Raw genomic sequence first — 54,852 nt, 5'->3', positions numbered from 1 at the left:
AGATTTCCTTTCTTTTTTCCGTGTTAAGATAATCTTTTTCAGCAGAGGAGATAATTTGTTGGCGAATTTCGTTCATATTGCGTCCAAACAGGCATAAATTCATCAAAACAGGATCGTCTGTGATATTTCCGTTAATAATGACAAAACGGCTGTTGTAAAGCGTATTAAACAGCTTCACTTTTGTTCCTGAATTCTGATAAGAAATCAGAATATTGGCCTGAGCGTTTTCCAGAAGCTGATGAAGATTTTCTGTCGTTTGAATAGGGGTGAGGCTGATATTTTCAACTGCTGAAATTCTCTTTTTAATATCTTCACTGGCACGGTCGGAGGCAACCATTAATTTGTATTGTGGGAGCGTTTTAAACAAATCAATAGACTCTATCAGCGCTCTTTTATTGTCTGCAGTGGTGAGATCTCCATGAAAAAGAAAATATTTCCCTCTTTTATCCAGTTGCTTTACCGATTGATTCCCGTGGAATAGGTGAATCAGCTGAGCATTTTCTGAATATGCTTCTACCTCGTTATATTCCTTTTCTGACAGACAGAATACAGTTTCAAATTTCTTTAAAAGCTTTTTCTGATATCCATTATATTTCAAAGATTCCATGCTGTAAACAATCTTTTTAAAGATGTTTTTTTCAGAGAGAGAAAGGCCTTTGTAATATTCTGTTTCGTTATTGTGATAACGGAGGTAGAGTTTGTGGTCATTATCTCTCAGAAACCGTATAATATGGGCTGTCTGCATGCCTTCGAACAAGATGGGCGCTTTGTCCTTTTCCAGATTTTTAAGTAATACTTCAGAATCTCTAATAGTTGCTGCGAAAGGTGTTCCTGAAAAATAGAGAAGTGGGTTCTTTTTCTTTTGATAAAAAAACACATTTTCCGTGATCTCTTTGACTTCCGGATCAACCTTAAGTGGAATCTGGTCTACAAAGCAGTGAAGGTGAATTTTTATTCCCAAATCAGATAAAGCTCTGATCTTATAATATACATCAATAATACCACCATATGAAGGAGGGTAGGGATAATTGAATGATATGATATGGAGCTGCTTCAAGTTTGGCTATTCGATGTAGGCAAAGGTAGATAAATATCAGGAAAACTGTAGAACACTTTAAATACTGTTGTTTTGTCGAAGAATTTGATTTGAATAACAGAACGCTTCGGGTAATTAATGAGAATCAGCGGCTATGGGAGATAGATCTGTCAAAGCTGTCCCTTCCTTCAAAAATAAATTTAAAAAATAGATATCCTTTTAATCTTTTATACAAGCTTGGAGTACTTAAATAATACTTCTATCTTTCATCGTTCTTAGTTTGATTAAAAGTGATCATTTCTAGCCTGTCTATATCCGTTATATAGGAATCAATAGAAAAGCAGGTTATTTTTTTCTCATCTTCATACATATACCAAGTGGTTTCGCTACCATATGGATTAAAGGTAATAACTCCTTCCCAGTTTTCCAATTGTCCAAATGATTTTTGCTTTAGATTACCATTTATAATCCTACTTGCCTGTCTTAGTAATGTAGTATTTTCTTTTGTCTCAAAAGTTAAAATTAGTTTGTAGGCGTTATTGTTTTCTGAAACATACGTTTTTTGGGATTGTATATTAGGAAAGGATTCAGAGTTATCTATTCTTTTTGGGTGACTGCTAACACCGTTTTGTACACCATTTGTTAGCATTTTTTCCATTATTTCATTTTCAAATTTCATATACTGTTTTATGGAAGAAAATCCAATATGTATATCTTCCAAAATTCTAAATGACATTAGAGGCCCCGATTTAGCATAAATTAAGCTAACATTAATAATCACTAAGTCATTGTTTTGAGTATTAGAAACCAAAACTTTTACGGGAATAAAAATTTCTTGGTTAATATCATTTTTTGAGATTCTGTTTTCCTCTATTAAAATTTCTTTCACAAAAGAATGTTTCCAGTCAATCTTAATTTTTTTGTTATCAACTGTAAATACTTTTTTGCAATTAAGAAAATTTTGTATAATGTTATCGCTGTACATTGCATTATTATATTTATAATCCGAGCTATCAGACATTCTCTTATATCGCAATGTATCACCATTTTTCAGATAGTCCTCCAGTAATTGCCTGTAACTTTGATGCTTCTTAAAAAATGAAATTAAATTATCATTCTTTAAAAAATAGTGATTTCTTTTATGTCTTTTTCTACAGTTTGTGTACGTTGTGAAAAACAGTTAGTATGTACTGTAAAAATTAGAATTAAACAAACAAAATATTTCATCATTAGCTTTTATTATAAATTATGATTATAAAACCACTTTTTTGCTATTACTTCAAAAGTGGTTTTATTAGGAAATTAGTTATCCTATATTGGAAAAACTTGTCTTACAAACTTCATGAGTTCTTTTATGGTTTTAAATTCTTTTTTTACATCAACCAACTTAACAAAATAGGTTAAGGTAATTATGCCATTTTCAAATATGATATTTGAAACAGTATTCATTAAGGGAGTTCTATTTTCATCTTCAAGTGAAAAAAAAAGGATTTCTTTATCTTTTATTTTGTGAATTACAGGTGAGTAACCTTCACTTTCTAATTCTTCTTTTATTAATTCTAAACTTGTCATATTATTTAATTTTAAATCTATTAGCTCCTCCTCTTAGCCATATATAGGCAAAGTCATCTAAATCCACAATTGCTTCAACACCTTGCCCTTTTCCAATCCCTTCAATAGGCCAGGGATCTCTAATATAAACTTTATTATCAATAATTTTATCTACCATTATTGCGTGTTTCATGCCATTTTCAGGATATATAAATGCAATCCAACTTCCTTCTTTAGATATATCTTTTGCTATTTCGGAAAAATTAGCTCCAACATTCCTAAAGTAATTGCTTGCAATGACTTCCTTATCTTTGAATATATCTTCTAATATCCTAAGAAGCTCTAGTTCATCAAGTCCTTCATTAAGATTCTTAATACCTACAATTTCAAAAATTTTATTTTCAGATAAAATGTTACTTACTCCTAAATCTTTACAATATTGTCTTACACAAGCTGCAACACAAGACATATTATGCTCCTGAGCAATCATGTTTCTGGAAAGAACTTCAAGATACTTTAAAATTCCACCCGTACCTGTTCCTATTCTGGGTTTCAGAATTTTATTCCAGAAAGCATTGACTTCTTTGAAATCACCTTTGAAAATAGGTTTCTCCTTCCATTTCAGTAGATAACCATCTGTTTTAGCTAAAATCTCAATACCAAGCTTCTTAAAACCTATTCTGGCACTAGCAAGAATATTGAAAATGCTTTGAGCTTTTTTTCCTTTTAATACAATTTCTTCAATTTCCTCTGCTGTCATGGCTAAATCCTCAGCCTTAGCACCATTTTTAGCGCCTTGCAGTAACTCTTCAACAAACATTATAAAACCTCTAAACCCTTTAGCACAAGCCTTTCCAAATCTAATAATAAATCTTGAAAGAAAAGCCAGTAAATCAGTAATTCCCAATGTTGCTACAGAAACAGTTTCCCTTGCAAGAACCTTTAGTAAACTTGCAGCTTTCTGGACATAAGTAGCTCCTTTTACCACATTTCCTGCACCCTCTGTAAAAATCAAAAGTAGAATATTAATGAGCAGCTCAAAGGCAAAAATACCTATATAAAAAGCTACTGTATAATGAGAAATATTCCCAAAATACTCCTTCATTTTATCCAGTATTCCATCCATATCAGATTGAGAAATACCTCCACTTGCTTTGAATAGGTCTTTAACTCCCTGCAAGAACTTAGGAACATTCTCTGCTACCCAATCCAGTACATCTTCTGCTTTTTCCATTAAATCTCTTCGTTCAAGATACTGCTGATAGGAGAAAGCAATTGTAGGCTGTAAAAGAAATTCTAAAATATATAGCAAACATTGGATAAGACTAATTAGACCACTATTAACACCGCAATAGAAAGCATTGGCTAGTTTAAGGATTTCTACTCCTTGTTTAGCTATTTCACTAATAGCATCAGCTAAATCGGTAAGAAAGGACTTAATATTATTAATGACACCTGTAATTTTGTTAATCAGCTTTTTGAAGGCAGCAGGAAGATGTTCTATAGAAGCATCCTTAACTTTATTTGCTGCCTGTTTTACCATTGACCAAACTTTTGAAAAAGCAACATCAGCTCCCTGAATAAAAGGATTATTTCCTAAGTTCTCAAAGAACTGTGCAGCCTTGTTTATATTAACAGGAACTGCAACACCTCCAATAATAGGAACCAATGGCGAATAGTTTTTAGAATCAGGATTATAATTTTTCTCTGTAGGCTTGAATACTTCTAGCTTTTCTGCACACCAGCCAATAGCATCAGCATGAATAGATGTGATATTTCCTATAATCTCTTCAAACCTTCTGTCTCCTGTATAAAACTGATATTCCCTCATTAAAGCCTGATGAACAAGAGTAGCATCTATTTTATCTTTCTCAAAAGTATAAGCCAACTGTGTCAGATAGGCAGCTTCATCTTCCATAGAAGTGATATTCCTGAAAAACTGGCCATTTACATTGGAAGGTAATGGTTCTGGAAACCTCTTGAAGAGTTGTACAAAGTAATCTCCCATCTTGGCAATATAAAAATCACCAGAAAAGTTTGATTTGTTGGGATTAGGTTTTTCGTAAAATAGAAATAACGCCTGCTTCTTTCTGGCATTGGCCTGATAGCTTCCATATACCTGAGATCCGGTTTCACAAGAAAGAACTTCCGCATAATACTCATATCCCTTTTCTCCTTTCTCATTTACCCCTGTTGAAGAAAAGATAGATACAGGATTGTCTGTGAGATAAGAATAGCCTAAAGGTGTATTTCTATAATCATGGAAAGGACTTCTGTAATCTGGAGAGTTATCTTTATTAATTATATGGTCACCCAAAGCATTTTTATCCCCTACAAATCCCTTGTTTAAATCTTCTATGGAAATAACTTTAAATTCAGAGAGGTCATCACTCCACTCATCATCAAACTGTTTTTTCATACGCTGTGTTTTAGTAATTAATATTTTGTTTTAATGTTACTAAAGCAAAGCTATTCCTTGCCAACGCCAGAAATTGACGTGTAATATTTTATTATTTATCTGATAAGGATGAAAAAGCGTAAATAGATTTTTAAATAATGGAGAAGTGGTAAGGATAAAATAAAAAAATCTCCCAGAAATCTGAGAGATTTTTTGTGGGTCCTGAGGGATTCGAACCCCCGACCCTCTGGGTGTAAACCAGATGCTCTGAACCAACTGAGCTAAGAACCCGAATTTTTTTGAAAGGTTTCGTTTCCTTTTCTGTGGGTCCTGAGGGATTCGAACCCCCGACCCTCTGGGTGTAAACCAGATGCTCTGAACCAACTGAGCTAAGAACCCTCTAGACTTGTTCTCTTGTTTAGAGTGGTGCAAATATACGACTTATTCCTTAATCTCCAAATTTTTTTCTAAAAAATCTCCCACTACAAAGTTGCTTCCGCCAATAAAAATCATTTCTTCATTTGTACATTGTTCTTTTGCAGATAGATACGCTTCCTGTACGGAATCAAAAATTTTATAAAAAATTTTCGCCTCCTGAAGCAGATTTTCATAATCTTCCGGATGTCTTCCTCTGTTGATGGATGGTTTTGCAAAATAGAACTCAGAATTTTCAGGAAGTAATTTCATCACATCATCTATTTTTTTGTCATTCACAAACCCCAAAATGACATGCTTGTGTCTGTTAATTGAATTTAATTGTGAAAATACATACTCCAAACCTGCTTGATTATGTCCCGTATCACAAATTGTAAGCGGATTTTTTGAAAATTCAAACCAGCGGCCAATAAATCCTGTATTCTGATGGACATGAAGCAGGCCGTTTTCAAGAGATTCTTCTGATATATGTACATTAAGTTTCTTTAATTCTTCTACTGCAGCCAGGACAACTCTGATATTTTTTTTCTGATAATTTCCCTTCAAATCCGATTCCAGAGTAGTACCAATAAGAGTAGCATCTATAAATGGAGCGTTTTCTTTCACTGCTTTCCCTCTGATGATATTTTTCACTGCTTCATTTTCATCACCGGAAATAACAGGAATGTTGTGTTTTATAATTCCGGCTTTCTCCATGGCAATTTCTTCAATGGTGTCTCCAAGAATATTCTGATGATCCAGCTGAACATTCGTGATCGCAGAAATCAAGGGCTTAATAATGTTTGTAGAATCCAGTCTTCCACCCAATCCTACTTCAATAATTGCAAAATCTACTTTCTGCTGGTAAAAGTATTCAAAAGCCATAATCGTGGTGAACTCAAAAAATGAAGGACGAATATCTTCCGGAAGTGTTCTCAGCTTTTGAATAAACTCAAAGACAAATTCTTTATTACAGTTCTTTCCATTCACTTTAATACGTTCTGTAAAGTCTATAAGGTGCGGAGAGTTGTATAATCCTGTTTTATAACCGGCTTCCTGAAGCACAGATGCAAGCATATTGCTTGAAGAACCTTTTCCGTTCGTACCTCCGATATGGATGCATTTGATCTTATCCTGGGGATTTCCAAAGAAAGCACACAGCTTTGTAATGTTGTCTAATCCGGGTTTATAAGCCTTCTGTCCATCTATCTGATAGTTGGGCATCTGTACGAAAAGCCAGTCAATAGCTTCCTGATATTGTTCATTTGTCATGGTACAAAATTCCCAAAAGTTTTTTTAAAATAAAATATAATTTTTCAATCTGTAACTTTTTTATATTTAATTCGTCTAATATTGAAAAATCTTAATATGAAATCGCTGTGATTTACCAGTTACAAGACTGATGAAGATAACAAGATTCCATATGACCATTAAAAACAAATAAACATATACATATGAAAAAAGTTTGGATCATCGTTTTTGGATTAGGTTATCTGGGTTTAAGCGCTCAGAAGAAATGGTCCTTAAAAGAATGTGTAAGCTATGCAGTGGAGCATAATCTTCAGGTTATCCAAAATCAGTATAACAAACAAAACCAGGAATACAATCTTAAAGCAGCTCAAAAAGAATATTTGCCTTCAGTAACAGGGAGTATGACGACTGGGGTGAGTTTCGGGCAAGGATCATTAGGAGCCGGAAGCTTTAGAAACGATAGATTCAATAACAGTGTTGGTCTGGGAGCCGATATTTTGGTTTATAATAATGGGAGGTTAGAGAAGAATGTAAGAAAAGCTCAGTTTGATGTTGAAGCAAGCCAATATGATATTGAAACCATTAAAAATGATATTTCTCTTCAGATTGCTCAACAATATCTGACTGTCTTGTTGAATAAAGAGATTGTTAAAATCTCTCAGAGTGCTGTAGGAAATGCTCAGAAACAGTTTGACAGAGCTAAAATTACAACTCAGGTTGGAACAACGGCACAGACGGTTTTAGCAGAGGCAGAAGCAGCATTGGCAAGAGAAAAACAAAATCTTAAAACAGCAGAAGTGAATGTTGGTCGTGCTTTATTCGCCATCGTTCAACTTCTACAACTGTCAGATTATAAGGGTTTTGATGTGGAAGACGTAAATATTTCAGAAAAGCTTGATTTACAGCTGGCTAATGTAGATGAGGTATTGGCAACCGCGTACGAGATACAACCTCAGATAAAAGCAGCCGAAAGCCGTATAAGATCTGCTGAAGCGCAAACTGAGGTAAGCAAAACAGCATTCTGGCCTACATTAACAGCGAGCGCTGGTCTTAACACTTTCTATAACAGACAATTTGATCCTATGCCAGGTACTGTGCAGGGAAATTTTTTTGAACAATATAAAGATCAGTTTGGACAAAATGTAGGATTGTCACTAAATATTCCTATCTTCAATAAAGGGAAAACAAAATTACAGGTAGAACAGTCTAAAATAAACGAAAGTATAGCCAAGAATACCTTAGAGCAGCAGAAACAGACGGTAAGACAGAATGTACAGAAGGCTCAGTTTGATGCTGATGCCAATTATGAAACCTATCTGGCTGCAGTAGAAGCAGAAAAAAGTTCCAAACTGGCACTTGATTTTGCGGATAAAAGTTATACCGCAGGAAGAACCACCATTTATGATGTAAATGTGGCGAGAAATAATTATGCAAATGCACAGGGATCAGTAGCGCAGGCAAAATATAATTATCTTTTTAGTCTTAAACTATTGAATTTCTATGCAGGAATTCCATTAAGTTTGTAAAATGCCAATTCAATCATTAGAAAAATATTTACCTCAAAATACACTTGAATATTTAAAAATCTGGTTTTCAGATTATTATATACATATAAAGGTTACGAGAAACCGAAATTCAAAACTGGGAGATTACAGAAAACTTCCAGATAACTCTCATGAAATTACGGTAAATTCTACACTTACCCCACAGCTTTTTTTCTTTGTGCTGACTCATGAGCTGGCACATTTGATTGCTTTCGAAAAGTATGGCCGTAAAATTTCTCCACATGGTAACGAATGGAAAGAAACTTTCAGAAATATGCTTATGGAAAGCCTTGAAATTTATGATGAAGAACTAAAACCTATCATCATAAAATTTTCAAAATCACCCAAAGCCAATTTCATGGCAAGCCCTGATCTGGTAAGATATTTCCATACTGAGAAACAGGATGATACTCTTCATTTTATTGAACAACTTCAAAAGGGAGAATTTTTTATCTATCGCAACGAAAAGTATTTATTGGAAGGTCTGGTTAAAAAAAACTATCTTTGTAAGAACCTGGCTACTGGAAGGAAGTATTCTTTCAAACCTTTAGCGAGGGTAGAAAAATGTAGCTAAGAATGTTAAAATCAGATAGATACTGTGTTATAATGGCGGGTGGAATCGGGAGTCGGTTCTGGCCTATGAGTACGCAGAAATTTCCAAAACAGTTTCAGGATATTTTAGGAACAGGGCGCACCATGATTCAGCAGACCTATGACCGAATCAGCAAGGTAATTCCTAAAGAACAGATATTCGTAATTACGAATAAAGAGTATGTTTCTGTTTCTCATCAGCAGCTTCCGGAGATTCCTGAAGAGAATATTGTGGGGGAGCCGCTTATGAAGAATACAGCAGCCTGTAATCTGTATATGGCCAACAAGATTGCTGAGATCAATCCGGATGCTACGATGATTGTATTACCGGCAGACCACCTGATTCTTAAAGAGGATGTTTTTCTGGAAAAAGTGGAACTGGCATTTGAGGTTGCTTCAAAGCATGATTATCTTGTAACATTAGGTATTACGCCCACAAGGCCTGATACCGGCTATGGCTATATTCAGTTTGTAGAAAAAAAGGGATCCGAATATTTCAAAGTGAAAACGTTCACAGAAAAACCTATCCTTGAAATTGCCCAAAGCTTCTTGGAAAGTGGTGATTTCCTTTGGAATGCAGGGATTTTTGTATGGAATGTGAAAAGCATTCACCATGCTTTTGATCTTTATCTGCCTGAGATGATGCAGCATTTTATGGCTTGTGAATACAATTCAGAAAAAGAAAACAGCTGTATTGAAACCATTTATCCAAAGGTTCAGAAGATCTCCATTGATAATGGGATTTTAGAAAAGGCAAAGAATGTTTATGTCATTCCTTCAGATTTAGGATGGAGTGATCTTGGTACGTGGACCTCTGTATATGAAAATACGGAAAAAGATAAGAACGGAAATGCCGTGAAACTTAAGCATTTACTTTCTTACAACTCAAAAGGAAATATCATCCGTTTAAAGAATAATAACAAGGCAGTAATTATTGATGGCCTTGAAAACTACATTGTTGTAGATACTGATAAAGCGCTTCTTATCTGCCCGCGAGATAATGATCAGCTTATTAAAGATTATGTCCTTGACTTAAAAAACTTTAAGAAAGGCGAGAAGTTTATGTAATATTTGGTATATTTTCTGCTGATTTTTAAATTATGATTAAAACTGCAACCCGATTTACAATTCTTACATTTTTACTTTTGGGAGTCTTAGGATTTTCTCAGGAGAAGAAAAAATTTTCAAGCATTCCTGCCGTTTTACAGCAGATCAACCCAGGCAATAAGGTAGATTCATGGGTGTTGATATACAACAGTTATGGGAAAGGTGAGGAAATAAAGATTTCGGGTAAGGTAAATTATACTCCTCAATTCTCAGGGTTCAATCTTTTTCCTAGTGAAGACAGCTTTTACTATATTGCTTATGCAGAAGGAGGTAAGGTAAATTATGTTACCAATCTTGAAGATCTTAAGAAGTTTGTAGGCAGAATTGATAATGCTCAGGAAGCAGCAGTAGTATTGGGTGCTGACGGATATATGGTAGATGAAGAGTTCAAGGACCTTGCAGGCAACTATCATGAAGATCAATCGAATTATTATCTTGATCTTGGAAAACTGACCTCAAAGGAATGCCCTTATCAGAAAACGCATTATACGGTAACAGTAAATAAATCCACAGGAGCTGTAAGCCATGTAAAGGACAATGGAACTTATATTGAACTTTATAATAAAAAATGTGCTAATAACCCGAGACTTTTAAAAATCGAAAAAAAAGAAGAACCAAAGAAAGATGAGCTCAAAAAAACACCCAAGCGCAAATAATACCTATGAGACTGAACGATTAATCCTTCGCCCAATGTCTCGTGAAGACAGAGATTTTGTCTTTGAACTTTATAACAGACCCAAATTTATTCAACATATCGGCAATCGTAATGTTAATTCCATTGAAGATGCCGAAAACTATATCCTAAACAGATTTGCTCCCCAGATTGAAAGACTGGGATTCGGAAACTATCTTTTAGTAACCAAAGACGGAAATGAAAAAGTAGGAGCAGTGGGAATCTTCGAAAGAGAAGGACTTGATATTGTAGATATCGGATATTCTCTATTGGAAGAATTTGAAGGCAAAGGATACGCTTTTGAAGCCGCTCATAAGGTTAAATCTATTGGGATGGATGATTTTGGCTTAACAAAAATATCCGCAATCATTTCAAAAGATAATGTTTCTTCCCAAAAACTGATCGAAAAATTGGGATTAAAATTCAAAAAGCATGTTACACTTCCCGGTGAAACAGAAGAATTAAATTACTACGAAACGGAATAATAAAGGCAAAAAAAGATACTTTCACAAATAACACAGTGGTATAAATCGTGCAATTTGTGAAAGTATTTGCGATATTTGTGTTTCAAAAAAGAATTATCCTTCCAGAATCTGCTCAGCAGCAGTCTTTGAGGTCACTTTTTCAATCACTCTTGTACAAACCCCATTTTCATCAAAAATAAAAGTGGTTCTTACAATTCCCATATACGTTTTTCCGAACGTTTTTTTCTCCTGCCATACCCCAAATTTTTCGATGATGTCACGGTTTTCATCTGCAATAAGATCATAAGGGAAAGCAAATTTACTATGGAAATTCTTCTGCTTCTTTACAGTATCACCACTTATTCCCAATAACTGAAATCCAGCCTTTTCAAGCTTTGTATAATTATCACTCAGGTTGCAGGCTTCTACTGTACAGGTCGGCGTATTGGCTTGCGGATAGAAGAAAACTACCAGTTTTTTTCCAACTAATTTTGATGAGGTTACCGTTTCTCCGTCTTGATTTAATCCTTCAAATTCAGGTAATTTATCTCCAACTTTCAGCATAATGATTTAATTTTGTTCAAATTTAAGGCTTACATGACAAAAAAACAAAGAGCTGAGCTCGTTCAGATAGAACTGGATAAATTATATCCCACCACACCTATTCCGTTAGATCACACCGATCCCTATACATTGATGGTGGCCGTAGCACTTTCTGCACAGACTACGGATAAGAAAGTCAACCAGGTTACACCAGATCTTTTTGCCGTTGCTGGAACGCCTCAAAGAATGGCCAAGCTGGAAGAATTTGAAATCAAAGAACTCATCAAAGAAATAGGGTTGTCCAATACAAAGGCTAAAAATCTGAAAAAAATGGCGGAACTTCTGTTGGAAAGACATAACGGTATTGTTCCTCAGACTTATGAAGAACTGGAAGCACTTCCTGGAGTAGGACATAAGACTGCCTCAGTTGTAATGAGCCAGGGATTTGGATTTCCTGCCTTCCCTGTGGATACCCACATTCACCGTCTGATGACCCAGTGGAAGCTTACCTCCGGAAAAAATGTAGTGGAAACAGAGCGTGATGCCAAAAAATTATTCCCTGAAGAAGTGTGGAATAAGCTTCACCTTCAGATTATTTTCTATGGAAGAGAATATTCTCCGGCAAGAGGAAAAGGTGAGAAGGATTTTATTACGAAAATGATGTTTGAAAAATAGGGTTCTCCCTAAGATAAACTTTGTGATTTTAGTTAAGCTTCGTTTAAATTTTCACCCATGTCAAGGTTTCAAACCTTGACATGGGTGAAAATTCATGTAAAAGGTAATTAGTAATCCAATAATCTTCTGTGGTAATTAATCTGTCCCAAATGATAATCCAGATGAGCAACCAGATGAATAAGAAAGTAATCTGTGGTCATAGAGCTTTCAAAAACAACAAGGGGATATTCTTTTTTAAGATCTTCTTCAGACAACTGTGGCAGAACAGAATCTATCATAGCAATTGTAGCTTCAACCTTTTCGATAAGTTCAGCTTTTGGAATGTCTTTTAAGGAGAATTCCAGCTCACGGTGTCTTATATATCCCGTATTTCCAAGCTGGGCTCCTATAAAATGATTAATATTTCCAACCAAATGAAGGGTTAGGTTACCTGCGGAATTGGCAATATTTTTATCAGTTTTCCAAAGATTTTCTTCACTTTGATAGGCTTCTATCTCTGTTTTTAATTTATTTAAATCTCTGTTGAAAAGAGATCTGATGCTTTCTGTGATCATATCAGTTTTGTTGTATTATTGTTTTAAAATATCCTCTGAAGTGTTTATAAACCAAACTATCAACCCTGCATTTATAATCTATGAAACCATAAATGCTGTCATTTTTTTTGAATCTGTTGGTGTTTAGAATCAGTTTCTGTTCCGAAACTTTTGATTTTATGTATTTTTTTTCACCTTTTAAAGTTTTAGGATCAATATCTTTTATATAAAATTGATTGTTGAAGACTTTTACTAAAACGCCGTTTCCAAAATACCCATTATTATTGTTCAGCAGAATATTTAAAGTATCATTCTGATATTGGGCTTTACACTTATAGTCATCAAACAGAAATGATCCTTTAAGAAGTCCATCATAATAAAATGCTTTCTGAACAATAAAAGCTGTTCTAGTTGTACTTTCAACAATTTCACTGTTATACAGTTTCAGTTCGGGATACTTTGACAAAAGCTGGATTGTATCATGAGCAGGTAAGCTTTTATCAACAATAAAATTTTCAAAATGTTGATCCTTTTGACAGCTAAAAGCAATCAATAAAATACCGATAAAAAACAAAAATAGTTTCATAAGAAACTATTTTTGTTTTTGAGCCCAAAGCTCCATTTTTCTGTTCAGAACATCTAAAGGAAGACATCCTTGGCTTAATACTTCATCATGGAAGCTGGCCAGATTGAATTTATTTCCAAGTTCTTTCTGATACTTTTCTCTCAGCTCACGGATTCTTAATGAACCTATTTTGTAGCCTAAAGCCTGTCCCGGCATAGCCATATATCTTTCTACTTCTGCTGTAGCAGATCCCTCGTCGTAAGAAATGTTGCTTAAGAAATATTTAATAGCTTCTTCGCGTGACATTTTTCCGGTATGAAGTCCTGTATCTACTACCAGTCGTACTGCTCTCAGCATCTGATCGCTCAGGTATCCCATTTTCTGGTAAGGATCTGTGTATAAACCGAACTCAGGGCCTAATGTTTCACAATAATGTGCCCATCCTTCACCATACGCTCCAAACCATCCGAACCGCATGAATTTAGGAAGCTTTGTGTTCTCTTGCTGTAAAGAAACCTGATAGTGATGTCCTGGAATAGCCTCGTGAAGGAAAAGAGATTCCATTCCTGAGGTAACATTGAATTTAGTAGGATCCGGAAGTGGAACATAAAAAATTCCAGCCCTTTTTCCATCTGGAGTTCCCGGCATATATTCTGCGCTCGCACTTGCTTCTCTGAATTTCTCCGTCTGTCTGATCTCAAACTTTGTTTTAGGGGTTACATTGAACATTGTTTTCAGTTTCGGAGTAATCTTCGTCAGAATACCGTTGAAGGCATTTAAAACTTCCTTAGAGGTTTTATAAGGCATTGCCTTTGGATCTGTTTTCACAAAAGTGATAAACTCTTCCAGAGTTCCGGTGAAACCTACCTGTTGTTTTACTTTTTCCATTTCTGCACGAAGCATTGCTACCTGCTGAAGTCCGATTTTATTGATCTCTTCAGGAGATTTTTTGGTGGTAGTCCAGCTTTTTACATAATAGTTGTAGATCTCATTTCCATTAGGAAGGCTGTTGTATCCGTCCGTATCTCTTGCTTTTGGAAGATATTCTTTTTCTAAAAAGATTCCCATTTTGGTATAGGCAGGAATAATTTTTTTCGAAATAGCGTCTTTATAAAGTGTTGAGAATTTATCTTTCTGTGCCTGGGTGAAACTTTTAGGGAAATTTTTAATAGGTCCGTAGAAAATATTCTTTTCCATATCAGACGTTATAATTTCTTCGGCCTTCATCTGAGGAATCATTTTGATAACCAGTTTTTTAGGCAATACAATCTTATTGTTAATACCCTCACGGAAGTTGTCTGTTGCAGCATTCATCCACTCCGGGAATTTTTCCATTCTTTTCAGCCAGTCACTGTAGTCCTTTTCTGTTTTAAAAGGCTGATTACCCTGTCCGCTTCCATACAGAGGGAAAGTTAGCGGGAGCCCTCCAAATTGAGTAAAGGGAATATATTCCGGATGATAGGCATAAGCTTCTGTTTTATCTTTTAAAGTATAATCCAACACATCATATACTACTTTATCTTCATCAGAAAGAGTTTTATAATCTACATGTTCCAGTTGTTTCTGCACAGAATTGTAGAATGCTACTTCTCCTGAGATAAAATCTTTATCAATGTTAATAGGAAGCTGGTCATTATATCTTGTATCTCCTTGTGCTGTAGCATCTAAAGGGTATAGCTTAAGATACTGCTCATAATAGTTTGAAGCGATAGAATCCAGGTTGCTGGGAGTCACTTTTGTAAGAGGAGAATCCGATTTTTTGCAGGATGCAAGACCGATGATCAATCCTAATCCCAGAATACTTTTTGATATAATGTTTTTCATTTTCAGAATCTTTATGAAAGCAAAAGTAAGTATTATTGGGTTATGCAGACTTATGGTCTGTATTGATTTTAAAAAAATTATTTTCAAAATCCTTTTAACTTTGAATCAATTTTTTATCTTTGTCTAAAACGTTTAACAATCATATTATTACAGTTCTTTTTTAAGAAAAAATGAAAGGGATTTTAAAAATTTACCATCCGGAGGAAACGCTAAAATACAATATCAGAAATACTTATTGTAAGGCCGTTTACAGCAACCAGCAACATTTTTTAGAGGTTGAAGTGATTACAGATGATAGTTTGGATCACGTGGATGATGATTCACTACAGTACAATTTTCCGCAGCTTTCACTTGAAGTTTTCGATTTTCCTATTGAATCGGCGGAAATCGAAGGGAAAACAATCAAAATCAATGACTCTGATGAGGAAACCTACACAGAAGTAGATCTTTTCGATGACGAAGATGCCTATATCTATGATAATGAGCTTCTTTTTGAGAGAAATGAAGAAGGGGAGCTTCAGGTCATCTGGAAAGGAACCATTGATGATTTCTATACCGGGTCAGATACTCCAATTCCATTTAGATTAAAATGCGAGTTCAGACAAGATGATATTGTGGTAGACGAAGACTAGCAACAGCTTCTATACTTTTTGACACCGAATTTCTTTTCAAAATTATTTTTGGAAAGGAATTTGCTGTTTATAAAATTGTAACAAAATTTAAGTTGTTTTTAAGCAATTTTTAAGAGTTCAATTCATAATATTCTCCTACATTTGTCGTTGAAAATTTAATAAAATTCACATTTAATGCTGTTAACGGAACTTTCTCAGATTTTATTTGCACAAATCGCCACTCCTGCAGTTGCTGCAGACAACTTAGAGTTCTCTTTCTGGAAAATTATGTTCCATGGAGGAGCTTTCGCTAAAATAGTGATGGTCACTGTATTACTATTGGGAGTATTTTCTCTATACCTGTTTTTTGAGAGATTTTTCTTTATTAAAAGATTAACTTCAAAAACGGATTCCAACTTCATGAACAATATTGAAGACTTTATTAAAGCTGGAAAAATAGAGGCCGCTGCAGATTACTGCAAAACCCAAAACTCTCCGGAAGGAAGAATTTTAGAAAAAGGAATTTCAAGATTGGGGCGTCCTGTTTCTGATATTGTAAGTGCTATGGAAGCACAAGCTCAGGTAGAGGTGGCTAATATGGAGAAAAACCTGAACCTTTTGGCTGTAGTACCGAGTATTGCACCTATGTTGGGACTATTAGGTACGGTAATCGGGATGATTATTGCTTTCTTCAACTTATCACATGCAACAGGATCTTTCTCACCGAAAACACTTTCAGAAGGTATTTATACCGCTTTGGGACAAACGGCTGTAGGTTTGGCAGTTGCCATTCCTGCTAACTTCTGTTATAATATCCTTTTAACAAGGATTGATAAGTTTGTGTTGAAAGCGCAGAATATGTCAGGAGAATTCTTAGACCTTATCAATAAACCTTTATAAATTTTCTTACGATGAAAATTCAGAGAAGAAATAAAGCAAATCCGGAATTCAGTTTAGCAGCGATGACAGACGTTATCCTGTTGATGCTGATTTTCTTTATGATTACCTCTTCTGCGGCTAATCAAAGCGCAATTGATGTAAATCTGCCGAAAGCCGGAGCTGTTGAAGACAATATACCTAATCCTTTAACGGTAAGTATTAAACCGGATGGTTCATTCTTTGTAGATGATAATCCTGTGAATAAAGGAGAACTGGAGAAGATTATTGTAGATAAGCTAGCCAGCCAGACCAATAAATCGTTTACGATCAGAGCGGATGAAAACACGCTGCATAAAGATGTGGTTTTTGTAATGGAAGTTGCTGAAAAACATAAATTTAACATTGCCATTGCAACGGTTAAAGATAAATAACAGATCCGGGTTTCCGGAAACAATTACATTTTAAGATGAAAAGCTATACAGCAAACCGAAATGAAGAAAATAAAGATAGAGTAAAAAGCGCCCTGCTTTCTATTCTTATCTGGGCTGCTATTTTGCTTTTTGTTTTTTTGTATAAATTAAAACCTGAGCTGGACAAAGAGCCTGAAATGGTGACTACTATGTTGGTCAACTTTGGAGACAACAGAAACGGAAAAGGAATTGAAGAGCCGGCGGAACAACCTGGAAGCCTTGCTGCAGCAACAGAAGAATTAACTCCGGAACCTGCAGAAACACCTGTGCCGGAAACAAAGACTGTTGTAAAGCCAGAGCCTGCTCCTGAGCCCAAGAAAGCAGACGTTAAGGAGAAGGTAATCACAGGAAATAATTCAAAAGCAACAGTTCCTAAGAAGGAAGAATCAAAAAAAGCTGAGAAAAAAGAAGCCACCAGTACGAGTGCTTCTAAAAACACTAAAAAAGCAGGTACCGCCACAGCCAATTCAAAAACAGGCAATGGAGATGGAAAAGGAAATGCAGCGATTGGAAACCTGATTAAAGGAAGAGGAACAAAAGCCGGAAGCCAGGGAACAGGTGATGGAATTGGAAATGCAGGAGATCCTTTGGGAGGTGATGGAAATGGTGACAGTAAAGTAGGAATAGACAGAAAGCTGATAGGCTATATCCCGGGAACCATGGGAAGAGGCGGTGCACAACCCTCTCACAGCTGTACAGCAAGTGGATCAATTACGATTGCTTATACTGTAGATAAAGCAGGAAATGTGGTCTCTGCAAGAAGATCAGGAGGTGTCTCAGATCCTTGTGTGGCATCTACATCAGTGTCCTGGGTGAAGAAATATGTAAAAGCAGAGAAAGCCAGTACATCTTCTACCGGAACGTATAAAATTACCTTCTAAAAATACAAAAGCACTTTATTCAAGTGCTTTTTTTAATTCATTTATTCTGTTGATAATCGGGAGGGCAAAAATACCGCTGGTTTGAAGGTACAGCTCATAGAATGTCTTTGCTTTATCCTGAAAATCTTTATTCTGATCATGTCTGCTGTTAAAATAGAAAAGATTTCCCAGCATTTCATAGTAGTCTTTGTGATCTCTTTCCTGTCTTTCGTTAACGATAGCAATCATTTCTTCTTTTGTTTTCGAAGAAACTTCCGTGAAGCTCATCTTGAAGATATCTCTCATCAAAGTATCAAAATCCAGTTCTTTCTGCATTAAACTTTCTTCAGGTTTATCCAGAATCAGTTTTTCCAGTGCCTGGGTTAATTGACGGATGAGTCTTAGAGTAAATTCTTTATCTGTAATCATAATGGGGTATTTTGTTGCTAGTTGCTAGTTGCTAGTTGCTAGTTGCTAGTTTGGGTTAGGTTCTCCAGTTTAACTGCACGTATTTTATAAAGTTATTGATTTTCCCTCCTAAGAGTTTGTATTGTTCTGATTTTTCTTTAAAGTCTGAGTGTAATTCCGGATAAAGTCTGGTTATTTTCGATAGATGACAAATTGTTTCGTCACAACTTGCCTGAGAGTAGGTGAGAAACCTGATGAAATCACCTTTGTAACTGTTTCTTCCATATCCCTCTGCAATATTTGTAACAATTGAATCAGCTGATCGTCTCAATTGGCTACCTAATTCGTATAATTCATAGTTGGGTAGTTTGAGCGATAATTTATGTGTTTCAATAAATAACTCAAAAGCAATATTATAAATATCAAGTTTTTCGTAACTCATTAATATCTTTTTTAACGATTAAAAAAACTAGTAACTAGCCAACCAGAAACTTTTTATTAAGCAAAGAATAGATAAGCCAGTGCAATTGCTGTGATAACACCCACCAGATCGGCCAGAAGCATAGCAATTACCGTATATCTTGTGTTCTTAACGGCTACGGCACCAAAATATACTGCGATCACGTAAAATGTCGTATCTGAACTTCCCTGAAGTACAGCGGCTAATTTTCCCTGGAAACTATCCGCCCCAAATGTTGCCATAGTATCCACCATCATTCCTCTGGCTCCGGAACCGGATAAAGGTTTGATTAAAGCGGTTGGAAGTCCATCCACGAACCTTGGATCCATATTGGCAACGTTGGCTACCCATTTCATTCCGTCAATAATGACATCGAAAACACCGGAAGTTCTTAATAAAGATATCGCAATCAGCATTCCAACCAGATAAGGAATAATCTTAACACAGGTGGTGAATCCTTCTTTTGCTCCTTCAATAAAGGCATCAAAAACGTTTATTTTCTTGTAAACGGCTCCAAGCACAATAGCAAGGAATATGAACAGGATTAAACCATTGCTTAAGACTTTACTGAAGTCATCCAATTGATCTTTACTCAGCTGTACAAGGTATACAACCAATAAAGCAATTATAGCTGAAATTCCTCCTACATAAGCAATGACTACAGGACGAAGCAGATTAATTTTCTGATAAAGTGATACAATAATCATCGCTGCCAAAGTAGCCGCAAAAGTAGCAATCATACATGGAAGAAAGATATCAGTAGGAGTCTTTGAGCCCATAGATGCTCTGATAGCAATAATGGATACGGGAATCAAAGTCATACCTCCGGCATGGAGACACAGAAACATAATCTGCGAATTACTGGCGGTCTCTTTATTCGGATTTAAAGTCTGGAGGCTTTCCATCGCTTTCAATCCAAACGGAGTAGCGGCATTATCCAATCCCAGAAGATTGGCACTGAAGTTCATCAGCATATGGCCAAATGCGGGGTGGTTTTTCGGAATCTCCGGGAAAAGTTTTGAGAAAAATGGCTGAATCAGACGGCTCAAAAGGTTAATTCCACCTGCTTTTTCAGCAATACTCATGAATCCCATGAATAAGGTCATGATCCCAATAAGGCCAAGGCAGATCTTTACCGCTGTTTCGGATGTTCCGATGACTCCGTCAGCTTCCTGAACACGATAAACGTTTACATTTTGTTTTAAAGAGTCTGTTTTATAATGAATTCTGCTGTCTGCAAAATCATTTTTTTTCATCAGGCTGTCTCTGACAACAGGGGAGAGGCTGTTCATCGGTTGTGATGCAATCTTCACTGTATCACCTCCTTTTCCTACCACCATATCATTGAAAATGGTTTTGTAGTGACCTGACGAAACGTATTTTATACTGGCAATGGCAATGGCAATGATAATGAAAGCCGACCAAATTCTGCTGAGAACCATTTGATTGATTTAATTGTTTAAACTTATCGAAAATACTTTAAACCACAAAAATAACTAAAGTCTTTTGTAATTCCGGTATGAGGGCTAATGATGGTTTGCCAGCTTTATCCCATTTTAACGCAGTGTTCGCAAAGTTTCTAAATAATAGGAAAATGAGTTTTCTCGTTCGCAAAGACGTTAGCACTTAGCAAAGAATTTCAATTAGTGAACATTGCTGAATGGAATGCCCTTGCGAACAAAAAATATATATTAAGTTTTTAGATTTTCCTTGCGATCCCTAGCGATTAAAATAAAAGGATTACTCTTCCAGGTAAACAAGATGCCCTTCAAAATCATCATCAAGATGTTTCAGAACCTTTGCATCATCCATTTTTTTGACCAATGCGTCAACAAAGAAACTCTTTTCAAAAAACTGGCGGTGAATTCCCGGAAGAATTTCCATGAAATAATCCATTCCGATTTTGTTGTTATGGAGATCCATTTTGGTTTCCAAAGGCTCATTCGGGAATAATTCTTCATGCATATCTGTTATTCTTTTGCAGAAATCCAGCGCTTTTTTAGGAGAGGAAATTTTGCAGCAGTACATCATAATGAAGCAGCACCACAGAGCGTGTCTGAAAGCATTTCCGATTCCATTAGTGGAAGCTGTCTTAGGGAACTTTTTCTGTGCGATGGTAAAAGCCTTCACAGTAGCATGGAAACTTAGCAAGGCAAAAAGAGGATGGGGAAGGATCAGTGATAAAAGACGCATAATCTTTTTAAAACTCATACTTCTGATGGTATTGAAAAATATCTTAAAAGTCCTCATAAATAAAAATCTCTCCCTAATTAGAGAGAGATTGTATTGTTTTTGTTACAGATACTATGCTTTTACAGCTAATAAATTCACTGTTTTTGCAACAGTATCCTGAATTTCAGTTCTTTTTACGATGAAGTCCACAAATCCTTTTTCCTGTAGGAATTCTGATGTCTGGAATCCTTCCGGTAAGTCTCTACCGATTGTTTCACGGATTACTCTTGGTCCGGCGAAACCGATCAGTGCTCCCGGTTCTGCCATGATGATATCAGCAGTCATTGCGAAAGAAGCGGTAATTCCTCCGAATGTAGGGTCACAAAGGTAAGCGATGTACAAAAGTCCAGCTTCAGAAAGCTGAGCCAGTTTAGCCTGAACTTTTGCCAGCTGCATCAAAGAGTAAGTGGCTTCCTGCATTCTTGCTCCTCCGGACTGACAGATAATCATATACGGAAGTTTATGCTTGATACAGTAATCTACTGCTCTTCTGATCTTTTCTCCCATTACAGAACCCAAAGATCCACCGATGAAAGCAAAATCCATACAAGAAACTACCATTTCAGTTCCTTTTACAGTTCCTACAGCATTTCTGATGGAATCTGTAAGCTTGGTTTTAGCTTTTACTTCTTTCAAACGGTCTTTGTAAGGCTTTGTATCTTTGAAGTTTAAGATATCAATACTTTCAACATTGGCATCCAGTTCGGTAAATTTACCACCGTCAAAAAGGATGTCAAAAAATTCTGCACTTCCTATTCTTACATGAAATCCGTCTTCAGGAGAAACATAATTATTTCTCTTTAGTTCATCATGTTCCACTACTTTTCCGGATGGAGTCTGATGCCAAAGGCCTTTGGGAACGTCCTTTTTCTCATCAGTAGAAGTGGTAATGTTTTTTGCTTTTCTTTTAAACCAGTCGAATGCCATTTTTGCTTGTATTAATGTATAAATGTAAAATGTACCAATGTAAATGCATTTCTTATGAATACTTTTTACATTGGTACAAATTTACAGTTCTTATTTTAAAGTATTTACGTTATTTAAATCTTCAAATGCTTTTACCAATCTTGTAGAGAATGTTTCCTCACCTTTTCTTACCCAAACTCTTGGGTCATAGAACTTCTTGTTAGGTTTTTCTTCTCCTTCAGGGTTTCCGATTTGAGCTCTTAAATAGTCAATATTGTTCACCATATAATCTCTCACTCCTTCTGTGTATGCAAACTGAAGGTCAGTGTCGATATTCATTTTAATTACTCCGTAGTCAATAGCTTCTCTGATCTCTTCTAAAGTAGATCCTGAACCTCCGTGGAATACAAAGTTGATAGGTTTAGCAGCCGTTCCGAATTTCTCCTGAACATATTTCTGAGAATTGTCAAGGATTTTTGGGGTAAGAACTACGTTTCCTGGCTTATAAACTCCGTGTACGTTACCAAATGCTGCAGCAATCGTAAAGTTATCAGAGATTGCTTTTAATTTTTCGTACGTATACGCTATATCTTCAGGCTGAGTGTATAATTTAGAGTTATCAACGTCTGAGTTGTCAACACCATCTTCTTCTCCACCAGTCACTCCGATTTCTACTTCAAGAGTCATCTGAAGTTTAGCCATTCTTTCGAAATACTGAGCTGAAATTTCAAGGTTTTCTTCTAAAGATTCTTCAGAAAGATCCAGCATGTGAGAAGAGTAAAGAGATTTTCCTGTCTGCTTGAAGAAATCTTCGTTAGCATCCATTAATCCGTCAATCCAAGGAAGTAATTTCTTTGCACAGTGGTCTGTGTGTAGAATTACCGTTGCTCCATAAGCTTCAGCAAGAGTGTGAATATGTTTTGCTCCAGCGATAGATCCTAAGATAGCAGCTCTTTGTCCGTCATTGTTTAATCCTTTCCCTGCGTTGAATGCAGCTCCACCATTTGAAAACTGGATAATTACAGGAGAGTTCAATTTCGCTGCAGTTTCCATCACAGCATTAATGTTGCTTGATCCAATTACGTTTACTGCAGGTAATGCAAATTTGTTTTCTTTAGCATACTGAAAGATATCAGTAACTAACTGACCTGTGGCAACTCCTGCCGGAAAAATTCTGCTCATGTTTTACTTTTTATTATAAATTTATTAGGTGTTTTAATTTCGTGTAAAGGTAATCATTTTTAAGAAATTACTAGTTTCTTTTATCTCTGCCCCAAAGGAGCTTCTGACGGATGGTTTCGTAGAAACTTAAACTATTGGGCTGAACCAGAAGAAGCTGGAATTTTGCCTTTTTGATGATGATTTCCTTGTCGGTTTCTATGTGTATCAGTCGGGAATCTAAGGAAAGTGAGTATTGAGGTACACGGCTTTCCACCCTGAGTTTTATTTCCACTTTATCATTCACCACTAAAGGTCTCACATTCAGATTGTGAGGAGCGATAGGGGTAATGACAAAATTTTCGTTATTCGGAGAAATAATCGGTCCGCCACAGCTCAGAGAGTAAGCGGTAGAACCGGTTGGGGTTGAAATGATCACGCCATCACCCCAGAAGACATTCAGAAACTCATCGTTGATATAAGAATCTACGGTAATCATGGATGTTGTTTCTTTTCGGGAAACGGTAACATCGTTCAGGGCATAAGGAAAAGCTCCCACAAGTTTTGGAGAAACTACCTCAATTACCGATCGGCGGCTTGTTTTTACATTTCCTTTTAAGATGGAATCCAGTTCTTTAAAGGCTTCTTCTTTAGTGAAGAAAGCCAAGAATCCAAGTCTTCCTGTATTGACTCCTACAACGGGAATTTCAAGATCCTCAATGAAGGTTAAAGAGTTTACAATAGTTCCGTCTCCTCCAAAAGTGAAGAAGAGATCTACCTCTTTATCCAAAAGATCTTGCTTACAGTTGAATGTTTCGAATATTTTTGAAAACTGAAGTGCTTCAGCCATTTCATCATACAGAACAGATTTTACACCTCTGGCTTCAAGTTCAGAGATAAACTTGCTTAAATATAAAAAAGTATCAAGATCTTTTTTCTGAGAATATATGGCTGCCTTCATGTTATATTTCTATGAATTTTTGTAAAAAACCATAACGGTCTTTAAACAGATCGGACTTCTCATCAGAGTAGTATTTTTCAACAATTCTGTAGTCATACCGGTCAAATGTAGCATCTATCGAGGCCAGGTTTTCATTACTGATTTTTATGGTGACCTGAACTACCTCCTCAGACATAAAGCTTATAAACCCTCCGTAAAACTTGGAATTGTTGCTTTCTACAATATTGGTAATTTCCGTCATTGAATATTTTCTGGCCGGAGTTTCTACGGTAAGAATGGCTCCTGTTTCTGAAAATAAAGGATAACGGGAAAGGTCCTGAAAAACATCTTCACAGGTAATATACCCCAGATATTTTTCATTTTTATTAATCACCGGAATCACATTGGAGCTGAAAGTATAAAACAGACGGATGCTGTCCATAACGTTGTTATCCTCCAGAATTGCAAACCGCTCAATCTGGCGTTCCAGGTCCTTCAATGTTCCACCATCTTCTTCATACAGAAAGTCCATAGCAATAGCTCCGTAGAAGTGATGGGATTTTTTGATGAAAACATGGGAATATCCAAAATCTTCTAGCGTATTTCTGGCCGACTCTATGGAGTCAGACAGGCTAAAACACGGAAAGTCTTTTGAGATATAGTCCTTGATAAACATTGTGCTAATTTATAAAAAATTAAATGAAACTTTTTCTGAAACCCCGACTTTTTTTAAGATGAAACAAAAAAAATGCCGTCAAAATTTGTTTGTAAAAAAAAATAAAGTACCTTTGTCGTCTTTCATTTTTACTTTTTATTAGATTTATTTCAAACTGCACTGTCTACTAAGGACATATGCAGTTTTTTTATTTTAATGCTTTTGCAAATTCCCACATCACAATTCCAGCGCATACACTTACATTAAGAGAATGCTTGGTTCCGAGCTGTGGAATTTCTAAAAACACATCAATATCAGGAAGAACTTCATCACTGATTCCTTCCACTTCATTTCCTAAAATCAATGCATATTTTTTCGATCTGTCAATGGTGAAATCAGTAATAAGGTGGCTGTCGGTTGTCTGCTCAATCCCGATGATTTCGTAACCCTTACTTTTCAAATCAGCAATGGCTGTATTGGTTTCTGCTTCATGAGACCAGTCCACACTTTCCGTTGCTCCCAATGCCGCTTTATGAATCTCGCGGTGGGGTGGCTGTGGAGTAATTCCGCAAAGAATGATTTTTTCAATTAAAAAGGCATCCGCCGTTCTGAAGGCTGCACCTACATTGTGCATGCTTCTGATATTATCTAAAATGATGACCAACGGAATTTTTTCAACCTTCTTAAATGTTTCTACATCTATTCTGTTAAGTTCTTCCAGTTTTAGTTTCTGTACCAATTGTATTATTTTGTTGAGATTAATTTTCCGTCTTGATAGACCTCTGTTTTTTCTATGCTTCCGTCTTCACGGTAATGAACTCTGTTGCCGTTTCTTTTATCATTGGCAAGCTCAGTTTCACGCTGTAATTTTCCTGAGGGATAAAATACTTTCCATTTTCCGGTAGCAAGTCCGTTATCGTACTGGCCAATATCTTTTATAGATTTTCCGTCTTCATGGAAGGTTTTGCTTTCCCCTTGTAATTTATTGAATTTATAATTGGAAATTTCAATGATTTTACCGGCAGGAGAATAAAAAGTAGCCGTAAGACTGTTGTCATAAATATTCTTATCTCCATTTCTGAATGCCTCTTTGGAAGTAAGAACTCCGCTCTTGTCAAAATATGACCATTCTTTTACTTTGAATCCTTTTTTATATTCTCCCTGTGATTGTATTTTTCCGTTATCATAATAAAAAATGGCATCTCCGTCCAGTTTCCCTTTTTTCCATTCCACTACATTTTTTACCTGTCCGTTCTCATAGAATTCTTTACAGGATCCTTCCTGCAATCCGTCTTTATATCCACAAGGTTTCTGAGCCATGATCAGGACAGAAGTGGAAAAAAACAATAAAAACATGTACTTCATAGCTATTTTTATTTCAAAAATAGTAAAATACTTATATTTGACTCAAAAATATACTATGAAAAAATTATTCACCTTATTCATATTACTATGGGGATTTATGTACCTGGAAGCACAAAATACCTATTATCCTCAAGCTTTTTTTGATAAAAAACTGGCCAGAGAAATGCTTGGATTCGGAAATTCTACCATTGAAGGAGTAGCTTCTACAAAACAAAAAAACAATTGGGGGATCAAACCATTGCTTGGAGAAAAACATTATGCACCCAAAGGAACCGTTATCATGCTTTTTCCTGTCACTCCTTACTTCGAGGAATTTTATGATATGAGAAAGAAATATGAAAATAAAAAAACAACAGTATATATGTCTGAAGAAGCTTTTAAATACAGAGTAGAAGCTTTAACAGATGATCACGGCAGGTTTAAATTTGAAAAGCTGAAACCCGGTAAATATTATCTTGAAACCATTGTGAATTTTACCGCAACGGCAAGTTATCAGCAACAGACCGGAACTTCAGATGCTTACAACGGATATGGAGCTTATCTGTATTCTACTCCCATATACAGTACCTTTTTTTACGGATATTCTGCTGCCAACAGGGAAAGCAAATTTGTAGAAATAAAACAGGACGGTGAACTCAAAGAAATCAAGCTTTAAAAGCTTGATTTTTTATTTTCTGTTCATAATCTGATGCACATTCTTCTCAATATTCTGGGCTATAGTCTCCATCGGAATATCATTTTCGTCATTATTAAAAGGATCTTCAATTTCTTCCGCAATAAGCTCCAGGCTCATCAGAACATAATATACAAAAACCGTCAGCGGGATCATAAAAAGGCCTATTGTAATAACGTATGCAATAGGTAAAGCAAAAACATACAGAATGATGAATTTCTTGATAAAAGAAGAATATGAATAAGGAATCGGAGTATTTTTGATTCTTTCGCAACCTCCGCATACATCCAGAAACCCTGAAAGGTGGGTATCTAAGTACAGCATTTCAACTTCTGAAACTTTCCCTTCTTTTTTTAATTGGTTCAATTTATGGCTAAGCAGAATCACTATTTCGCTTGGTCCATGATTTTTTAACGAGCTTTCAATTTCAGAATAATCTTCATCCAATGCCAGCCTTGTAGATTCCTTGGAAAGATGTTTGGCTAAAAAGTGAGGAAAGTATTTTAAATATCTTGCAATCTGCTCAGCATCCTGGCGGTTATCACCCAGAATAGTATTGATTTTTATGGCAAGATTTCTGGTGTCATTGACCAGTTTTCCCCAAAGCTTGCGCCCTTCCCACCATCGGTCATAAGCGGTATTAGTCCTGAAAACCAGTAAAAGAGAAAGAACAAATCCCAGCAGAGAATGAATCATACCCACATTACTGACTCCGGATTTTGTCGTAAGGTGTAGATATTCAACCTCTAAATACTGAATTCCCCAGGAGTACAGCCCTACAAGAATCATACTTGGAAAAAGGATTTTTAACGTATCACTTTTGTGTAAACTGAAAAGGATTTTAATGAAATGTTTGGTATTGTAGACTCTCATAAACTCGCTTATTACCACAAATATAAATTTTTCATCTGAGCTCTGCTAATAAAGTACGGAAGTCTGAAGCTGAAAGAGGGAAGTTATTGAAGCCGAAGAAGAGCTCTAAGTTTTCCATAAAAAGGTATTTATAGAATGATGTATAGACGTTTGCAGACAAGTCTTAACTTCCAGCATCCCTCTTCCAGCATCCAGTCATTTTAACTTAATTTTCTCAGGTTTCAAAAAAATACTATTTTTATTTCGCATTAAATACAAAGTACATGATCCTCGAAAACGTAGATATTGTAAATGATATCAGTAAAGAAGATTTTCAGAAAAATTATTTTAAAAAGCAGAAACCTCTTTTGATTAAGAATTTTGCCAGCAGATGGGATGCTTTTGACAAATGGAACCTTGCGTATATCAAAGAAAAGGCAGGAGACCAGGAAGTTCCGTTGTATGACAATAAACCGGCTGATGCCGCGAAAAGCTCTGATGCTCCGGTTACCCATATGAAAATGAAGGAGTATATTGATACGATAAAAAGCAAACCTTCAGATCTGCGGATCTTTTTCTATATCATCACAGACAGGCTTCCTGAGCTGCTGAAAAATTTCACCTATCCGGATCTTGGAATAAAGTTTTTTAAAAGACTTCCGACTTTATTTTTCGGAGGAAATGAAGCCCATGTTTTAATGCATTATGATGTTGATCTGGGTGATTTTATGCATATCCATTTCGAAGGAAAGAAAAGAATCCTGTTGTTTGATCAGAAACAGTCTCCGTTTTTATATAAAGTTCCTTTATCCGTTCATACCATTTATGATGTGGATTATGAAAACCCGGATTATGAAAAGTTTCCGGCGCTGAAATATGCAAAAGGATACGAAATATTTATGGAACATGGGGATGCGCTCTTTATTCCGGGTGCTTTCTGGCATTTCAACAGATATCTGGAGCCTGGTTTTTCCCTTTCATTACGGGCACTTCCCAATAAGCCGAATGTTTTTGCCAACATGCTGTATCATGTCTTCATTATGAGGTACACAGATAAACTGATGCGAAAAATTTTCAAAGCCAAATGGGTGAGCTATAAACAGAAATGGGCTTATAAAAAGAGTTCGGAAGCACTGGAAAAACATCTGAAAGCAGGAAAATAAAGAAGAGAGGAAGAAGGAGGCTGGAAGCTGGAAGACTCTTTAGAGCTTAGTACAACTTAAATACCTTTTTATTAAAAGATAGCCAGCCATTACACGACCCATAGAAACTTCCCTCTCCCAGCTTCGTGCTTCCCGCTTATTTATTAATCAGACCAAAGATTGTTGCGTCTACGAATTTTCCTTTTTCAAAAAAATAATCTTTCAAGGTTCCTTCTTTACTGAAATTGATTGACGTTAAAAGTTTCTCAGAAGAAATATTGGAAGGGTCAATGAAAGCATCTACCCGGTGAAGTCTCATGGTTTCAAATCCAAAAGTCAGGATAGGGAGAATAGCTTCTTTCATATAAGACTGCTGCCAGAATTTAGGATTGAGCTCATAACCAATTTCCGCTCTAAAGTGTTCCCTGTACCAGTTATGATAGCCGCAGGTACCAATAACTTTTCCATTGGATTTCAGCTCCAAAGCCCATCTAAACCCTTTTCCCTTTTCGAAATCACCGTTAAAATGCTGAATAATGCGCAGGGAATCATCTTCTGTTTTGAAAGTTTCCAGATCGTAATATTCCATCACTTCATCCAGAGAAAAATACTCAAACAGATCCTGGGTATCATTAAAAGTAAGCTGACGTAAAATAAGTCTTTCAGTCTCTAAGACAGGAAATTCCATAAATAATGTGATTTGATGGGTGAAAAGTACGATTAATTACTGATAAAGAAAAGTAGGGAAGATTAACCGCTAAACAATTCTCTTACCCTGAATTTATTTTTTTAAATTTGGGGCTCATTTTTTACTATGGCAAAAGCAGCGAAGAAAGAAACTCCGTTAATGACGCAGTACAATACCATCAAGGGTAAATATCCTGATGCGCTATTATTATTCAGGGTTGGGGATTTTTATGAAACTTTTGGGCAGGATGCCGTCAGAACTTCTCAGATTCTGGGAATTGTCCTTACCAAAAGAGCCAATGGCGATGGGCATATAGAGCTGGCCGGATTTCCGCATCACTCTGTAGATTCTTATCTTCCAAAACTGGTAAGAGCAGGAATGAGAGTGGCAATCTGTGATCAGCTGGAGGATCCTAAAATGGTAAAAGGGATTGTAAAAAGAGGAGTAACTGAGTTGGTTACTCCCGGGGTTACTTTCAATGATCAGGTTTTAAATTCTAAAAAGAATAATTTCCTGCTTTCTTTACATAAAGAAAAAGAGAAATATGGAATTGCCCTGGTAGATATCTCCACAGGAGAGTTTCTGGTAAGTGAAGGAAACCTGGAAAAGCTTTTGCATATTATCAATACTTTTGATCCGAGTGAGATTATTTTCCAGAGAAGTACACAGATTCCGGAGCAGATAAAAAATAAAAATGCTTTTAAGCTTGAAGACTGGGCTTTCCAATACAATTTTGCCTATGAAAAGTTAACCAATCACTTTAAAACCAGTTCTTTAAAAGGATTTGGTGTAGAAAATCTTCCATTAGCCATTACAGCGGCAGGTGCTATTTTCGCGTATCTGGTAGAAGATACTCATCATAACCTGCTTGCCCATATTACAAAACTGCAGATCATTCCTCAGGAAGAGTATCTTATGATGGATAATTTTACCCTGAGAAACCTGGAAATTGTTTATCCAAGTAATCCACAGGGAAAATCATTACTGGATATCATTGATAAAACGTCTACTCCGATGGGAGGAAGATTGTTGAGAAGAAGAATTATACTTCCTTTAAAATCAGTGGACGAGATCATGAGAAGGCTTTCTCTGATTGATTTTTTAAACGAAAATGATCCTCTTAAATACGATATCTGCCAGCTTCTGAAATCAATTTCCGATCTTGACCGATTAATGGGAAAACTCGCTGCAGAGAAAATTTCTCCTAAAGAATTGGGATATCTGCGACAAAGTTTGGTTAATATCCATACAATCAAAGCTTTATTGCATCCTCATGCCGATGTGGTGGCGTGGTTAGAACCTTTATTTGATCTGGAAGAGCTTATTAAATTCCTGCAAAATTACCTTAATGAAGAGCTTCCGGTAAATATTGCCAAAGGAAATGTCATTAAAGAAGGTGTTTCTGAAGAGTTGGACACATTAAGAAATTTACAAAGCAAAGGCCGCGGATTTCTGGATGATATGTGCCAGAGAGAGATTGAAAGAACGGGTATTACCAGCCTAAAAATTGATTTTAACAATGTTTTCGGATACTATATTGAAGTTCGAAATACACATAAAGATAAAGTTCCGGACGATTGGGTAAGAAAGCAGACCCTTGTGAATGCTGAAAGATATATTACCGAAGAATTAAAGGAATACGAAAACCAGATTCTTGGTGCCGAAGAAAAAATAGGAGTTCTGGAAACTTCGCTATACAGAAATGTATGTGCGGAAACAATGGTTTATATTGATCAGATTCAAGGAAATTCCCATATAATTGCCCAGCTTGATGTGGCTGCCGGATTATCTGAACTTGCTGTTTCTGAGAGTTATACAAAGCCTGTTTTGAATGACGGCTATGTAATCGATTTAAAAGAAGCCAGACACCCAATCATTGAGAATGCACTTCCGTTAGGAGAAAAATATATCCCGAATGATATCTTCCTGGATAAAGATTCCCAGCAGATTATCATGGTAACAGGACCGAACATGGCCGGTAAATCGGCAATTCTACGCCAGACAGCTATTGTGTGTCTCTTGGCTCAGATTGGAAGTTTTGTCCCTGCAAAACATGCTGAAATCGGATTGCTGGATAAAATCTTTACAAGGGTAGGCGCTACAGATAATATTTCTGCCGGAGAATCTACTTTCATGGTAGAAATGAATGAAGCAGCCAATATCTTGAATAATATTTCAGAACGAAGTCTGATTTTATTGGATGAAATCGGGCGTGGAACCTCTACTTATGATGGGGTTTCTATTGCATGGGCCATTGCCGAATATCTTCATCAGCATCCAACGCAGGCGAAAACTTTATTTGCCACCCATTATCATGAGTTGAACGAAATGACCATTAACTTTGAAAGGGTAAAAAACTTTCACGTTTCCATTCAGGAAAATAAAGGAAACATCATTTTCCTGAGAAAGCTTGTTCCGGGAGGAAGTGAGCACAGTTTCGGTATCCATGTGGCAAAGCTGGCCGGTATGCCTGCTAAAGTGGTAAACAGAGCGAATGAAATTCTGAAAACCCTTGAAGCAAGCAGAACGCAGGGAAGCGGGAATACTTCCGAGAGCGTTAAACGGGTGACAGAAGAAAACATGCAGCTTTCTTTCTTCCAGCTTGATGACCCTGTTCTGGAGAATATCCGTGAGGAGCTTACCAAAATAGATATCAATACTTTGACACCCATTGAAGCTTTAATGAAGCTGAATGCCATAAAAAAAATGATTGGAGGGTAATCCAATCATTTTTTTGTAAATAAAGTGAAAGCTTAATTAGCAGCAATAGCCGTCTTTCCCTCGTGGACCAATGATCAGAAAGTGGTTTACTCCTCTTAATTTACATAGTCCTTCTGCACAGGCACCTGCGCCTCCGTTGACTTCCTTTAGCTCTGCTTTGGAAAGTCTTCTTTTTTGAGTGATTGAATTTGTCATCTTCCCTTGTTTAATTAGGATAAACTTAGTTAACAGCAAAATCCGTCCTGCATACCCGGAACTCCGTATTGTTCTTCTCCCGTATGAGGATCTGTACAGCTTATTACTCTTGGGCAGATGGGTCTGTTAGCACCTCCGCTGATCTCTTTTAGCTCATTCTTACTAAGCTTTCTTTTTTGATTTTTTGAATTTTTCATAATAATTTGAATTTGGTAAAAGCTAATTTACAAGTTATTTTGTTACGTTCAAAATATTGTCATTCAAATTGTTAACTTTTTTATTGGTGAAAAATTATTTCATAAAAAAAGATTGAGGGGTTGCCTCAATCTTCATGTATATTATATAAAAAGCTGTAATAGATTAACAGCATCTTCCCTTGGTGTCACATGCACCTATAGTCATTTCACCATCAATATTGCAAAAACAAGTTCCCGGGCAAAGTGTTCCTCTTCCTCCATTGATTTGCTTTAACTCATTTTTTGTCAGTTTTCTTTTCTGAATGTTTGATTTTTTCATGATAATTTAGTTTTGATTCTGAGCTAATTTACATTTTATTTTTATTAATTCAATGGTTGGTGAAGAAATTTTATGAGATGAATGAAATTATTAACAAATTTTAACAGGTTGATTTTCATTGAGAAAGAATGCATTTGTTAATTTTGAATATGAAGAATTTAATCATGGTCGTTACAGTATTCATCTTCTGTACGGTTTTTAAAGCACAACAGACTGAAGTTTCTGTGATAAAATATGAAGAACTGGAGAAGCGGATTCAGCAGGAAAAAGATAAATTGCTGGTTGTTAATTTCTGGTCAACCACCTGTGGTCCTTGTGTAAAAGAACTTCCTTATTTTATGGAAATCAATTCTAAATATGCAGATAACCAGAAGTTTAAAATGATTTTGGTTTCACTGGACAGGCTGGCTGATAAGGAAAGAGTCTTGAAATTCATTAAAAATAAAAACCTTACGGCTGAGGTACTCCTTCTGGATGATATCAAAAGAATGAATACCTGGATTCCTAGATTTGAAAAAGACTGGGATGGGAATATTCCGGTGACCGTGTTCTATAAAAACGGAGCTAAATTCCATTTTAATGATGGGGAAATGAGCAAGGAAGACCTTGAAAAAACAATTAAAGAAAACCTACAATAAATAATCTACTATGAAAAACCTGAAAATTTTAATGACAGCATTCATCGTTGGGCTGGGATTACTGAGCTTTACAACGACAGATCACGATAAAAACAAAAATCAGAACCATACCATTTCTGGAAAAGGCTATGAAGTAGGGGATGAAGCTGCAGATTTTAAGCTTAAAAATATTGATGGAAAGATGGTTTCCCTGAGCGATTTTAAAAACGCCAAAGGATTTATTGTGGTGTTTACCTGCAACCATTGTCCCTACGCCAAGAAATATGAAGACAGAATTGTTGAGCTGGATAAAAAGTACAAGGATCAGGGATATCCCGTAATTGCGATCAATCCGAATGATCCAAATGTACAGCCGGAAGACGGTTATCAGCAGATGATTGAAAGAGCAAAGCAGAAAGGATTTACTTTTCCTTATCTGGTAGATGAAGGACAGAAAATCTATCCGCAATACGGTGCTACAAAAACGCCACATGTTTTTGTACTGAAAAAAGAGAACGGAAAGAATATTGTAAAATACATTGGTGCTATCGACAATAATTATGATAACCCGAATGATGTATCCGAATATTATGCTCAGGATGCTGTAAATGCTCTGATAAAAGGAGAACCGGTAAAAATGACTAAAACTGTTGCCATTGGGTGTACCATTAAAGTAAAGAAATAATATATTTGCCACATATATAAGGTCGGTATTCCTGGAATACCGATTTTTTATGCCTTAAACTTAATTTGAAATGAAATTCCAATTCAGCCTGAAGTATCTTCTTCTGACCGTATTTATTTTTCTTGTGGAGGTGTTAATTGCCACCAAACTCAGTGATATTTTCTTTATAAGAGCTTATCTTGGAGATGTTATTGTGGTGATGCTCCTTTTTACTTTCGTGAAAAGCTTTGTGAAAATAAATGATCAGAAACTGATTCTGGGAATTCTGATTTTTTCATTTCTGGTAGAATTTGCCCAGTATTTCAATATTGCAGAAAAACTAGGCTTCCGTCCTGGAAGCCTGATGTATATTGTTATCGGAAATTCTTTTTCCTGGATTGATAATCTGTGTTACGCTGTAGGCTGTCTTATTCTCTATTTTATCGTAAGAATGACAAAAAGTGAAAACTTAACATCTACCCCTAGCTCCTAATCCCTGCAACCTACTACCTATTACCTATCTTCCAAAACTGTCATATTTATCCTCCGCATATTTGGTAAAGCGGTTCAGTAAAGCCACATTTTCTTTTTCCAGAGGGGAAAGATCATGATCTACATTGCTTGCAACCGGGATATACCAATCTGTTTGTTCAAAGAAATTTCTGTAGGTTTCTTTTTTGAAAGAGTAGCCGTGTCTTGCAAATACAGAGTTCTTGATGATCTCAAGATCCAGTTTTCTTAAGTTTTTAAGATCTTTTTCCGTGAGTTTCTGCTTGGATGCATTCAGTTTGAAGATGGCTTCAGAAGCGAAGCGGTTTTTAGTGGTTTTATAGCTTTCTGTTTTCCCGGTTTCCTCATCCGTATACTTTTCGGTAAACTCTTTAGAATTTGACCAGTCTACCAGATCAGAATCCTTATCCAGCATAAAGTTGGGATTGTAAACAAACTCTTTTTTAATCAGTTTCAGTGTTTTTAAAGGAGCTTTTACGGAAGTTTTATCAAAAGCGTTCCACTTTCCGGTTAAGCTGTCTCCCTTCAGTTTTACCTCAAACCTTCCATCTGTTTTATCATTGCCGGGTTCATCCAGCACAAAAGATGTTGTAGCTTCATTGAAAACACCTTTAAACGGACGCTGATTACCATTCACAATACTTTGTCCATAAACGCTGTCTTTGGTGATTCTGTTGATCTTTAAAGAAATTCTTTTGTAGTTACTGACATCATATTCTGAGCCGTCTGTTGGGTCAACAACTTTTTCCATTCCGGCAAATTCACCCGTGTAAATCCCGTAATATTCTTTGTGTACTTCAGGAACTACTGCAGAGTCCTTCTTGGCGGTCAGAGAATCTTTTCCTGATTCAGTGGTTTTTCCCTCTTTCTTACAGCTTGCCAGAGAAACTGCCAGTAAGGAAATCAAGGTATAATTTACAATTTTCATATAAGTTTTTTTGTGATTAAATATTCAATAATAAGGATGTTGGGAATCCAGCCCAGCCATGCAATGATCTGATAGACATCCATGGGATTGGGATGAAATAAATATACAATAATTACTTTCCACATTCTCAGGGTAATAGCAGATAATGTAAAAGCAAAGCTCCGCCACATCCATTGCTTGTGTTCTTTGAACTTTTTTTGTCTTGCCAACTGATAGGCTCTAAACGTTGAAAACCACCATAAAAAGCCTAAAATAACAAATGAAATCTTGGATAAAAAGCCTCCGTTGGCAAAGAGTCCCATATAAATTCCCGAAGGAGCCGCCAAAATCAGAATGAGAAAAACATACACTTTTCCCATATTCCGGTGGAAGTTTTTTACTCCGAAATCCCTTCTGAGAATAGCCAGAAATCCTGAGAGAAGCACAAAAATACTTGTATACACATGAGTGTAGAAAAATGCAAGATATTCCGGTCTTTCCATCACTTCCGTCTGTTTGATCATCAGAAAACTGACTTCAGGATTAAAAGGAATATATTCTAAGGTGATTTTCAGCATCAGCCAAAAGAAATATCCGAATCCTATGATGAGAAGGATTTTAAAGAAAAAAGAAATATTTCTTTTGGCAGATAACATTCTGATTATTCAAAATTAATAATGAAAGGAAGATTAAACCAAATCATTACGGTATTCCCCTTATATTCTCCGGGTTTCCATTGGGTTTTCATAGACTTCATCACTCTTTCTACTTCATGATTAAGGGATTCATTATCTCCGGTTACGATAATCGTTTCAATATAACCTTTGGCATTGACAGAAAACTTTGCTTGTGACCTTGTTCTTCCTTTAGCTCCTTTTATTCGGTTTGTATTTATTTTTTGAGATACCTCACGCATAAATGCTGAAAGCCCGCCGGGATATTCTGCCTGCTTACTTTGTTCAGGAATAAACTTATCTCTGGAATGATCTTCTGTGGGTAGCGTTTTGGTTTCCTGCGCTTGTGAGAAAACAAGCCCAAACCCCAAAAATAAAATGAATGCTACTATTTTTTTCATGATTAATATTATCGTATTCTGGTTATTTATTTTCAAAGAAATCAATCACTAATTCATTGAACAGTTCCGGTTTTTCTTCAGGAACATAATGATTTGCATTAGGAATAATCGCTAATTGTCCTTTTGGGATAGATTCTGCGATTTTTACTGTATGTTCTGTTTTTATAAGATCTTTATCACCCGCAATGATCAATGATGGGCACTGAATTTTACTCAGGTCTTCATACTTCCATTGGGGATACTTCAAGTCCAGATTCAAAAGATCAATAAGGATATCATTTTTATGGTCTTTATTCTCTTTGGTAAGGCTGGCAAGCATTTCTTTCATGGATTTTAAATCATTATCTTTGACTCCTTCAGGAAAAATATTGGCTCCTGAGCATGCTATTTTGTCTACCATCTCCGGATATTTCATGGCCATAGACAGTGCGAGAATTCCTCCGTCACTCCAGCCCAGAATTTTTGTTTTTTTGATATTCAGTTTCTCTAAAAACTGCTTAAGATCCTCTGTCTGAATATCAAAGGTAAGTTCTTTTGTTTTGTCATAAGTAGACCTTCCACGTTCGCGACAATCTACAATGATCACCTTATATTTTTTAGCAAACGTATCTTTTTGGTTCATAAAGGCGCTGATGGATTGGCCATTACCATGAAGCATAAGTACAGGCTCTCCTTCTCCATAGACTTCATAATATAGTTTGATGCCATTAACATCCATAAATTTCCCATCAGGCATTGTTCCGATAATGCCCTGACCTTTAATCAACAAAGATTTGCTGCCACTGAATGGTTTGTAATCCGAATTTCCAATGGTAAAATGCTTTACGTGCTTTATTTTCTGGGAATGGATTCCTTCAAACCAACCATTGGAAGAGGTAATCTCTTTTTCAAAACCTGAGTTTTCCAGCGGAACTTCAATCCATTTTTTTGACTTTCCATCATTGATTTCCAGCTTAAAATCGTCAAAATAAAAATCGCCATTGTTTTGGGCAAAAGCTCCGATATTCATAGTTTGTGCAGAAGCATTGATCGTCCCTTTTATTTCATACGTTTTCCACTCATTGGTTACTTGAATTCCATAATATTGGTTTTCAAAAAAGCCTACCGTGTGATCTTTATTATCTATTCTGCACCATAATCCACAATTGGAACCATTATCCTCATTCTCTTTTCTGATTTTTGCCGTTATACGGAAGTTCCAATTTTGTTTATTCTCTATATTGACAGCTTGCGTGAAGGAAGTCCAGTCGGAAACAATTGTTTTTTCCTGACTATATCCTAAAAAGAGGAAGAATAGAAGAATGAAACCGAAATTTTTTTTCATGGGTATAGTTTTTAGTAAAAATAATGTTTTTTTATAAGCTGTTGAGATCCTGAGCAATCAGCCATCCTTCACTCCAGCAAGCCTGGAAGTTGAATCCTCCGGTTACGGCATCTATATTAAGAACTTCACCGGCAATATAAAAATTAGGAAGCAGTTTTGAAGACATGTTTTTGAAGTTAATTTCCTTTAAATCAACACCTCCGGCTGTCACAAACTCATCTTTAAAAGTTGATTTTCCGGTCACCTGAAACTTCTTCCTGCAAAGATTTTCAAGGATTTTCTGCATTTCCTTTCCGGAAATATTAGCCACCTGTTTATTAAGATCAACTTTTGAAATCTCTAAAATCTTCTGCCAGAACCGGTTGGTAATATCGAAGATCTTTGATTGTCCAATAGTTTTTTTAGGATTGCTTTGTTTGAAATTATGGAAGATTTCTTCCGCTTCATCTATTTCTATGGAAATAAAATTGACCTCAATTTCAAAGTTATATTTAAGTTTTGCCAGACTTATGGCTTCCCAAGCAGAAATTTTCAGAACTGCAGGTCCTGAAAGTCCCCAGTGCGTAATAAGCAAAGGTCCGCTCTCTTCAGTTTTCAGCTTTGGAATTGAAATTCCGGCATTTTCAAAACTTGTTCCCGGAAGATCTTTCAGCAATTCATCTTTAATATTAAATGTAAAAAGAGAAGGAACAAGATCTATAATTTTATGCCCCAGCGTTTCTATGATTTTCAACGATTTTGGAGAACTTCCTGTAGCATATACAATATAATCTGCTTCAAAATCCCCTGAATTGGTTTTTACAATATACTTTTCATCCAGTTTTTCAATCTCTTTTACCGTACATTTTGTTTTTACCGATACATTTTTCTTTTGAGTTTCATTCAGAAAAGTATTGATAATGGTCTGGGAAGAATTGCTTTCGGGGAAAGTTCTGTTATCGTTCTCAATTTTCAGCGGAACATTACGCTGGTCAAACCATTCCATTGTGTCGCCAGGCTGAAATTTAGTAAAGACACTTAGCAATTCCTTGTTTCCACGGGGATAAAACTGAACCAGTCCTCTTGGGTCAAAACAGGCGTGGGTTACATTACAGCGTCCGCCTCCGGAAATTTTAACTTTCTGAAGGACATCAGAATTCTGTTCTAAAATCGTAATTGTATATTTCTTTTCGTCAAGATTAGATGCACAGAAAAAGCCTGCAGCACCGCCTCCGATAATAATGATCTGTTTCATGTATGTGTAATCCTATGCGGAAGATTATTTTTTCAAAAGTACAATTTTTATAAACCATCTTATTTGAGTATTTTTGAAGATTATAATTTTAATGAGACCCAAAACGATTTTCATATGATTTTCTACCATAAATTTGAAGTAAGATGGAGCGATCTTGATGCCAATAAGCACTTAGCCAATTCATCATATGTACAATATTGTGCACAAGCCAGAATGGCTTTCATGACTAAAGAGAAAATGGGAGTTACCCAACTGAGCAGATGGGGAATCGGCCCGGTAATCCTGCATGAAAGATATTCTTTCTTCAAAGAAATCTATGCAGATCAGATCGTAATCGTAAGTGTGGAAATAGACGGATGTGCAGAAGATTCTTCTATCTACCGTTTCGTACACAAGTTCTATACACCTGACGGAATGCACTGTGCTACTGCAGAAGCTACAGGAGTATGGATTGATATGATGCTTAGAAAAATGACCACTCCACCGGATGATGTAGTGGAAGCAATGAATAAATATAAAAGCCCGGAGACCATTGTGCTATCGAAAGAAGATTTCAAAAAATTCCCTTTCCATCCACATAATATTGACCCGGCAGAATTGATTAAATAATTCAAAGTTTAAAATTCAAGGTTCAAGGTTTAGAGTTTGAGAAGCAGTTTTAAATCATTCATACTTTTTACATTGGACATTAATACAAAAAAATCATGTTTGAAGATAAATCACAGGAGCTGACGCCCATTTCAAAATTAGGAGAATTCGGTCTTATTAAACATTTGACAGAGCATTTTCCGCTATCCAATGAATCTTCGGAGCTTGGAGTAGGAGATGATGCAGCGGTTATTAATCCTGATAACAAAAAAGTAGTTCTTACAACAGATGTGCTGGCAGAAGGTGTACATTTCAACTTAGGATATGTTCCTTTAAAGCATTTAGGATATAAAGCTGTGGTGGTAAACCTTAGCGATATTGCTGCTATGAATGCAACTCCTACACAGATATTGGTTTCTCTTGCGGTATCCAACCGTTTTCCGGTAGAAGCTTTAGAAGAAATCTATGCCGGAATTCAGGCTGCTTGTACAAGATACAAAGTTGATCTGATCGGAGGAGATACTACAAGTTCCAATTCCGGATTGGTAATGAGCATTACAGCAGTAGGAATTGAAAATGAAGAAAACATTGTAAAGAGAAGCGGCGCAAAACCGAACGATCTTCTTGTCGTAACAGGAGATTTGGGCGGAGCATACATGGGCTTACAGATTCTGGAAAGAGAACATGCCGTTTACCTTGCAGATCCTAATATGCAGCCGGAAATGGAAGGTTACGACTATATTCTGGAAAGACAGCTGAAGCCTGAAGCAAGAACAGACGTTAAAACGATTCTGGAAGAACTGGATATTAAACCAACTTCTATGATTGATATTTCTGACGGTCTAGCTTCCGAAATCCTTCACCTTTCAGATCAGTCAAATGTAGGGTTCAGATTATACGAGGAAAAAGTTCCTATGGACAGTCTTACCATCTCTACCGCGGATGAAATGAACTTGAATCCGGTGATGACTGCTTTAAGCGGTGGTGAAGATTATGAATTACTTTTCACCATTTCGTCAGGTGACTTTGATAAAATTAAAAATCACCCGGATTTTACCATTATAGGACATGCAGTAGAAAAAGAAGAAGGAAACTTTATGGTAGCAAGAGGTTCAAACCAGCTCGTGGCTCTTACGGCTCAGGGATGGGATGCTTTTTTAAACCAATAAGATGTATACTTTTACCGTATTACCATGTTTAGTAATTATAACATTTATAATAGTTACCCTGTACAAGCACTACATAAAAAAAAGAAATCAGAATCTGAAAGAGTCTTTCGTTTTTGTCTTGTTTTTTGTAACAGTCTGGAGTGTAATTTATTATCTTGTTTTTAGTTAAATAACATACCAAAACCGAAAAATTATATTTAATTTTAAATATTGTAAGAAAACCGTAGTACTTTTTGCTGCGGTTTTTGCTTTATTTGATCAAATACATTAGCAATGAATTCATCTGAAAAAAATATTCCTGTTCATAATCTGGTGTCTGAAGAATTTCAGGTCAACACCTTAGAAAATGGACATCCGGAAAACTTCGAGGATATTCATCGGCATAATTTTTTTGAAATTATCTGGTTTAAAGAAGTTCATACAGACAGCAGTCTTGAGTTGGATTTTGAGAGTTATCCTGTAAAAAACAACCAGATCTGTATTATTGTTCCCGGACAGGTTTTTAATATGAAACTCCGCAAGGAAAAAGGATCTGTCTTGGCTATTAGCAAAGAAATTTTCAAAGAAGCCTGCGATACTGAAGTGGTTCTGGCCAACGGAGCCAGACCTTTCTTTTTGGATGAAGAAAGCAGTGAAACCGGAAATATGCTGATTTCAATGATCAAAAAGGAGTATCTTGGATCCGGACGTGTTGAAATTTTAAAAGCCTATCTGAGAGCTTTCTGTCTCATTATTACGGATCAGATTACGATGCAGAATACATCGGAAGATGATAAACCGAGGATTCAGCAACTGGTAGCACTGATAGAAGAACACTACATCACTCAGAAAAACACTGATTTTTATGCTGAGCAGCTCAAAATAAGCGCCCATCACCTTAATGATATTGTCCGGATTTCCAGGGGAACAACGGTGAAAAAAATGATTGCCCAAAGGCTTATTCTGGAAGCCAAAAGAGAGCTTAGTTTTGGAGCTTTAACGGTAAAAGAGATTGCTTTTAAATTAGGTTTTGGTGATGCTTCTTACTTTTCCCGTTTTTTTAAAAAACATACCCGGCAGAATCCTGATGGGTTCAGGGATAGAAAAGGTTAATCCTCAGAATGTTCCTTTATTTTTTATTGTAAATAAATAATTCAGGCGTTGGTGCATAGTGCAATCCTCAGTTTGTGCTGTTCTTCCTTCAGTTCTTTTATTGAAAAACGATACTTTTTACAGCAATTTTGCAGCTGAAAAAAACGCCTGCGAAGGCTTATTGTTATTTATGAAGAAGAATTTGAATATTGTAGTGTTTATTCTTGCACTACTCAACACGTTAGAATCACTAAGTATAGATCTTTATCTTCCTGCTTTTCCAAGTATGGCGAAGATTTTTAATACCGATATCGGGCATATTCAGGTATCCATTTCTGTTTTCTTTGCCGGATTTGCTTTCGGACAGCTGCTATGGGGACCTTTATCTGATAAAAAAGGACGAAAACCGATGTTATACTGCGGACTTTTGCTTTTTATTATAGGAGCAACAGCCATTTATTTTACATCCGATATTTATGTGTTATGGGCCATGCGTTTTCTGCAGGCATTCGGAGGCAGCGCAGGGATTGTGATCGGAAGAGCCATCATCATTGATCTCTATGATAAAAATAAAGCAGTCACTATCTTTTCACAACAGTCGCAGATCAGTGGAATTGCACCGATTGTAGCTCCTTTATTGGGAAGTGTATTCCTTAAATTCTGGGGCTGGAACAGTTCCTTTGCCTTTTTATGTATCATGGGGCTGATTACTTTCTTCATGGTGTACAAATATGTGCCGGAAACCAATACCAGAATTCATCTTTCTGATGATGAAATGTTGAATGAAAAGGGATTAAAAGAGCAGTTGAAAATGATCATTTCAAACAGAGATTTTATCAACAGTACCATGGTAGGAAGCATTGCTTTTGCATCCTTGATTATTTACATTTCAAATGCGCCGTTTCTATTTATGGAGATACACGGTTTTTCAAGCAGTACATTTAGTTTTATATTCGCTTTTAATTCATTGGCATTGATAACAGCAGCTTATATTACGCCTAAGCTGATCAAAAGAATAAGCAATTCAAGCCTTTTATTTTCTGCTACTATTGTATTGTTGGTAGTCTGTTCCCTTCATATTCTCATTGCGGCAGAAAACCTTTCTGTGGCCCTGGAAATTGCAATGTTGTATCTGTCATTATTAGCTATTGGTATTCTGTTTCCCATCACTTCTGCTCATGCTTTATCTCCATTTAAAGAGGGAAGAGGAACAGCGGCCGCATTATTGGGTTTTATGCAGCTGATGGTTACCTTTTTAATATCAGGATTAATAGGGTTTTTAGAGGCCGATTCTATCATTCCGATGGTGGTAACACGTTCCGCAATGGCATTGATTGCAGTGTGGTTCGGGTATCGTATTTTTAAGACTCAAAAAGTGACTATTCCAATAGTTGCCCAATCCGAAAATTAATCCCCTTATTTGATCCTGTTGTCATACAATCCAGACACTTAATCAAGTAATTTTTGTAAAAAATAGTTAAAGGGTTCTCTTTGCATAAAATTTAAAATATGAAAAGAACCCTTTCGACAGCTCTATGCTGTATATTGCCATTGGGATATTGGGTGAATGCACAGTCCGGCATCTCCGCAGAGCTTAAAACCGAATACATTCCTGCTTCCAGCTATATCCGTCCGGAAGACAGCACAAAAACCAATTCTAAAAGTGATTTTAAGAGAGTAGATCTGAACCTCAGCATTCCGTTATCTGTAAAAAAAGATAAGGATGGAAAAGTAAGAGCATGGTCTATGCTGCTAAGCGGATCTTATGCAAAGATGGCCCACAAAAATTACGAAACTGCATTATTTCCGGATCAGATGCTGAACGCACAGGTCGGAATACAGCATATGAGACCTTTGGGTAAAAAATGGAGTATGATGATGACGGCATCTGTAGGAGTATATACAGACCTTGAAAAAATAGATTTCGATGATGTGCTGGGACAGGGTGGAATTTTATTTATCAGGCATTTTAATCCTAACCTTTCGTTAGGAGCCGGACCGGTGCTTACCACTGCTTTTGGTGTCCCTATGATTTTACCATGGATCTATTTCGACTGGAAAACCAACGGAAAGATTAAATTCAAGATTAACTTCCCGGAAGGAATGGAAGCCGGATATCTTTTCTCCGATAAATTTGCTTTAAAAGCTGTTGTAGAACTGAATGGAATGACCGCAGAGAGAAGTATAAACGGAAAATCAATGTTATTAGGTTACCAGCAGATCACCGCAGGACTCAGACCGGAATTAAAAATCAGTGACAAGCTCACTGTACGTCTTACGGGAGGAACAGCGATATTGAGAAGCTTTAGTGAAAATGACCGGAAAATCAGCAGCATTTTCAGAGACAAAAAAATAGCTGATCCGAGATTTTCAAGCACATTTTACGCTGCAGTATCACTACGCTGGAATCTTCCATAAAAAAAATGCCGGAGGCGGGGAATTTCATAACTCCCTGCTTCCAGCTTCTCTCTTCCAGCTATTTACTTATTAATTTCTTATAAACCACCTGGTTAAGTAATTCTTCCTTTCGGGTACGGGATATAGGAAGTTCAATTTTATTAATGAAAAGACGTCCTCCTGAAATCATGTCAATATGGGTAATATTGATGAGGTAGGATTTATGAATCCTGAAAAAATGATCTGAAGGAAGAGATTCTTCAATAGCTTTCATGGTCTGATGAATAATCAGTGATTTATCTTTAAAATGAAGCTTGGTATAATTCTGCATACTCTCAATGTACAGAATATCTACCCACGAAACCTTAATGAAACTATCAGACTGCCTCACATACAGAAAAGGATCATCTAGAGAAGTATTTTTTTTCAGCTTTTCACTGATGATAAACTGCTGCTGTGCCTTATTTACCGCCTGATAAAAACGGTTGAAAGCAATGGGTTTTAAAAGATAATCCACTACCTGCAGACGGAAGCCTTCCAGCGCATATTCAGAATACGCTGTAGTAAGAATGCATAAAGGAGGATTTTCAAGCTGTTCCAAAAATTCCAGGCCAGTGAGGTAAGGCATATTGATATCCAGGAAGAGGAGGTCTATTTCTGTTTCCTTTACTTTGGTATCAGCTTCCAGCGCTGTAGCACAGGTTCCTTCCACCGATAAAAAATCAATCTGATCAGCAAGTTCTTTGAGATGAAATCTTGCCAGTGGCTCATCATCTATAATCAGACATTTCATTTTGGGAATATTATAGCTCATAACTGTCAGATAATGTTAGTATTAATGTTATTTTAAAGATGTGGCTAGTAGATTCGATATTCAGGTCATGGGAGCCCGGATATTGTAATTTTAGACGTTTTTTTACATTTTGAAGACCAATTCCTCCCGTTCCGTCTTTCTTTTTATAGGTTGTCATATCCGAACAGGAATTTTCAACATAAAAATACAGACTGTTATTCTTTTCTTTACAGGAGATTTTCACATAACCTTTATGCCCCGGAAGCCTGCAAACATATTTAAATGCATTTTCTATAAAAGGCACCAAAAGTAAGGGGGCAATAAAAGCTTTTCTGTTGTTGATCTGCCATTGGGCTTTTACATCCAGTTCATTTCCCCACCTCAGTTTTTCTACCTCAACAAGGTTTTGGAGATACTCAATTTCTTTATCCAAAGGAACCAGTGGCTGATTGCAATGATACAGCTGGTACCGGAGAATATCCGAAAATTTCATCAGTAAAAAATCGGCAAGCTGGGTATCCGTTTTCATCAGGATATGAATATGATTCAGGATATTAAACACCACATGCGGATTGATCTGATCCTGAAGAAGTTTGAGCTGGTTTTCCAGATGAGCCTGCTGAAGGAGAATATGATCACGCTCTATTCTTCCATGTTCATTGTAAAATTTTACACCACACGCTGCTCCGTTGATCAGAAATGAGGCAGGCAGAGACATATAAAAGCCTTTCCACAAAAAAGGTAAATGATCTCTGAAGTTTTCCGGGAGTTGTTCTTTGGGCTCCACTTCAAGATAGGTGAATATAATGGAGAAAACCAGACTAAGCATGAAAATCACCAATACCAGCTGCACCAGAAACAGTTTCATTTTCTTTTCACGAAGAGCCTTCGGAAGAAACTTATTGGTTAAAAAATGAGTAAATGTAAACGAGAATGCCGCAATAATCGCAGCCTGAGTCATTGCAAGGTAAGATTCTGTTGTACTCTGGAAATTAAACCACAATACAATGGCTAAAACAAGCCAGAAAATAAAAGTAAATATGTATTCTTTTACAATAAAAGATTTTGTCATGGAATTGGAAATAGGTTATAAAAAAATTAGAAACTGCAGGGAAAACAGTTTCTAATGGTAAAGATAATTTAAGTTTTTTAGAACAGGAAATAACCTATCCCAAGGGAAAAACTGTGGGGTTTGGACTTAAATTCTTTACTGATGCTTGAAAGACTGGTCTCATACCTCAAATCTACTGTGAAATTCTTATAATCTAATCCCAGGCCTCCCGTAACTCCAATATTGGACTTGTCAAACTTTTTAAAGCCTTCCAGCAGAGCCTGGGAAGTAGATATTTTATTGTTGAAGGCATAGCTGTATACGCCTCCAGCAAATATCCTTACATTAAAATCATCAGTTTTAATCAACTTATATCCTACCACTACAGGAATATCAATAGCGTTCCATGAAAGTTTTGAAGAGCTTCCGTCTTGGGATTCGTAGGTTGTTTTTCTTTTGTTGAAGAGAGCCTCTCCCTGCAGATACAGTTTTCCGAGGTCCATTCTCGTCATTACTCCTGCCTGATAACCGAATCCGTATTTCCCTTCTAAAGAAGAAGATTCCGTGGATGTTTTGGTGAAATTTACTCCGCCCTTTACTCCGATGTGAAAAGCTGGGGTTTGCTGTGCTTTAGTTTCTATAGTGCAGGAGATGCAAAATAACAGGGAGCTCAGCGCTAAAAATTGCTGCTTCATAAATTAAGTGTTGTTAATAATTTGTTGCAAAACAACAATTATGAAGTAGGGGATGAAATTTTATTTGATGAATGGCAGAGATGCTTTGACAAAAATCTGTTTCCTGATGAAAAAAATAAAACCGGAAGCATGACTACTTCCGGTTTTTTTATGACTAATAAGGCTGTTCTTCACAAATAGAAGGAGGATTACATCCCCCGCCGCCAGGGTTTCCACCACCACCTACGGCAATGCATTGTCCCGGATTTCCGTCTTCATACATTTCACAGGCATATCCCCATGCGCACTGGCAGTCATCCTGACAATTATAAGAGTTACCTCCCATATGACAACCATCTATTCCGCTGCCCAGAATTGTAGATAAGTCTTTTCTTAAAAGTTTTTTCATTGTTTTCATGATTTAATTAGGTATTAAATGTTATAGTTTAAAATTGTACATCTTTGTAAATATAATAAAATTGTCTTAATTAATTGTAAATGAATTATGTGCAGGTGTTTTTTGAAAAGAAAAGCCACTGCAAGAGTGGCTTCCTTATGATCGATAGAATGTGTGTGTGTCTTAAAAACTGAATTCCTTCTGATACAGCATGCGTTCTTTTGTAAAAAGAGGAATGGTTCCTTCATATCTTAAAGGGGCGATTCCAAAACCATAGAACATATCAGCCTGGATTTTACCTTTTACAGTAATCACTCCTTTTCTTTGAGGAACAATTGTTAACCCTAAAGAGGAAAGGGCAGAAGCTCTTCCTTTCAACCCTGAGTTGGCAATAGGAATGGTAAGAAACATAAGCCCTACAGCTCCTTTTGCTTCTAAACCACCTTCAGCAGATAAATTCCCCTCTGCAACAGTGATAGCAGGTTCTGATTTCTTTTGAAGATTAATGTTAATCTCTGGATTTTTGCTTACTAAGAAGTTAGCATTTCCCTCAAGATCCAAAAGCTGAGCCTGTACTTTTCCTGTAGCCTGTACTCCCAGAAAAGGTCCGGCAGAAAGAGTCGGGCTTAAGATCAGTCCGGTAGGTCCCAAAACGATAGGTACAATAGGGATATTCAGGTAGTCTGTAGTACTTGCGGTGTAGCCCAGGCTTCCTACAATACTAGCAGAGCTCTGAAGTTTGATATCATCCATGATGAGGTTAACATAGAAGTTGGATAAATGTCCCCATGAGAATGTGATATTATAATCAATCTTTGGCGTAAATCCTCCTTTTACATTCACGCTGGATGTTCCTGCTGAAGATAAAGGAAATGAAAACGTTTTATTGAAATTGTAACGGTTGAAGGTAATTAATTTCTGGTTTTGAAGGTTTTTTGCTTCAATAGAATGTATTCTTTGGTTGATTTGCTCAGAAACCATACCTTCTACAGGAATGTAATTTACCATTCTGCCATCAATATTAACAGAAGCTTTCCCTGATGGATCATACACTCCGCTTAGTGTTCCGCTGTAGATAAACTCTTCAAGTTTCGCACTGGAAGTCTGTACTTTAAATTGGTTATTCAATTTTGAAACAGCACTTACTTTTGAAAGAATGGTGTTCACCTGATCTCCTTCTATCTTGGTCCCTACAATAACAGTTCCTATAGAAATACTGTCAGTTTGCGGAGTCATGCGGCTGAATGTAATTTCTCCATCATTATGAGTGGAAATTGCATTTATTGACTCATCATTAAGAATAATAACATTCTTCTGTAAAGTCAGGTTTCCCAAAGTCTTCATAGGAGCAGGCTCTGTAGTTTTTTCAGCAGGAAGATCCGCCGGATCATCCTGAGAACAAGACGTTAAAATAAACAAACAGAAAATAGATAAAAGAAAAGAAAAGTAAAATTTTCTGCCAATTTTGAAGTGGTTAGATTTCATTTTCATATAAAGTGATTTTAAGGTTTAATCAAAATTAAGTGAATTATTTAAAACGTACAAAAGAATTGTGTTAAATTAACATCAACAGCATAATGATTTTTGATTATGTTTCTATTATATGAAAAATAAAAACCCGCTATCAGAATAGCGGGTTTTTGTATATTATTTTTTAAAATTCAATACTAATGGAATAGAAATACTTGAGGAGACAGGCTTTCCTTTGTCTTCTGCCGGCTTCCATTTGCCTTTATCTTTAATCCGGTAAAAAGCGGCTTCAATAAAAGCATTAACATCTTCATTATTTCCTTTTACATTAGGATTAAGGGCATTTCCTTTAGAATCTACTACAAAGTTTAATGTTGCTTTATAAGAATCTGAAGAAAAGTTTAAAAAGACAAGATCTACGGCTTCATATAAAAGCTTTTGAAAAGCGGCTTTACCTTTATCGTATTCAGCTTCTTTACTGACTTTTGCTTTTGTAGGAGGATCTGCAGTGATCATTTTTTGATCCTCAAGGGAAGCTTTATCCAAAGCAGTCTTGTATGCGGTTATTTTATCCTCTGTCAAAAGCCACTCTTTCTTGGTCCTTAAATCATTAGGCTTAGGATATTTATTATACAGAGCCGTTTTCTTCCTTTCATAGCGTGAATCTGCCCTTTCAAATTCAGAAACCTGGGCACTGCCTAAAATAAAAGTGAAAATGAAAGCTGATGCTAAGACCTTTTTCATGATTTATTAAGCTTTTACAATATTAATAATTACTCCGGTTGCTTTTTCCATACTTTCCAAAGCTACATACTCATATGGACCGTGGAAGTTGATTCCTCCCGCAAAGATATTCGGGCATGGAAGTCCCATATAAGAAAGTTGTGCACCGTCTGTACCTCCTCTGATTGCTTTGATTTTAGGTTCGATACCCGCTTCAGTCATTGCTTTGGCAGCAAGGTCTACAATGTGCATTTTACCTTCAAACTGCTGCTTCATATTTCTGTATTGCTCTTTGATTTCCACTTCAGCAGTTCCTTCACCATGTTTTTGGTTGAATTCTGCCACTTTTTCCTCCATGAATTTCTTTCTCGCTTCAAATTTATCAGCATCATGATCACGGATGATATATTGAAGTTTTGCTTCAGAAATATCAGCAGTGATATCCGTTAAATGGTAAAATCCGTCAAACCCTTTTGTGGTGGAAGGAGTTTCGTTAGCAGGAAGCATTTGAGCAAATTCAGCGGCTAAAAGAGCAGCATTGATCATTTTTCCGTAAGCATAACCAGGGTGAACACTTAATCCATGGATTTTCACTACTGCTCCGGCAGCGTTAAAGTTCTCATATTCAAGTTCTCCCACTTCTCCGCCATCCATTGTGTAAGCCCATTCTGCACCGAATTTAGCCACATCAAATTTATGAGCACCTCTTCCGATCTCTTCATCAGGAGTAAATCCTACTGCAATTCTTCCATGTTTAATCTCAGGATGGGCAATAAGATATTCTGCAGCTGTTACAATCTCTGCACAACCTGCTTTATCATCGGCTCCAAGAAGAGTAGTTCCGTCCGTAGTAATTAACGTCTGACCGATATATTTTTTTAAGCTTTCAAATCTTGAAGGAGATAAGGTGAATCCTGTAGTCTGGTTCAAAAGAAGATCATTTCCGTCATAGTTTTCCCAAACCTGAGGCTTTACATTTTCTCCGCTGAAATCCGGTGAAGTATCATAATGTGAAATAAACCCGATGGTAGGTCTGTCATCGCTTTCAAGGTTAGAAGGAACATAGCCCATAATATAACCATGCTCATCAATTGAAACATCTTCCAGGCCGATGGTCTTCAGTTCTTCAGTAATATAGTTGGCAATATCCCACTGGCGAGGAGTAGAAGGTGTCGTTTCACTTTCTGCATCACTGGTTGAATATATTTTTACATAGCTAAGAAAACGGTTCAGTAATTTTTCTTTCCACAATGGGGTGAATTCTATTGTACTCATCAGATATCATAAATTTTAACAAAGTTAGCAAATTTGATGCTGAGAATACGTTATTTGCGATTTAATATCAGTTATTGAAATTATAAATCAGATATAAATCTTTGAAAATCAAAATAATGTTAGCTTTGTATGTACAGTATACTAAGTAGTTTAGTTTTATTATATTTGAGAAAATCAAAAAGTAAAAATGTTTCTTACCGAATGTCCTAGAGATGCCATGCAGGGATGGGGAGAATTTATCCCTACCGATAAAAAAATAGATTATATCAACTCCTTGATGGATGTTGGCTTTGATGTATTGGATTGTCTGAGTTTTGTTTCTCCAAAAGCAATTCCACAGATGGCTGACTCTGATGAGGTGGCAAAAAATATTGATAAATCACGTTCCAAGACTAAAGTTTCTGCAATCATCGGTAATTACAGAGGTGCCGAAAAAGCATTGAAACATCAGTCAGTAGATATTCTGGGATTCCCTTTTTCTATTTCCGAAACTTTTCAGCACAGAAATACCAATAAAAGTCAGGAAGAAGCTTTTGATGAAATTATTAAAATGCTTGATCTGGTAAAAAGTGAAGGAAAACAGCTGAATATCTATTTCTCCATGGCTTTTGGAAATCCATACGGTGAAATGTGGAAATGGGAAGATGTTGACCAGTGGGCACAGCGATTTTCTGATATTGGGGTGAAAGATATCTTATTATCTGATACCACAGGGGTGGCAACTCCGGAAACCATTGCTCTTTTGTTTGAAAAAATACCTTCAAAATATCCTGAAATCAACTTCGGAGGACATTTTCATAACCGTTATGAAGATTCTTATTCGAAATTAAAGGCTGCTTATGATCAAGGCTGCAGAAGATTTGACAGTGCCATCAAAGGAATCGGAGGATGTCCTATGGCTAAAGATGATCTTGTAGGAAATATGCCTACAGAACAGGTTATCAACTTTATGAGTGTTGAAAAGGCAGAACATAAACTGAACTTACTGAACTTTGAAAGCTCTTATAACAAAGCGAAGGATATTTTTCATTTTTAAAAAGAATACATCATAAATTTCACAGATCTAGCAACTTAACTAGACCTTAGGTTGGTACAACGTTCAGTTTGTCATTCCGTAGGAATCCAGATTATCTTTTTCAATAACGAAATTAAGATTCCTACGAAATGACAAAAACACAACTAACTATAGTCATATCTAGTATTAATTCCAAAATCAACAAAATGACTCCAATAATCTCCCCATCCGATTTAAAAAATATTCCAACAGAAAATCTCGTCATTCTTGATGCAAGAACCGGAAAAGAGGTAAAACAAAATTACCTTGAAAAGCATATTCGCGGAGCAAGATTTATTGATCTTGATAAAGATATGGCTGAGATAGGGGAAGATGCTGCTTTTGGGGGGAGACATCCGCTTCCTTCCGTAGAAAAGTTTGCGGAAATCCTTTCAAACCTTGGAATTGCTGCAAATTCTCATGTCGTTGTGTATGACGATAAAAATGCTTCCAATGCAGCAGCACGGGCATGGTGGATGTTAAGATCTTTTGGATTGGAAAATGTTCAGGTTCTTGACGGCGGAATGCAGGCGGCAGAGAAAAATGGACTGGAGTTTTCTTCCGGAGAAGAAACATTTGATAAAGCTGCTTTAATTAAAAAAGACAACTGGGGTCTTCCTGTTTCGAGCTTGGAAGTGGTTGAAAATGAATTGAAAAGCGATTCTTCTACAGTTGTTGATGTGAGAGATGCCTATCGTTATAAAGGTGAATCTGAGCCTATTGACCTGGTTGCGGGGCATATTCCGGGAGCGATCAATATTCCTTTTTCTGAAAATCTTGATGAAAACGGAAACTTTCTAAGTCCGGAAATCTTAAAAGAAAAATACAGTAAGTTATTACAAAATAAGCCTGATCATCTGATTATTCACTGTGGGTCGGGAGTTACTGCGTGCCACACTATTTTAGCGCTGGATTATGCGGGATTTCCCATTCCGGATCTGTATGTAGGGTCATGGAGTGAATGGAGCAGGAGAGAAGGAAAGGAAATAGCAAAAGATATATAAACAAAAACCCCGAAAATTATTTTCGGGGTTTTTATATTGTTAAAGGTAATTTTTAAAGCATTCCCAGCTCAAACTTCGCCTCTTCGCTCATCATATCCTTATTCCAGCTTGGTTCGAAAGTAAGCTCTAAATCTACACTTTTTACGTTCTCTACTTCAGCCACTTTATCTTTTACTTCCTGAGGAAGTGTTTCTGCCACGGGACAGTTGGGAGTAGTAAGTGTCATTATAATTTTTACGTCAGCATCATCGGAGATCTGGACATCATAAATCAGTCCTAATTCGTAAATATCTACCGGAATTTCGGGGTCATATACGGTTTTTAGCACACCAATGATTTCCTCACCAATGTCAGCAATTTGATCGTCTGTAAATTTCATTTTTTAATCTAGATTGATATTCCTTTTCAACAAATCTTCCTGACGCATACGCCGGAAAATATTTGCCAAAGTTAAGACATCTTTTTCACAATAGTCAACAATTCTCTGCAAGTCTTTTTCTATGTAGTAAATTGATGAAACCATTGAGCCGTCAATATCATCTTTCGGAGTGGGAATTCCAAAGACATGCGCCAGCAATTCCAGCGATACAAAACTCTTATAATCTCCGAACTTCCACAGTTCCATAGTATCTATGTGAGGAACCTCCCAGGGTTTCTTTCCAAACATCTGAAACGGAGCAGGAGGGAGCATTCCATTGATCAGGTATCGTCTGGCAATCCATGGAAAATCAAATTCCTTTCCGTTATGTGCACAAAGAATGACATTGTAAAGCCTTGGACTGTTGAAGATTTCTCCAAATTCCTGAAGCATTTTCTTTTCATCATGCCCGGAAAAGCTTTTTATTTTTAACGTTTCATTCTTTTCCACCATCCCGATGGTAATGCAGATGATTTTTCCAAACTCGGCCATAATACCGGCTCGGTCATAGAATTCTTCTGCAGAGACATCGTCTTTTCTCTGAAATCTTGTTTTTTTATCCCACAGATATTGATCGGTTTCGGATAATTCGTTCCAGGAACCGGCTTGCGGAACAGTTTCAATATCAAGAAATAAAACCCTTTCTAAGGGTATGTTCTGTATCATATGTGTTTTTGTTAGTGTCTATCCTACCTGCATTCCATTTTTTGTGGGTAATGAAGGCGCTAAAAGAGTGACATCTTTTTTGTCCTCACCATATAATCCTAATACAAGGCATTCACTGAAGAAGTTGGCAATCTGTTTTTTAGGAAAATTGACCACTGCTAAAATCTGTTTTCCCACAAGTTCTTCTTTTTCGTAAAGAGAAGTAATTTGTGCAGATGATTTTCGGATTCCTAAATCTCCGAAATCTATTTCCAGCTGATAAGATGGGTTTCTTGCTTTTTCAAAATCATTCACTGAAAGAATGGTTCCGCATCTGATGTCTATTTTCTCAAAATCTGCCCAGGTGATATCTGGTTTTACTGTCATGGTAATTCGTTAATTAGATGTTCTACTTCTGTTTTCTGTTCTGCATATTTTTGTTGTAACATAGAGCCTTCACCCATTCTTTTGTAATATTCCAACGCTTTTCCGCCGAAGAATTTTTTATGAAAATCCGAAACTTCAGGGATCTGCGGAAAAACTTTGTGAAAAAGCATCTCATAATAGGCCTGAAATTCTCTTTCATTTTTGTCTTCAATGACCTGTCCGGGAGCCTTCTGCCTTACATGAAGCATTTCATGGGCAACCATATTCAGAACAAGGTTCAGATCAAAATCAAATAAATTTCGTGGGATCATTACGGTCTGAGGACCTCCGAGCTCTCCTTCTGCTGTAAGAAGCATCGAAGTAGGAGAGAGCCCTTCCCTGAATCCGAACCCCGCAAAGTTTTCATGTTCCAGATCAAAAGAATGGAGCAGATATTTTGCTGCATCCAGAATCTGGTTGTGTTCTTTGTAAGCCTCAAGGTGTAAATTGATCTGCTCGAAATTCA

63 protein-coding genes and 2 tRNA genes (2 of these 65 cut by a window edge) are annotated in these 54,852 nt (G+C 36.4%); 23 read left to right on the top strand and 42 right to left on the bottom strand.

From position 1 onward, the window contains the following. The 7 genes from JOE44_RS17030 to JOE44_RS17000 form a co-directional block, all read right to left on the bottom strand. A protein-coding gene (locus JOE44_RS17030) for a glycosyltransferase (protein WP_209786491.1) crosses the window boundary here: on the bottom strand, nucleotides 1-1,057 show its 5' portion. It extends 65 nt beyond the left edge of the window; the window shows 1,057 of its 1,122 coding nt (coding positions 1-1,057); its start codon is at nucleotides 1,055-1,057; the stop codon falls past the left edge of the window. A 238-nt stretch (nucleotides 1,058-1,295) separates the two neighbouring features. Then, nucleotides 1,296-2,021: a hypothetical protein gene (locus JOE44_RS17025; protein WP_209786490.1), complete on the bottom strand. Its 726-nt coding sequence runs from the start codon at nucleotides 2,019-2,021 to the stop codon at nucleotides 1,296-1,298. A gap of 326 nt (nucleotides 2,022-2,347) precedes the next feature. Beyond that, nucleotides 2,348-2,608 carry a hypothetical protein gene (locus JOE44_RS17020; RefSeq protein ID WP_209786489.1) on the bottom strand — a complete coding sequence of 87 codons (261 nt, stop codon included), beginning with the start codon at nucleotides 2,606-2,608 and terminating at the stop codon, nucleotides 2,348-2,350. A 1-nt stretch (nucleotide 2,609) separates the two neighbouring features. Next, on the bottom strand, nucleotides 2,610-5,006 hold the full coding sequence (locus JOE44_RS17015) for a hypothetical protein (RefSeq protein WP_209786488.1): 2,397 nt from the start codon (nucleotides 5,004-5,006) through the stop codon (nucleotides 2,610-2,612). 195 nt (nucleotides 5,007-5,201) lie between these two features. Continuing rightward, a tRNA-Val gene (locus JOE44_RS17010) sits at nucleotides 5,202-5,276 on the bottom strand. A 33-nt stretch (nucleotides 5,277-5,309) separates the two neighbouring features. Beyond that, nucleotides 5,310-5,384 (bottom strand) — tRNA-Val (locus JOE44_RS17005). 42 nt (nucleotides 5,385-5,426) lie between these two features. Beyond that, on the bottom strand, nucleotides 5,427-6,671 hold the full coding sequence (locus JOE44_RS17000) for a folylpolyglutamate synthase/dihydrofolate synthase family protein (protein ID WP_209786487.1): 1,245 nt from the start codon (nucleotides 6,669-6,671) through the stop codon (nucleotides 5,427-5,429). Between the two features lie 182 nt (nucleotides 6,672-6,853). Between JOE44_RS17000 and JOE44_RS16995 the strand changes: the two genes are divergently transcribed. Genes JOE44_RS16995 through JOE44_RS16975 form a run of 5 tightly spaced genes read left to right on the top strand, consistent with a single transcriptional unit; the run spans nucleotide 6,854 to nucleotide 11,050 of the window. Further along, the gene (locus tag JOE44_RS16995) at nucleotides 6,854-8,176 is read left to right on the top strand and encodes a TolC family protein (RefSeq protein WP_209786486.1); all 1,323 of its coding nucleotides are present in this window, start codon (nucleotides 6,854-6,856) and stop codon (nucleotides 8,174-8,176) included. A gap of 1 nt (nucleotide 8,177) precedes the next feature. Next, complete coding sequence (locus tag JOE44_RS16990; RefSeq protein WP_105682958.1) at nucleotides 8,178-8,768, top strand: SprT-like domain-containing protein; 591 nt, start codon at nucleotides 8,178-8,180, stop codon at nucleotides 8,766-8,768. A gap of 2 nt (nucleotides 8,769-8,770) precedes the next feature. Further along, nucleotides 8,771-9,853, top strand: a complete 1,083-nt coding sequence (locus JOE44_RS16985; RefSeq protein WP_228421711.1) for a mannose-1-phosphate guanylyltransferase — start codon at nucleotides 8,771-8,773, stop codon at nucleotides 9,851-9,853. Between the two features lie 32 nt (nucleotides 9,854-9,885). Beyond that, nucleotides 9,886-10,548 (top strand): hypothetical protein, encoded by a 663-nt coding sequence (locus tag JOE44_RS16980; RefSeq protein ID WP_209786485.1) that lies wholly within the window; start codon nucleotides 9,886-9,888, stop codon nucleotides 10,546-10,548. Next, on the top strand, nucleotides 10,517-11,050 hold the full coding sequence (locus JOE44_RS16975; RefSeq protein WP_209786484.1) for a GNAT family N-acetyltransferase: 534 nt from the start codon (nucleotides 10,517-10,519) through the stop codon (nucleotides 11,048-11,050). Before JOE44_RS16980 ends, JOE44_RS16975 begins: the two co-directional genes overlap by 32 nt. A gap of 93 nt (nucleotides 11,051-11,143) precedes the next feature. Here the strand turns inward: JOE44_RS16975 and bcp are convergent, their stop codons facing one another. Beyond that, nucleotides 11,144-11,593: a thioredoxin-dependent thiol peroxidase gene (gene bcp, locus JOE44_RS16970; RefSeq protein WP_209786483.1), complete on the bottom strand. Its 450-nt coding sequence runs from the start codon at nucleotides 11,591-11,593 to the stop codon at nucleotides 11,144-11,146. A gap of 33 nt (nucleotides 11,594-11,626) precedes the next feature. Here bcp and nth point away from each other — a divergent pair, with 33 nt between their 5' ends. After that, a complete protein-coding gene (gene nth / locus JOE44_RS16965) occupies nucleotides 11,627-12,247 on the top strand; it encodes an endonuclease III (protein ID WP_209786482.1) in 621 nt (206 codons plus the stop codon). Between the two features lie 107 nt (nucleotides 12,248-12,354). On the opposite strand, the gene JOE44_RS16960 is transcribed toward nth, so the two are convergent. The 3 genes from JOE44_RS16960 to JOE44_RS16950 are packed head-to-tail and all read right to left on the bottom strand — an operon-like array spanning nucleotide 12,355 to nucleotide 15,169. Next, on the bottom strand, nucleotides 12,355-12,801 hold the full coding sequence (locus tag JOE44_RS16960; protein WP_209786481.1) for a DinB family protein: 447 nt from the start codon (nucleotides 12,799-12,801) through the stop codon (nucleotides 12,355-12,357). Nucleotide 12,802: 1 nt separating this feature from the next. Further along, complete coding sequence (locus JOE44_RS16955) at nucleotides 12,803-13,366, bottom strand: hypothetical protein (protein ID WP_209786480.1); 564 nt, start codon at nucleotides 13,364-13,366, stop codon at nucleotides 12,803-12,805. A gap of 6 nt (nucleotides 13,367-13,372) precedes the next feature. After that, entirely contained in the window at nucleotides 13,373-15,169 is a 1,797-nt protein-coding gene (locus JOE44_RS16950) for a DUF885 domain-containing protein (RefSeq protein WP_209786479.1), read from the bottom strand. A gap of 170 nt (nucleotides 15,170-15,339) precedes the next feature. Here JOE44_RS16950 and JOE44_RS16945 point away from each other — a divergent pair, with 170 nt between their 5' ends. The 4 genes from JOE44_RS16945 (at nucleotide 15,340) to JOE44_RS16930 (ending at nucleotide 18,010) form a co-directional block, all read left to right on the top strand. Then, nucleotides 15,340-15,801 (top strand): hypothetical protein, encoded by a 462-nt coding sequence (locus JOE44_RS16945; protein WP_209786478.1) that lies wholly within the window; start codon nucleotides 15,340-15,342, stop codon nucleotides 15,799-15,801. Nucleotides 15,802-15,975: 174 nt separating this feature from the next. After that, the gene (locus JOE44_RS16940) at nucleotides 15,976-16,680 is read left to right on the top strand and encodes a MotA/TolQ/ExbB proton channel family protein (RefSeq protein WP_209786477.1); all 705 of its coding nucleotides are present in this window, start codon (nucleotides 15,976-15,978) and stop codon (nucleotides 16,678-16,680) included. Between the two features lie 11 nt (nucleotides 16,681-16,691). Next, nucleotides 16,692-17,090: a biopolymer transporter ExbD gene (locus tag JOE44_RS16935; RefSeq protein WP_209786476.1), complete on the top strand. Its 399-nt coding sequence runs from the start codon at nucleotides 16,692-16,694 to the stop codon at nucleotides 17,088-17,090. A 35-nt stretch (nucleotides 17,091-17,125) separates the two neighbouring features. Then, the gene (locus JOE44_RS16930; RefSeq protein ID WP_209786475.1) at nucleotides 17,126-18,010 is read left to right on the top strand and encodes a ferric siderophore ABC transporter substrate-binding protein; all 885 of its coding nucleotides are present in this window, start codon (nucleotides 17,126-17,128) and stop codon (nucleotides 18,008-18,010) included. A gap of 15 nt (nucleotides 18,011-18,025) precedes the next feature. Here JOE44_RS16930 and JOE44_RS16925 read toward each other — a convergent pair whose 3' ends face one another. The 10 genes from JOE44_RS16925 to JOE44_RS16880 form a co-directional block, all read right to left on the bottom strand. Continuing rightward, a complete protein-coding gene (locus JOE44_RS16925) occupies nucleotides 18,026-18,418 on the bottom strand; it encodes a hypothetical protein (protein ID WP_105700338.1) in 393 nt (130 codons plus the stop codon). 55 nt (nucleotides 18,419-18,473) lie between these two features. Then, the gene (locus JOE44_RS16920; protein ID WP_209786474.1) at nucleotides 18,474-18,839 is read right to left on the bottom strand and encodes a four helix bundle protein; all 366 of its coding nucleotides are present in this window, start codon (nucleotides 18,837-18,839) and stop codon (nucleotides 18,474-18,476) included. 56 nt (nucleotides 18,840-18,895) lie between these two features. Further along, nucleotides 18,896-20,299 (bottom strand): spore maturation protein, encoded by a 1,404-nt coding sequence (locus JOE44_RS16915; RefSeq protein ID WP_209786473.1) that lies wholly within the window; start codon nucleotides 20,297-20,299, stop codon nucleotides 18,896-18,898. A 298-nt stretch (nucleotides 20,300-20,597) separates the two neighbouring features. Then, the gene (locus JOE44_RS16910; RefSeq protein ID WP_209786472.1) at nucleotides 20,598-21,107 is read right to left on the bottom strand and encodes a hypothetical protein; all 510 of its coding nucleotides are present in this window, start codon (nucleotides 21,105-21,107) and stop codon (nucleotides 20,598-20,600) included. A gap of 54 nt (nucleotides 21,108-21,161) precedes the next feature. Then, the gene (gene accD / locus JOE44_RS16905) at nucleotides 21,162-22,016 is read right to left on the bottom strand and encodes an acetyl-CoA carboxylase, carboxyltransferase subunit beta (protein ID WP_047095043.1); all 855 of its coding nucleotides are present in this window, start codon (nucleotides 22,014-22,016) and stop codon (nucleotides 21,162-21,164) included. 90 nt (nucleotides 22,017-22,106) lie between these two features. Further along, nucleotides 22,107-23,177: a class II fructose-bisphosphate aldolase gene (gene fbaA, locus JOE44_RS16900; protein ID WP_209786471.1), complete on the bottom strand. Its 1,071-nt coding sequence runs from the start codon at nucleotides 23,175-23,177 to the stop codon at nucleotides 22,107-22,109. Between the two features lie 70 nt (nucleotides 23,178-23,247). Continuing rightward, nucleotides 23,248-24,114 (bottom strand): NAD kinase, encoded by an 867-nt coding sequence (locus tag JOE44_RS16895; RefSeq protein WP_209786470.1) that lies wholly within the window; start codon nucleotides 24,112-24,114, stop codon nucleotides 23,248-23,250. Between the two features lies 1 nt (nucleotide 24,115). Then, on the bottom strand, nucleotides 24,116-24,769 hold the full coding sequence (locus JOE44_RS16890) for a CBS domain-containing protein (protein WP_209786469.1): 654 nt from the start codon (nucleotides 24,767-24,769) through the stop codon (nucleotides 24,116-24,118). Between the two features lie 187 nt (nucleotides 24,770-24,956). Beyond that, a complete protein-coding gene (locus JOE44_RS16885; RefSeq protein WP_209786468.1) occupies nucleotides 24,957-25,487 on the bottom strand; it encodes an RNA methyltransferase in 531 nt (176 codons plus the stop codon). Nucleotides 25,488-25,492: 5 nt separating this feature from the next. After that, nucleotides 25,493-26,113 (bottom strand): toxin-antitoxin system YwqK family antitoxin, encoded by a 621-nt coding sequence (locus JOE44_RS16880; protein ID WP_245169803.1) that lies wholly within the window; start codon nucleotides 26,111-26,113, stop codon nucleotides 25,493-25,495. A 55-nt stretch (nucleotides 26,114-26,168) separates the two neighbouring features. On the opposite strand from JOE44_RS16880, the gene JOE44_RS16875 reads away from it, so the two are divergent. Further along, a complete protein-coding gene (locus JOE44_RS16875) occupies nucleotides 26,169-26,768 on the top strand; it encodes a hypothetical protein (protein WP_245169802.1) in 600 nt (199 codons plus the stop codon). 12 nt (nucleotides 26,769-26,780) lie between these two features. Here the strand turns inward: JOE44_RS16875 and JOE44_RS16870 are convergent, their stop codons facing one another. Continuing rightward, the gene (locus tag JOE44_RS16870; RefSeq protein ID WP_209786467.1) at nucleotides 26,781-27,659 is read right to left on the bottom strand and encodes a bestrophin family ion channel; all 879 of its coding nucleotides are present in this window, start codon (nucleotides 27,657-27,659) and stop codon (nucleotides 26,781-26,783) included. Between the two features lie 263 nt (nucleotides 27,660-27,922). Here JOE44_RS16870 and JOE44_RS16865 point away from each other — a divergent pair, with 263 nt between their 5' ends. Then, nucleotides 27,923-28,801, top strand: a complete 879-nt coding sequence (locus tag JOE44_RS16865; protein ID WP_209786466.1) for a cupin-like domain-containing protein — start codon at nucleotides 27,923-27,925, stop codon at nucleotides 28,799-28,801. 136 nt (nucleotides 28,802-28,937) lie between these two features. Here JOE44_RS16865 and JOE44_RS16860 read toward each other — a convergent pair whose 3' ends face one another. Beyond that, nucleotides 28,938-29,468: a GNAT family protein gene (locus JOE44_RS16860; RefSeq protein ID WP_209786465.1), complete on the bottom strand. Its 531-nt coding sequence runs from the start codon at nucleotides 29,466-29,468 to the stop codon at nucleotides 28,938-28,940. Between the two features lie 126 nt (nucleotides 29,469-29,594). Here JOE44_RS16860 and mutS point away from each other — a divergent pair, with 126 nt between their 5' ends. Next, the gene (gene mutS, locus JOE44_RS16855) at nucleotides 29,595-32,189 is read left to right on the top strand and encodes a DNA mismatch repair protein MutS (RefSeq protein WP_209786464.1); all 2,595 of its coding nucleotides are present in this window, start codon (nucleotides 29,595-29,597) and stop codon (nucleotides 32,187-32,189) included. Nucleotides 32,190-32,225: 36 nt separating this feature from the next. On the opposite strand, the gene JOE44_RS16850 is transcribed toward mutS, so the two are convergent. The 3 genes from JOE44_RS16850 to JOE44_RS16840 all read right to left on the bottom strand — a co-directional run bounded on the left by JOE44_RS16850 (nucleotide 32,226) and on the right by JOE44_RS16840 (nucleotide 32,900). Continuing rightward, the gene (locus JOE44_RS16850) at nucleotides 32,226-32,384 is read right to left on the bottom strand and encodes a hypothetical protein (protein ID WP_209786463.1); all 159 of its coding nucleotides are present in this window, start codon (nucleotides 32,382-32,384) and stop codon (nucleotides 32,226-32,228) included. 29 nt (nucleotides 32,385-32,413) lie between these two features. Further along, nucleotides 32,414-32,581, bottom strand: a complete 168-nt coding sequence (locus JOE44_RS16845) for a bacteriocin (RefSeq protein ID WP_209786462.1) — start codon at nucleotides 32,579-32,581, stop codon at nucleotides 32,414-32,416. A 163-nt stretch (nucleotides 32,582-32,744) separates the two neighbouring features. Continuing rightward, entirely contained in the window at nucleotides 32,745-32,900 is a 156-nt protein-coding gene (locus JOE44_RS16840; protein WP_123864437.1) for a bacteriocin, read from the bottom strand. 149 nt (nucleotides 32,901-33,049) lie between these two features. On the opposite strand from JOE44_RS16840, the gene JOE44_RS16835 reads away from it, so the two are divergent. The 3 genes from JOE44_RS16835 (at nucleotide 33,050) to JOE44_RS16825 (ending at nucleotide 34,674) form a co-directional block, all read left to right on the top strand. Then, entirely contained in the window at nucleotides 33,050-33,538 is a 489-nt protein-coding gene (locus JOE44_RS16835; RefSeq protein WP_209786461.1) for a TlpA disulfide reductase family protein, read from the top strand. A gap of 10 nt (nucleotides 33,539-33,548) precedes the next feature. Then, on the top strand, nucleotides 33,549-34,202 hold the full coding sequence (locus JOE44_RS16830) for a thioredoxin family protein (protein WP_209786460.1): 654 nt from the start codon (nucleotides 33,549-33,551) through the stop codon (nucleotides 34,200-34,202). A gap of 70 nt (nucleotides 34,203-34,272) precedes the next feature. Then, nucleotides 34,273-34,674 (top strand): DUF2809 domain-containing protein, encoded by a 402-nt coding sequence (locus JOE44_RS16825; protein ID WP_209786459.1) that lies wholly within the window; start codon nucleotides 34,273-34,275, stop codon nucleotides 34,672-34,674. A gap of 24 nt (nucleotides 34,675-34,698) precedes the next feature. On the opposite strand, the gene JOE44_RS16820 is transcribed toward JOE44_RS16825, so the two are convergent. Genes JOE44_RS16820 through JOE44_RS16800 form a run of 5 tightly spaced genes read right to left on the bottom strand, consistent with a single transcriptional unit; the run spans nucleotide 34,699 to nucleotide 39,231 of the window. After that, a complete protein-coding gene (locus tag JOE44_RS16820) occupies nucleotides 34,699-35,619 on the bottom strand; it encodes a YARHG domain-containing protein (RefSeq protein WP_209786458.1) in 921 nt (306 codons plus the stop codon). Continuing rightward, nucleotides 35,616-36,254 (bottom strand): DUF2306 domain-containing protein, encoded by a 639-nt coding sequence (locus JOE44_RS16815; protein WP_209786457.1) that lies wholly within the window; start codon nucleotides 36,252-36,254, stop codon nucleotides 35,616-35,618. Before JOE44_RS16815 ends, JOE44_RS16820 begins: the two co-directional genes overlap by 4 nt. A 5-nt stretch (nucleotides 36,255-36,259) precedes the next feature. Then, the gene (locus JOE44_RS16810; RefSeq protein WP_209786456.1) at nucleotides 36,260-36,673 is read right to left on the bottom strand and encodes a hypothetical protein; all 414 of its coding nucleotides are present in this window, start codon (nucleotides 36,671-36,673) and stop codon (nucleotides 36,260-36,262) included. A 22-nt stretch (nucleotides 36,674-36,695) separates the two neighbouring features. Next, nucleotides 36,696-37,997, bottom strand: a complete 1,302-nt coding sequence (locus JOE44_RS16805) for an alpha/beta hydrolase (RefSeq protein WP_209786455.1) — start codon at nucleotides 37,995-37,997, stop codon at nucleotides 36,696-36,698. Nucleotides 37,998-38,028: 31 nt separating this feature from the next. After that, the gene (locus JOE44_RS16800; RefSeq protein ID WP_209786454.1) at nucleotides 38,029-39,231 is read right to left on the bottom strand and encodes an NAD(P)/FAD-dependent oxidoreductase; all 1,203 of its coding nucleotides are present in this window, start codon (nucleotides 39,229-39,231) and stop codon (nucleotides 38,029-38,031) included. A gap of 114 nt (nucleotides 39,232-39,345) precedes the next feature. On the opposite strand from JOE44_RS16800, the gene JOE44_RS16795 reads away from it, so the two are divergent. The 5 genes from JOE44_RS16795 (at nucleotide 39,346) to JOE44_RS16775 (ending at nucleotide 44,477) form a co-directional block, all read left to right on the top strand. Next, on the top strand, nucleotides 39,346-39,840 hold the full coding sequence (locus tag JOE44_RS16795) for an acyl-CoA thioesterase (RefSeq protein WP_209789236.1): 495 nt from the start codon (nucleotides 39,346-39,348) through the stop codon (nucleotides 39,838-39,840). 95 nt (nucleotides 39,841-39,935) lie between these two features. Beyond that, nucleotides 39,936-40,988, top strand: coding sequence for a thiamine-phosphate kinase (gene thiL / locus JOE44_RS16790; RefSeq protein WP_209786453.1), 1,053 nt, complete (start codon nucleotides 39,936-39,938; stop codon nucleotides 40,986-40,988). A gap of 273 nt (nucleotides 40,989-41,261) precedes the next feature. Beyond that, on the top strand, nucleotides 41,262-42,080 hold the full coding sequence (locus JOE44_RS16785) for a helix-turn-helix domain-containing protein (protein WP_209786452.1): 819 nt from the start codon (nucleotides 41,262-41,264) through the stop codon (nucleotides 42,078-42,080). Between the two features lie 169 nt (nucleotides 42,081-42,249). Then, nucleotides 42,250-43,470, top strand: a complete 1,221-nt coding sequence (locus JOE44_RS16780; RefSeq protein ID WP_209786451.1) for a multidrug effflux MFS transporter — start codon at nucleotides 42,250-42,252, stop codon at nucleotides 43,468-43,470. A 98-nt stretch (nucleotides 43,471-43,568) separates the two neighbouring features. Beyond that, nucleotides 43,569-44,477 (top strand): DUF6268 family outer membrane beta-barrel protein, encoded by a 909-nt coding sequence (locus JOE44_RS16775; RefSeq protein ID WP_209786450.1) that lies wholly within the window; start codon nucleotides 43,569-43,571, stop codon nucleotides 44,475-44,477. A 58-nt stretch (nucleotides 44,478-44,535) separates the two neighbouring features. Here JOE44_RS16775 and JOE44_RS16770 read toward each other — a convergent pair whose 3' ends face one another. The 7 genes from JOE44_RS16770 to pepT all read right to left on the bottom strand — a co-directional run bounded on the left by JOE44_RS16770 (nucleotide 44,536) and on the right by pepT (nucleotide 50,839). Next, a complete protein-coding gene (locus JOE44_RS16770; protein ID WP_209786449.1) occupies nucleotides 44,536-45,270 on the bottom strand; it encodes a LytTR family DNA-binding domain-containing protein in 735 nt (244 codons plus the stop codon). Continuing rightward, nucleotides 45,260-46,321, bottom strand: a complete 1,062-nt coding sequence (locus JOE44_RS16765; RefSeq protein WP_209786448.1) for a histidine kinase — start codon at nucleotides 46,319-46,321, stop codon at nucleotides 45,260-45,262. Before JOE44_RS16765 ends, JOE44_RS16770 begins: the two co-directional genes overlap by 11 nt. A 77-nt stretch (nucleotides 46,322-46,398) precedes the next feature. Next, nucleotides 46,399-46,995 (bottom strand): porin family protein, encoded by a 597-nt coding sequence (locus JOE44_RS16760; RefSeq protein ID WP_209786447.1) that lies wholly within the window; start codon nucleotides 46,993-46,995, stop codon nucleotides 46,399-46,401. A gap of 154 nt (nucleotides 46,996-47,149) precedes the next feature. After that, nucleotides 47,150-47,383, bottom strand: a complete 234-nt coding sequence (locus tag JOE44_RS16755) for a hypothetical protein (protein ID WP_209786446.1) — start codon at nucleotides 47,381-47,383, stop codon at nucleotides 47,150-47,152. A 171-nt stretch (nucleotides 47,384-47,554) separates the two neighbouring features. Then, on the bottom strand, nucleotides 47,555-48,862 hold the full coding sequence (locus JOE44_RS16750; RefSeq protein WP_209786445.1) for a hypothetical protein: 1,308 nt from the start codon (nucleotides 48,860-48,862) through the stop codon (nucleotides 47,555-47,557). A gap of 156 nt (nucleotides 48,863-49,018) precedes the next feature. Beyond that, complete coding sequence (locus JOE44_RS16745; protein WP_209786444.1) at nucleotides 49,019-49,585, bottom strand: hypothetical protein; 567 nt, start codon at nucleotides 49,583-49,585, stop codon at nucleotides 49,019-49,021. Between the two features lie 6 nt (nucleotides 49,586-49,591). Continuing rightward, entirely contained in the window at nucleotides 49,592-50,839 is a 1,248-nt protein-coding gene (gene pepT, locus JOE44_RS16740; RefSeq protein WP_209786443.1) for a peptidase T, read from the bottom strand. 187 nt (nucleotides 50,840-51,026) lie between these two features. Here pepT and JOE44_RS16735 point away from each other — a divergent pair, with 187 nt between their 5' ends. Then, the gene (locus JOE44_RS16735) at nucleotides 51,027-51,875 is read left to right on the top strand and encodes a hydroxymethylglutaryl-CoA lyase (protein ID WP_209786442.1); all 849 of its coding nucleotides are present in this window, start codon (nucleotides 51,027-51,029) and stop codon (nucleotides 51,873-51,875) included. A gap of 185 nt (nucleotides 51,876-52,060) precedes the next feature. Further along, a complete protein-coding gene (locus tag JOE44_RS16730) occupies nucleotides 52,061-52,897 on the top strand; it encodes a sulfurtransferase (protein WP_209786441.1) in 837 nt (278 codons plus the stop codon). A 52-nt stretch (nucleotides 52,898-52,949) separates the two neighbouring features. Here JOE44_RS16730 and JOE44_RS16725 read toward each other — a convergent pair whose 3' ends face one another. The 4 genes in view from JOE44_RS16725 to JOE44_RS16710 are tightly spaced (at most 18 nt apart) and all read right to left on the bottom strand, a layout consistent with a single transcriptional unit that may run on beyond the window. Continuing rightward, nucleotides 52,950-53,276: an SUF system Fe-S cluster assembly protein gene (locus JOE44_RS16725; protein ID WP_034691980.1), complete on the bottom strand. Its 327-nt coding sequence runs from the start codon at nucleotides 53,274-53,276 to the stop codon at nucleotides 52,950-52,952. A 3-nt stretch (nucleotides 53,277-53,279) separates the two neighbouring features. Then, entirely contained in the window at nucleotides 53,280-53,981 is a 702-nt protein-coding gene (locus tag JOE44_RS16720; protein WP_209786440.1) for a 3'-5' exonuclease, read from the bottom strand. A gap of 18 nt (nucleotides 53,982-53,999) precedes the next feature. Continuing rightward, complete coding sequence (locus JOE44_RS16715; protein ID WP_079243765.1) at nucleotides 54,000-54,347, bottom strand: tRNA-binding protein; 348 nt, start codon at nucleotides 54,345-54,347, stop codon at nucleotides 54,000-54,002. Continuing rightward, on the bottom strand, nucleotides 54,344-54,852 hold the 3' portion of the coding sequence (locus tag JOE44_RS16710; RefSeq protein WP_209786439.1) for a hypothetical protein. 1 nt of this gene lie beyond the right edge of the window; only the last 509 of its 510 coding nucleotides appear in the window; only part of the start codon is in view: it crosses the right edge, with 2 bases visible at nucleotides 54,851-54,852; it ends in the stop codon at nucleotides 54,344-54,346. Before JOE44_RS16710 ends, JOE44_RS16715 begins: the two co-directional genes overlap by 4 nt.

Source organism: Chryseobacterium sp. PvR013 (assembly GCF_017833095.1).
Classification (GTDB): domain Bacteria; phylum Bacteroidota; class Bacteroidia; order Flavobacteriales; family Weeksellaceae; genus Chryseobacterium; species Chryseobacterium culicis_A.
This window is presented reverse-complemented; position numbering and strand designations above follow the sequence as displayed.

What these genes read in the sequence shown, in the direction of transcription:
- JOE44_RS17025 (WP_209786490.1), bottom strand. Translation starts at nt 2,021, where the DNA reads ATGTACAGCGATAACATTATACAAAATTTTCTTAATTGCAAAAAAGTA.
- JOE44_RS17020 (WP_209786489.1), bottom strand. Translation starts at nt 2,608, where the DNA reads ATGACAAGTTTAGAATTAATAAAAGAAGAATTAGAAAGTGAAGGTTAC.
- JOE44_RS17015 (WP_209786488.1), bottom strand. Translation starts at nt 5,006, where the DNA reads ATGAAAAAACAGTTTGATGATGAGTGGAGTGATGACCTCTCTGAATTT.
- JOE44_RS17000 (WP_209786487.1), bottom strand. Translation starts at nt 6,671, where the DNA reads ATGACAAATGAACAATATCAGGAAGCTATTGACTGGCTTTTCGTACAG.
- JOE44_RS16995 (WP_209786486.1), top strand. Translation starts at nt 6,854, where the DNA reads ATGAAAAAAGTTTGGATCATCGTTTTTGGATTAGGTTATCTGGGTTTA.
- JOE44_RS16990 (WP_105682958.1), top strand. Translation starts at nt 8,178, where the DNA reads ATGCCAATTCAATCATTAGAAAAATATTTACCTCAAAATACACTTGAA.
- JOE44_RS16985 (WP_228421711.1), top strand. Translation starts at nt 8,771, where the DNA reads ATGTTAAAATCAGATAGATACTGTGTTATAATGGCGGGTGGAATCGGG.
- JOE44_RS16980 (WP_209786485.1), top strand. Translation starts at nt 9,886, where the DNA reads ATGATTAAAACTGCAACCCGATTTACAATTCTTACATTTTTACTTTTG.
- JOE44_RS16975 (WP_209786484.1), top strand. Translation starts at nt 10,517, where the DNA reads ATGAGCTCAAAAAAACACCCAAGCGCAAATAATACCTATGAGACTGAA.
- bcp (WP_209786483.1), bottom strand. Translation starts at nt 11,593, where the DNA reads ATGCTGAAAGTTGGAGATAAATTACCTGAATTTGAAGGATTAAATCAA.
- nth (WP_209786482.1), top strand. Translation starts at nt 11,627, where the DNA reads ATGACAAAAAAACAAAGAGCTGAGCTCGTTCAGATAGAACTGGATAAA.
- JOE44_RS16960 (WP_209786481.1), bottom strand. Translation starts at nt 12,801, where the DNA reads ATGATCACAGAAAGCATCAGATCTCTTTTCAACAGAGATTTAAATAAA.
- JOE44_RS16955 (WP_209786480.1), bottom strand. Translation starts at nt 13,366, where the DNA reads ATGAAACTATTTTTGTTTTTTATCGGTATTTTATTGATTGCTTTTAGC.
- JOE44_RS16950 (WP_209786479.1), bottom strand. Translation starts at nt 15,169, where the DNA reads ATGAAAAACATTATATCAAAAAGTATTCTGGGATTAGGATTGATCATC.
- JOE44_RS16945 (WP_209786478.1), top strand. Translation starts at nt 15,340, where the DNA reads ATGAAAGGGATTTTAAAAATTTACCATCCGGAGGAAACGCTAAAATAC.
- JOE44_RS16940 (WP_209786477.1), top strand. Translation starts at nt 15,976, where the DNA reads ATGCTGTTAACGGAACTTTCTCAGATTTTATTTGCACAAATCGCCACT.
- JOE44_RS16935 (WP_209786476.1), top strand. Translation starts at nt 16,692, where the DNA reads ATGAAAATTCAGAGAAGAAATAAAGCAAATCCGGAATTCAGTTTAGCA.
- JOE44_RS16930 (WP_209786475.1), top strand. Translation starts at nt 17,126, where the DNA reads ATGAAAAGCTATACAGCAAACCGAAATGAAGAAAATAAAGATAGAGTA.
- JOE44_RS16925 (WP_105700338.1), bottom strand. Translation starts at nt 18,418, where the DNA reads ATGATTACAGATAAAGAATTTACTCTAAGACTCATCCGTCAATTAACC.
- JOE44_RS16920 (WP_209786474.1), bottom strand. Translation starts at nt 18,839, where the DNA reads ATGAGTTACGAAAAACTTGATATTTATAATATTGCTTTTGAGTTATTT.
- JOE44_RS16915 (WP_209786473.1), bottom strand. Translation starts at nt 20,299, where the DNA reads ATGGTTCTCAGCAGAATTTGGTCGGCTTTCATTATCATTGCCATTGCC.
- JOE44_RS16910 (WP_209786472.1), bottom strand. Translation starts at nt 21,107, where the DNA reads ATGAGGACTTTTAAGATATTTTTCAATACCATCAGAAGTATGAGTTTT.
- accD (WP_047095043.1), bottom strand. Translation starts at nt 22,016, where the DNA reads ATGGCATTCGACTGGTTTAAAAGAAAAGCAAAAAACATTACCACTTCT.
- fbaA (WP_209786471.1), bottom strand. Translation starts at nt 23,177, where the DNA reads ATGAGCAGAATTTTTCCGGCAGGAGTTGCCACAGGTCAGTTAGTTACT.
- JOE44_RS16895 (WP_209786470.1), bottom strand. Translation starts at nt 24,114, where the DNA reads ATGAAGGCAGCCATATATTCTCAGAAAAAAGATCTTGATACTTTTTTA.
- JOE44_RS16890 (WP_209786469.1), bottom strand. Translation starts at nt 24,769, where the DNA reads ATGTTTATCAAGGACTATATCTCAAAAGACTTTCCGTGTTTTAGCCTG.
- JOE44_RS16880 (WP_245169803.1), bottom strand. Translation starts at nt 26,113, where the DNA reads ATGAAGTACATGTTTTTATTGTTTTTTTCCACTTCTGTCCTGATCATG.
- JOE44_RS16875 (WP_245169802.1), top strand. Translation starts at nt 26,169, where the DNA reads ATGAAAAAATTATTCACCTTATTCATATTACTATGGGGATTTATGTAC.
- JOE44_RS16870 (WP_209786467.1), bottom strand. Translation starts at nt 27,659, where the DNA reads ATGAGAGTCTACAATACCAAACATTTCATTAAAATCCTTTTCAGTTTA.
- JOE44_RS16865 (WP_209786466.1), top strand. Translation starts at nt 27,923, where the DNA reads ATGATCCTCGAAAACGTAGATATTGTAAATGATATCAGTAAAGAAGAT.
- JOE44_RS16860 (WP_209786465.1), bottom strand. Translation starts at nt 29,468, where the DNA reads ATGGAATTTCCTGTCTTAGAGACTGAAAGACTTATTTTACGTCAGCTT.
- mutS (WP_209786464.1), top strand. Translation starts at nt 29,595, where the DNA reads ATGGCAAAAGCAGCGAAGAAAGAAACTCCGTTAATGACGCAGTACAAT.
- JOE44_RS16850 (WP_209786463.1), bottom strand. Translation starts at nt 32,384, where the DNA reads ATGACAAATTCAATCACTCAAAAAAGAAGACTTTCCAAAGCAGAGCTA.
- JOE44_RS16845 (WP_209786462.1), bottom strand. Translation starts at nt 32,581, where the DNA reads ATGAAAAATTCAAAAAATCAAAAAAGAAAGCTTAGTAAGAATGAGCTA.
- JOE44_RS16840 (WP_123864437.1), bottom strand. Translation starts at nt 32,900, where the DNA reads ATGAAAAAATCAAACATTCAGAAAAGAAAACTGACAAAAAATGAGTTA.
- JOE44_RS16835 (WP_209786461.1), top strand. Translation starts at nt 33,050, where the DNA reads ATGAAGAATTTAATCATGGTCGTTACAGTATTCATCTTCTGTACGGTT.
- JOE44_RS16830 (WP_209786460.1), top strand. Translation starts at nt 33,549, where the DNA reads ATGAAAAACCTGAAAATTTTAATGACAGCATTCATCGTTGGGCTGGGA.
- JOE44_RS16825 (WP_209786459.1), top strand. Translation starts at nt 34,273, where the DNA reads ATGAAATTCCAATTCAGCCTGAAGTATCTTCTTCTGACCGTATTTATT.
- JOE44_RS16820 (WP_209786458.1), bottom strand. Translation starts at nt 35,619, where the DNA reads ATGAAAATTGTAAATTATACCTTGATTTCCTTACTGGCAGTTTCTCTG.
- JOE44_RS16815 (WP_209786457.1), bottom strand. Translation starts at nt 36,254, where the DNA reads ATGTTATCTGCCAAAAGAAATATTTCTTTTTTCTTTAAAATCCTTCTC.
- JOE44_RS16810 (WP_209786456.1), bottom strand. Translation starts at nt 36,673, where the DNA reads ATGAAAAAAATAGTAGCATTCATTTTATTTTTGGGGTTTGGGCTTGTT.
- JOE44_RS16805 (WP_209786455.1), bottom strand. Translation starts at nt 37,997, where the DNA reads ATGAAAAAAAATTTCGGTTTCATTCTTCTATTCTTCCTCTTTTTAGGA.
- JOE44_RS16800 (WP_209786454.1), bottom strand. Translation starts at nt 39,231, where the DNA reads ATGAAACAGATCATTATTATCGGAGGCGGTGCTGCAGGCTTTTTCTGT.
- JOE44_RS16795 (WP_209789236.1), top strand. Translation starts at nt 39,346, where the DNA reads ATGATTTTCTACCATAAATTTGAAGTAAGATGGAGCGATCTTGATGCC.
- thiL (WP_209786453.1), top strand. Translation starts at nt 39,936, where the DNA reads ATGTTTGAAGATAAATCACAGGAGCTGACGCCCATTTCAAAATTAGGA.
- JOE44_RS16785 (WP_209786452.1), top strand. Translation starts at nt 41,262, where the DNA reads ATGAATTCATCTGAAAAAAATATTCCTGTTCATAATCTGGTGTCTGAA.
- JOE44_RS16780 (WP_209786451.1), top strand. Translation starts at nt 42,250, where the DNA reads ATGAAGAAGAATTTGAATATTGTAGTGTTTATTCTTGCACTACTCAAC.
- JOE44_RS16775 (WP_209786450.1), top strand. Translation starts at nt 43,569, where the DNA reads ATGAAAAGAACCCTTTCGACAGCTCTATGCTGTATATTGCCATTGGGA.
- JOE44_RS16770 (WP_209786449.1), bottom strand. Translation starts at nt 45,270, where the DNA reads ATGAGCTATAATATTCCCAAAATGAAATGTCTGATTATAGATGATGAG.
- JOE44_RS16765 (WP_209786448.1), bottom strand. Translation starts at nt 46,321, where the DNA reads ATGACAAAATCTTTTATTGTAAAAGAATACATATTTACTTTTATTTTC.
- JOE44_RS16760 (WP_209786447.1), bottom strand. Translation starts at nt 46,995, where the DNA reads ATGAAGCAGCAATTTTTAGCGCTGAGCTCCCTGTTATTTTGCATCTCC.
- JOE44_RS16755 (WP_209786446.1), bottom strand. Translation starts at nt 47,383, where the DNA reads ATGAAAAAACTTTTAAGAAAAGACTTATCTACAATTCTGGGCAGCGGA.
- JOE44_RS16750 (WP_209786445.1), bottom strand. Translation starts at nt 48,862, where the DNA reads ATGAAAATGAAATCTAACCACTTCAAAATTGGCAGAAAATTTTACTTT.
- JOE44_RS16745 (WP_209786444.1), bottom strand. Translation starts at nt 49,585, where the DNA reads ATGAAAAAGGTCTTAGCATCAGCTTTCATTTTCACTTTTATTTTAGGC.
- pepT (WP_209786443.1), bottom strand. Translation starts at nt 50,839, where the DNA reads ATGAGTACAATAGAATTCACCCCATTGTGGAAAGAAAAATTACTGAAC.
- JOE44_RS16735 (WP_209786442.1), top strand. Translation starts at nt 51,027, where the DNA reads ATGTTTCTTACCGAATGTCCTAGAGATGCCATGCAGGGATGGGGAGAA.
- JOE44_RS16730 (WP_209786441.1), top strand. Translation starts at nt 52,061, where the DNA reads ATGACTCCAATAATCTCCCCATCCGATTTAAAAAATATTCCAACAGAA.
- JOE44_RS16725 (WP_034691980.1), bottom strand. Translation starts at nt 53,276, where the DNA reads ATGAAATTTACAGACGATCAAATTGCTGACATTGGTGAGGAAATCATT.
- JOE44_RS16720 (WP_209786440.1), bottom strand. Translation starts at nt 53,981, where the DNA reads ATGATACAGAACATACCCTTAGAAAGGGTTTTATTTCTTGATATTGAA.
- JOE44_RS16715 (WP_079243765.1), bottom strand. Translation starts at nt 54,347, where the DNA reads ATGACAGTAAAACCAGATATCACCTGGGCAGATTTTGAGAAAATAGAC.